46 protein-coding genes and 1 riboswitch are annotated in these 47,106 nt (G+C 65.2%); of the genes, 26 read left to right on the top strand and 20 right to left on the bottom strand.

Features of this window, described 5'->3' with window-relative positions; all coding sequences use genetic code 11:
- The 5 genes from BP26_RS28775 to BP26_RS0118305 form a co-directional block, all read right to left on the bottom strand.
- Nucleotides 1-286, bottom strand: a 286-nt coding sequence (locus BP26_RS28775; RefSeq protein WP_084183219.1) for a GFA family protein, incomplete at its 3' end; no start/stop codon positions are given.
- 713 nt (nt 287-999) lie between these two features.
- Complete coding sequence (locus BP26_RS29645; RefSeq protein WP_157572608.1) at nt 1,000-1,503, bottom strand: hypothetical protein; 504 nt, start codon at nt 1,501-1,503, stop codon at nt 1,000-1,002.
- Nucleotides 1,504-1,721: 218 nt separating this feature from the next.
- A complete protein-coding gene (locus tag BP26_RS0118315; RefSeq protein WP_029922014.1) occupies nt 1,722-2,132 on the bottom strand; it encodes a DUF6351 family protein in 411 nt (136 codons plus the stop codon).
- Between the two features lies 1 nt (nt 2,133).
- Nucleotides 2,134-3,177 carry an SDR family oxidoreductase gene (locus tag BP26_RS0118310; RefSeq protein ID WP_029922013.1) on the bottom strand — a complete coding sequence of 348 codons (1,044 nt, stop codon included), beginning with the start codon at nt 3,175-3,177 and terminating at the stop codon, nt 2,134-2,136.
- A 34-nt stretch (nt 3,178-3,211) separates the two neighbouring features.
- Nucleotides 3,212-4,207, bottom strand: a complete 996-nt coding sequence (locus BP26_RS0118305; RefSeq protein WP_029922012.1) for an aldo/keto reductase — start codon at nt 4,205-4,207, stop codon at nt 3,212-3,214.
- A 115-nt stretch (nt 4,208-4,322) separates the two neighbouring features.
- Between BP26_RS0118305 and BP26_RS0118300 the strand changes: the two genes are divergently transcribed.
- Nucleotides 4,323-5,360 (top strand): AraC family transcriptional regulator, encoded by a 1,038-nt coding sequence (locus tag BP26_RS0118300; protein WP_084183217.1) that lies wholly within the window; start codon nt 4,323-4,325, stop codon nt 5,358-5,360.
- 113 nt (nt 5,361-5,473) lie between these two features.
- Here the strand turns inward: BP26_RS0118300 and BP26_RS0118295 are convergent, their stop codons facing one another.
- Both BP26_RS0118295 and BP26_RS0118290 read right to left on the bottom strand, forming a co-directional pair.
- The gene (locus tag BP26_RS0118295; RefSeq protein WP_029922010.1) at nt 5,474-5,857 is read right to left on the bottom strand and encodes a VOC family protein; all 384 of its coding nucleotides are present in this window, start codon (nt 5,855-5,857) and stop codon (nt 5,474-5,476) included.
- Between the two features lie 38 nt (nt 5,858-5,895).
- Complete coding sequence (locus BP26_RS0118290) at nt 5,896-6,468, bottom strand: PadR family transcriptional regulator (RefSeq protein ID WP_029922009.1); 573 nt, start codon at nt 6,466-6,468, stop codon at nt 5,896-5,898.
- 64 nt (nt 6,469-6,532) lie between these two features.
- Between BP26_RS0118290 and BP26_RS0118285 the strand changes: the two genes are divergently transcribed.
- From BP26_RS0118285 to BP26_RS26880, 3 genes are all read left to right on the top strand, one after another.
- Nucleotides 6,533-6,943, top strand: a complete 411-nt coding sequence (locus BP26_RS0118285) for a hypothetical protein (RefSeq protein WP_029922008.1) — start codon at nt 6,533-6,535, stop codon at nt 6,941-6,943.
- A 291-nt stretch (nt 6,944-7,234) separates the two neighbouring features.
- A complete protein-coding gene (locus BP26_RS0118280) occupies nt 7,235-8,803 on the top strand; it encodes an alkaline phosphatase family protein (RefSeq protein ID WP_029922007.1) in 1,569 nt (522 codons plus the stop codon).
- Nucleotides 8,804-9,176: 373 nt separating this feature from the next.
- A complete protein-coding gene (locus BP26_RS26880) occupies nt 9,177-11,906 on the top strand; it encodes a sensor domain-containing protein (RefSeq protein ID WP_084183215.1) in 2,730 nt (909 codons plus the stop codon).
- A 134-nt stretch (nt 11,907-12,040) separates the two neighbouring features.
- Here the strand turns inward: BP26_RS26880 and BP26_RS0118270 are convergent, their stop codons facing one another.
- Together BP26_RS0118270 and BP26_RS0118265 are read right to left on the bottom strand one after the other, a co-directional pair.
- Entirely contained in the window at nt 12,041-12,646 is a 606-nt protein-coding gene (locus BP26_RS0118270; RefSeq protein WP_029922005.1) for a TMEM175 family protein, read from the bottom strand.
- Between the two features lie 65 nt (nt 12,647-12,711).
- Nucleotides 12,712-13,701 carry a sodium:calcium antiporter gene (locus tag BP26_RS0118265; RefSeq protein ID WP_029922004.1) on the bottom strand — a complete coding sequence of 330 codons (990 nt, stop codon included), beginning with the start codon at nt 13,699-13,701 and terminating at the stop codon, nt 12,712-12,714.
- A 57-nt stretch (nt 13,702-13,758) separates the two neighbouring features.
- Nucleotides 13,759-13,908, bottom strand: a riboswitch (yybP-ykoY riboswitch).
- Nucleotides 13,909-14,020: 112 nt separating this feature from the next.
- On the opposite strand from BP26_RS0118265, the gene BP26_RS0118255 reads away from it, so the two are divergent.
- The 3 genes from BP26_RS0118255 (at nt 14,021) to BP26_RS0118245 (ending at nt 18,476) form a co-directional block, all read left to right on the top strand.
- Nucleotides 14,021-15,397: an FAD-containing oxidoreductase gene (locus tag BP26_RS0118255; RefSeq protein WP_029922003.1), complete on the top strand. Its 1,377-nt coding sequence runs from the start codon at nt 14,021-14,023 to the stop codon at nt 15,395-15,397.
- Between the two features lie 81 nt (nt 15,398-15,478).
- Nucleotides 15,479-16,342: a class I SAM-dependent methyltransferase gene (locus BP26_RS0118250; RefSeq protein WP_029922002.1), complete on the top strand. Its 864-nt coding sequence runs from the start codon at nt 15,479-15,481 to the stop codon at nt 16,340-16,342.
- A 1,030-nt stretch (nt 16,343-17,372) separates the two neighbouring features.
- The gene (locus tag BP26_RS0118245) at nt 17,373-18,476 is read left to right on the top strand and encodes an OprO/OprP family phosphate-selective porin (RefSeq protein ID WP_169740740.1); all 1,104 of its coding nucleotides are present in this window, start codon (nt 17,373-17,375) and stop codon (nt 18,474-18,476) included.
- Here the strand turns inward: BP26_RS0118245 and BP26_RS27820 are convergent.
- Nucleotides 18,466-19,833 (bottom strand): S8 family serine peptidase, encoded by a 1,368-nt coding sequence (locus BP26_RS27820; RefSeq protein WP_084183213.1) that lies wholly within the window; start codon nt 19,831-19,833, stop codon nt 18,466-18,468. The genes BP26_RS0118245 and BP26_RS27820 overlap by 11 nt on opposite strands.
- Nucleotides 19,834-19,958: 125 nt before the next feature.
- Here BP26_RS27820 and BP26_RS0118235 point away from each other — a divergent pair, with 125 nt between their 5' ends.
- The 10 genes from BP26_RS0118235 to BP26_RS0118185 all read left to right on the top strand — a co-directional run bounded on the left by BP26_RS0118235 (nt 19,959) and on the right by BP26_RS0118185 (nt 30,885).
- On the top strand, nt 19,959-20,471 hold the full coding sequence (locus tag BP26_RS0118235) for an RNA polymerase sigma factor (RefSeq protein WP_029921999.1): 513 nt from the start codon (nt 19,959-19,961) through the stop codon (nt 20,469-20,471).
- Nucleotides 20,468-21,223, top strand: coding sequence for an anti-sigma factor family protein (locus tag BP26_RS0118230; RefSeq protein WP_157572606.1), 756 nt, complete (start codon nt 20,468-20,470; stop codon nt 21,221-21,223). Before BP26_RS0118235 ends, BP26_RS0118230 begins: the two co-directional genes overlap by 4 nt.
- Nucleotides 21,224-21,285: 62 nt before the next feature.
- On the top strand, nt 21,286-21,645 hold the full coding sequence (mrtJ, locus tag BP26_RS0118225; protein WP_029921997.1) for a JDVT-CTERM system glutamic-type intramembrane protease MrtJ: 360 nt from the start codon (nt 21,286-21,288) through the stop codon (nt 21,643-21,645).
- Nucleotides 21,646-21,852: 207 nt separating this feature from the next.
- A complete protein-coding gene (locus BP26_RS26870) occupies nt 21,853-24,954 on the top strand; it encodes a choice-of-anchor D domain-containing protein (protein ID WP_036517331.1) in 3,102 nt (1,033 codons plus the stop codon).
- 20 nt (nt 24,955-24,974) lie between these two features.
- Complete coding sequence (locus BP26_RS0118215) at nt 24,975-25,496, top strand: TlpA family protein disulfide reductase (protein ID WP_029921995.1); 522 nt, start codon at nt 24,975-24,977, stop codon at nt 25,494-25,496.
- Nucleotides 25,497-25,510: 14 nt separating this feature from the next.
- Entirely contained in the window at nt 25,511-25,714 is a 204-nt protein-coding gene (locus tag BP26_RS0118210; protein ID WP_051749144.1) for a DUF4266 domain-containing protein, read from the top strand.
- Nucleotides 25,701-26,873 carry a DUF3570 domain-containing protein gene (locus tag BP26_RS0118205; RefSeq protein WP_051749143.1) on the top strand — a complete coding sequence of 391 codons (1,173 nt, stop codon included), beginning with the start codon at nt 25,701-25,703 and terminating at the stop codon, nt 26,871-26,873. Before BP26_RS0118210 ends, BP26_RS0118205 begins: the two co-directional genes overlap by 14 nt.
- 79 nt (nt 26,874-26,952) lie before the next feature.
- Complete coding sequence (locus BP26_RS0118200) at nt 26,953-27,879, top strand: FAD:protein FMN transferase (RefSeq protein WP_245611840.1); 927 nt, start codon at nt 26,953-26,955, stop codon at nt 27,877-27,879.
- A 46-nt stretch (nt 27,880-27,925) separates the two neighbouring features.
- On the top strand, nt 27,926-29,770 hold the full coding sequence (dsbD, locus tag BP26_RS0118195) for a protein-disulfide reductase DsbD (RefSeq protein ID WP_036517329.1): 1,845 nt from the start codon (nt 27,926-27,928) through the stop codon (nt 29,768-29,770).
- A gap of 734 nt (nt 29,771-30,504) precedes the next feature.
- Nucleotides 30,505-30,885: a hypothetical protein gene (locus BP26_RS0118185; protein ID WP_029921990.1), complete on the top strand. Its 381-nt coding sequence runs from the start codon at nt 30,505-30,507 to the stop codon at nt 30,883-30,885.
- A 76-nt stretch (nt 30,886-30,961) separates the two neighbouring features.
- Here the strand turns inward: BP26_RS0118185 and BP26_RS0118180 are convergent, their stop codons facing one another.
- Nucleotides 30,962-31,798: a MipA/OmpV family protein gene (locus BP26_RS0118180; protein ID WP_157572605.1), complete on the bottom strand. Its 837-nt coding sequence runs from the start codon at nt 31,796-31,798 to the stop codon at nt 30,962-30,964.
- A 171-nt stretch (nt 31,799-31,969) separates the two neighbouring features.
- Between BP26_RS0118180 and BP26_RS0118175 the strand changes: the two genes are divergently transcribed.
- The 3 genes from BP26_RS0118175 to BP26_RS0118165 all read left to right on the top strand — a co-directional run bounded on the left by BP26_RS0118175 (nt 31,970) and on the right by BP26_RS0118165 (nt 34,487).
- A complete protein-coding gene (locus BP26_RS0118175) occupies nt 31,970-32,704 on the top strand; it encodes a response regulator (protein ID WP_029921988.1) in 735 nt (244 codons plus the stop codon).
- Nucleotides 32,701-33,990, top strand: a complete 1,290-nt coding sequence (locus tag BP26_RS28770; protein ID WP_157572604.1) for an ATP-binding protein — start codon at nt 32,701-32,703, stop codon at nt 33,988-33,990. Before BP26_RS0118175 ends, BP26_RS28770 begins: the two co-directional genes overlap by 4 nt.
- A 104-nt stretch (nt 33,991-34,094) precedes the next feature.
- Nucleotides 34,095-34,487 (top strand): VOC family protein, encoded by a 393-nt coding sequence (locus BP26_RS0118165; RefSeq protein ID WP_051749141.1) that lies wholly within the window; start codon nt 34,095-34,097, stop codon nt 34,485-34,487.
- A gap of 83 nt (nt 34,488-34,570) precedes the next feature.
- Here BP26_RS0118165 and BP26_RS0118160 read toward each other — a convergent pair whose 3' ends face one another.
- From BP26_RS0118160 to BP26_RS0118145, 4 genes are all read right to left on the bottom strand, one after another.
- Nucleotides 34,571-35,281 carry a CBS domain-containing protein gene (locus tag BP26_RS0118160; RefSeq protein WP_029921985.1) on the bottom strand — a complete coding sequence of 237 codons (711 nt, stop codon included), beginning with the start codon at nt 35,279-35,281 and terminating at the stop codon, nt 34,571-34,573.
- 240 nt (nt 35,282-35,521) lie between these two features.
- Complete coding sequence (locus BP26_RS0118155; RefSeq protein ID WP_029921984.1) at nt 35,522-36,079, bottom strand: nitroreductase family protein; 558 nt, start codon at nt 36,077-36,079, stop codon at nt 35,522-35,524.
- 100 nt (nt 36,080-36,179) lie between these two features.
- Nucleotides 36,180-36,554, bottom strand: a complete 375-nt coding sequence (locus BP26_RS0118150; protein ID WP_029921983.1) for a hypothetical protein — start codon at nt 36,552-36,554, stop codon at nt 36,180-36,182.
- A gap of 155 nt (nt 36,555-36,709) precedes the next feature.
- Nucleotides 36,710-37,294, bottom strand: coding sequence for a hypothetical protein (locus tag BP26_RS0118145; RefSeq protein ID WP_029921982.1), 585 nt, complete (start codon nt 37,292-37,294; stop codon nt 36,710-36,712).
- 231 nt (nt 37,295-37,525) lie between these two features.
- Between BP26_RS0118145 and BP26_RS0118140 the strand changes: the two genes are divergently transcribed.
- The 4 genes from BP26_RS0118140 to BP26_RS0118125 all read left to right on the top strand — a co-directional run bounded on the left by BP26_RS0118140 (nt 37,526) and on the right by BP26_RS0118125 (nt 41,329).
- Nucleotides 37,526-38,821 carry an MFS transporter gene (locus BP26_RS0118140; RefSeq protein WP_051749140.1) on the top strand — a complete coding sequence of 432 codons (1,296 nt, stop codon included), beginning with the start codon at nt 37,526-37,528 and terminating at the stop codon, nt 38,819-38,821.
- A 149-nt stretch (nt 38,822-38,970) separates the two neighbouring features.
- Nucleotides 38,971-39,798 (top strand): hydroxyethylthiazole kinase, encoded by an 828-nt coding sequence (gene thiM / locus BP26_RS0118135; protein ID WP_051749139.1) that lies wholly within the window; start codon nt 38,971-38,973, stop codon nt 39,796-39,798.
- Complete coding sequence (gene thiE / locus BP26_RS0118130) at nt 39,795-40,442, top strand: thiamine phosphate synthase (RefSeq protein ID WP_029921979.1); 648 nt, start codon at nt 39,795-39,797, stop codon at nt 40,440-40,442. Before thiM ends, thiE begins: the two co-directional genes overlap by 4 nt.
- 173 nt (nt 40,443-40,615) lie before the next feature.
- The gene (locus BP26_RS0118125; RefSeq protein ID WP_029921978.1) at nt 40,616-41,329 is read left to right on the top strand and encodes a helix-turn-helix domain-containing protein; all 714 of its coding nucleotides are present in this window, start codon (nt 40,616-40,618) and stop codon (nt 41,327-41,329) included.
- On the opposite strand, the gene BP26_RS0118120 is transcribed toward BP26_RS0118125, so the two are convergent.
- The 3 genes from BP26_RS0118120 to BP26_RS0118115 form a co-directional block, all read right to left on the bottom strand.
- A complete protein-coding gene (locus BP26_RS0118120; RefSeq protein ID WP_029921977.1) occupies nt 41,308-41,961 on the bottom strand; it encodes a class I SAM-dependent methyltransferase in 654 nt (217 codons plus the stop codon). The two genes, BP26_RS0118125 and BP26_RS0118120, sit on opposite strands and share 22 nt — an antisense overlap.
- A 170-nt stretch (nt 41,962-42,131) precedes the next feature.
- Complete coding sequence (locus BP26_RS29635) at nt 42,132-42,620, bottom strand: hypothetical protein (protein ID WP_157572603.1); 489 nt, start codon at nt 42,618-42,620, stop codon at nt 42,132-42,134.
- 92 nt (nt 42,621-42,712) lie between these two features.
- The gene (locus tag BP26_RS0118115) at nt 42,713-43,141 is read right to left on the bottom strand and encodes a nucleoside triphosphate pyrophosphohydrolase family protein (protein ID WP_029921976.1); all 429 of its coding nucleotides are present in this window, start codon (nt 43,139-43,141) and stop codon (nt 42,713-42,715) included.
- Between the two features lie 145 nt (nt 43,142-43,286).
- On the opposite strand from BP26_RS0118115, the gene BP26_RS30920 reads away from it, so the two are divergent.
- Complete coding sequence (locus BP26_RS30920; protein WP_281172775.1) at nt 43,287-43,418, top strand: hypothetical protein; 132 nt, start codon at nt 43,287-43,289, stop codon at nt 43,416-43,418.
- 143 nt (nt 43,419-43,561) lie between these two features.
- On the opposite strand, the gene BP26_RS0118105 is transcribed toward BP26_RS30920, so the two are convergent.
- Nucleotides 43,562-44,431, bottom strand: coding sequence for a dienelactone hydrolase family protein (locus BP26_RS0118105; RefSeq protein ID WP_029921975.1), 870 nt, complete (start codon nt 44,429-44,431; stop codon nt 43,562-43,564).
- 413 nt (nt 44,432-44,844) lie between these two features.
- On the bottom strand, nt 44,845-45,741 hold the full coding sequence (locus tag BP26_RS0118100) for a LysR family transcriptional regulator (RefSeq protein ID WP_029921974.1): 897 nt from the start codon (nt 45,739-45,741) through the stop codon (nt 44,845-44,847).
- Nucleotides 45,742-45,890: 149 nt separating this feature from the next.
- On the opposite strand from BP26_RS0118100, the gene BP26_RS0118095 reads away from it, so the two are divergent.
- Nucleotides 45,891-46,769, top strand: coding sequence for an NmrA/HSCARG family protein (locus tag BP26_RS0118095; protein ID WP_029921973.1), 879 nt, complete (start codon nt 45,891-45,893; stop codon nt 46,767-46,769).
- Nucleotides 46,770-47,106: the final 337 nt, after the last annotated feature.

Here is a 47,106-nt window from a genome sequence, read left to right as displayed (position 1 = left end):
CCGGAACCACGAGGAGTGTGCCGTTCATCTGAAGGCTCGGAAGTGCCGATCCGCAGATTGAACAAAAGGATCTGCTGTGCTGCGTCGACGGTAGGGTGAACTGCGTAGCTTTCTCCTGTCCAGAGAGCCATCTCAACGCGGCTTTGGCAGTGAATAAATTTGCGGCGTGCGCCGAACCCGTATCTTTGCGGCAGTATTCGCAATGACACAGGTAGAAGCGTTCAAAGTCTCCGTCGATTTCAAACCTGACAGCCGCACAAAGGCAAGAACCGGAATGCTTGGTCACGTAGCGTGCTCCTCTGTCGCCCTACGCTGAATGAACCACATCGGCTGGAATCGCTTTTGCGGTTCAACAGGCCTCCACTCTACTTCTGAGCCGATCCCGATTTCCAACTCCAGTGGCTGCCGCATTTGGCTGCTCGGGAGCGGTCGTTCACCAAGGGTGGCTTCGGGCCGACTGCCGACAGCGTAGGCCCCGCGCCTGTTGCTAGGCAACACGGGGGCGAGAGAGCCCAGCAACCAAGCCGCCTAAACCGGCACAAAGGCCGGCGATTACTACCACCGACACACCTGCACCAACCAACTGAACAGCTGTGATTGTCCCCACCGGCGGGCGGCCAGGCCCGAGCGCCCAGGAAATGGCCCACCCAAGCGTGGCATCAGTGACGCCAACCGCAAGACCTACCAACACGCTAAAAGCGCGACTCTTGGCGCGAGCGGCAAAGAATCCAGCCGCAGCGTAAATCACGAACGAGCCTATGCTCGCTCTCCCATAAGGAAAGCCAAGGATCAGCAAACCGATGGAGGCAGCGGTATCGAATCCGATGACGGCTAGGATGCTAAGAAGCAGTATGTTGCGAGGTCTCATGTTGTTTCGATAAACCCACTTATGCGGCGAGGTCTGTTTCTCTGAAGCGGCCGTTGGTCAGCGCCAGCTCGGGGCCGGCTGCCGACCCGACGAGGTTTTGGTGCGAACCACTCTCCCCGACAGGCTCACATTCAGTTGCTAGGTGGGGCGTCGGAGCACCGCGCACTCATTTTGTAGTGCTCCCGGCCCGTTAGCCTGCCTACGCTAATCCAAAGCGCGGCCGGGCCAGTGTAGTCCTTAGAAAATGGCTTGTTAAATCGACCAATCAATCGAACCCTAGAATCTTTAAGCGATTCGACCTCAAAGTATTCAGTGCTGCGGCTACCTTGCTTGACGCCCAATATCCGAATGTCTTCACACCATGCTGTGGATGTCGGCTCGTTGGCGAGCAACCAGCCAGCAGTTGCCCCAGTTGCTGCAAGCAGTATTGCCGTGAGAAGCCGATTTGCCGAACGCTGGCTCTTAGGCTCCCCTGGATGCTGTTCTGATACGGGGTCTGTAGCCCCGCGGGCCTTTAACTCCAGAAGAAGGTTCGCCAAATTACGCGGATAGCGTTGCCGATCAATATTCAAGCAGGACTCGCGTAACTGCTCAAGAGTTCGGCTCTTATAGTCGATGTCGCCGTCTTCGATCATGGAACAAATTTTAGTCCATAACGGGGTCGCAGGCCGCACAGCACGATCTATGGTGGGCCACATCTCTCCGAAGCAGGCGTTCGTGAACGTCGCCTACAGCCCCCCAAACCTGCCGCTCGGGAGGGACCGCTCTGGGCCGCCGCCTGCCGCCGATTGTACCGCCGGCCACGGCGTGCCAGATGCTGCCGGTTGTGGTTCGAACCGACGAACCGATGCAACTACCATGAGGCTCCGGAACCCGCCGGAGGGAGCGGAAGTTGCGCCCCTTCGACAACCGGCCCGCCCGCGAAGTCCACGAACGTCATCCACGGTTGGGCCAGCTGCCGGCCCGTACCAGAAGCGGAATAGTCACACACGCCGTTCGGGAACAGCGACCGAAGCGCTGACCACTGCGCGTCGGTCAACGTCACGGCGTAGGAAGCGCGGTCCAGGGGCTTCAGGACGCACTCGATGGCATCGTCGGTAATGGCCTCTCCGGCAGACATCCTGGGCGATCCGTCCGCGGCGCCCGTGCATTCGGCCATGGTTAGTCCCGTTCCGTCCCCGCCGTTGCAGCGATCATTGGCCGTGGCGGGGCGATCGTCGATGATCTTCTTCGCAAGGTCGGTGTCGCTTGGGTCGCTCTTCACCTCAGTCAGCCACTGATCTGCTGCCGACCAGGCCGAGCCGGACCAGGCTCTCCGCGGTCGCGACAATGGCGTCTTCCCGCGAACGCGGCGTCCAGCCGAGCAGCCGCCGGGCCTTCTCGTTGGTGGCGTCCAGCTTCAGGCCCAGAATCGGCAAGATCGACTTTACGGCGGGGTCTCTGAGCGCAGCCAGGCGCACCACCCAGTTTGGAATGACGCGCGTCGAAACCTTGTCGGCGGCAAGCCCCATGCGACGCTGCAGCACCTCGGCAATTTCGACCATCCACATGCTTTGGCCGGTGACACCCAGGAAGCGTTCGCCCGCCGCGGCGGGATCGGTCATGCATCGCAGATGCAGGTCCGCCAGGTCGCGCACGTCGACCACCCCGGTGTTGATCTTCGGGCAACCCCGTTGGCCGTCCATCAGGTTCTTGATCAACCGGATGGAGTGCGAGTAGTCGGCGCCCAGGGCGGGCCCCAATACCGTCACCGGATTTACGGCGGACAGCTCCAGGCCACGCCCTTCACGGGCGATGAACTCCCATGCCGCGCGCTCGGAGAGTGTTTTCGATTTCTGGTATGGCGCGACGTTGCCGCCCAGGTCGCTCCAGTCGCTCTCGTTGAACGGCCGATTCGTCGGCTTATGGCCGACACCGACCGCGCCGAAGGCCGATGTCAGCACGACCCGTTTGACGCCAGCATCCCGTGCGGCACGCAGCACCCGCAGGTTGCCATCGACTGCGGGCTTGATCCAGTCCTCTTCGTGCACTTGGTCGCCCGAAGGCGTCGGCGATGCGCCGTGCATCACGTAGTCGCACCCCTCGGTCGCCTCCGCCCAGCCGCGGTCGGCGTCCAGGTTCGCGGCGACGAAGCTCAGCTGGTCACCAGGTTCGGCGCCGCCGACCTTCAGATTTGCCCGCACTTCGGCTTCCCGCGACAGGGAGCGGACGGTGGTCCGCACGCGATACCCTGCATGCAACAGCGCCAGCATGCAGTGCTGCGCGATGAATCCGGTGCCGCCGGTCACCAGTACCAATTTGCCGTTCACGACATTCTCCTGAATTGCCTGTAGTTCCGGTGGTTCAGCGATCGATCGTCGCCATGACCCAGTCGGGATAGCGATTGCCCGAAACCGTTCCCGCAGCCAGGGCGTCGTCGAGCTTGCGGACCTCGGCCGCATCGAGGCGGATCTCCGCCGCCGCCACGTTCTCCTCCAGGTAAGCCCGGCGCTTGGTACCCGGGATGGGCACGATCCCGTCGCCCCGGTGCAGCAGCCAAGCGAGGGCGATCTGGCCGGGCTTCACGCCCTTGCCCGTGGCGATGTCCGCAACGACTCGCGCCGCCGCGACGTTGGCATCGTAGTTCCCGCCCTGGTAGCGGGGATCGTTCCGCCGCGTATCGCCTTCGGGATACTCTTCCGCGCGCTTCACGCCGCCGGCGAGAAAGCCGCGGCCCAGCGGGCAGAACGGCACCAGGCCGATGCCCAGTTCGCGCAGGAGCGGGATGATCTCCGGCTCCAGGTTCCGTTCCCACAGCGAGTATTCGCTTTGCAGGGCCGAGACCGGATGCACGGCATGCGCGCGGCGCAAGGTGGCGGCACCCACTTCGGAGAGACCGAAGTAGCGGACCTTGCCTTCGCGCACCAGCTCTCCGACCGTGCCGGCGACGTCCTCGATCGGCACCTTGCGGTCGATGCGGTGCTGGTAGAGCAGGTCGATGTAGTCCGTTTGCAGGCGCCGCAGCGAACCTTCCACCGCGCGGCGGATGCTGGCGGGGCTGCTGTCGGTTTCGGCGCCGACTTGGCGCCCATGCTCGAAGCGGAAGCCGAACTTGGTGGCCAGGACCACCTGGTCCCGGCGGTCATGAAACGCCCGACCCAGCAGTTCCTCGTTTTTGAATGGCCCATAGCCCTCGGCGGTGTCGAAGAAGTTGCAGCCGAGTTCGATTGAGCGATGCAGGGTGGCGAGCGATTCGGCTTCGTCCGCCGGGCCGTAGGACTGGCTCATGCCCATGCAGCCGAGGCCTATGGCCCCGACTTCCAGACCCTGAGTGCCAAGACGTCGTTTTCTCAATGTCATGCGTGCTGCTCTCTAATCGATCAGGAAAGGCGCCATGGGCGTCGGCTTTTCGCGTCTACGGCATCCGGCGATTCGCGAAGTGGCGCTAAGGTAACGCCGCAAGTCCGGATTTTGAATGCTTGAACGTACGCATTACTTGCGCGATAGTACGGCCATGCTTACCGATCCCTTTTCCGAGGTCCTGAAGTTCGTCAACGCCGAGTCCCTGGTCACAGGGGGCTTCACCGCCGGGGGCTCCTGGGCGATCCGCTTTCCGGTGCCCAAGACCATCAAGTTTTTCGCCGTGGTGAAAGGGGGTTGCTGGGTTTCCATCGATGGCCTGGAAGAGCCGTTCCGCTTCGAGGCCGGCGATGTCGGCCTTCTGGCGGCGCCGCGATCGTTCATGGTGTCCAGCGAGCCCGGTGTCGTGCCCGTCGACGCGATGAGCCTGTTCTCCGGCGCGGGCAGGACGACGGCGATGCTCGGCGACGGCAAGGACTTCGCCTACATCGGCGGACATGTGCTGCTGGATCCGGGCAGCGGCCGGCTGCTTTCGGATGTTCTGCCGCCGTGGATCCACATCCAGGCGGCATCACCGCAGGCGGCGACCTTCCGCACCTTGCTGGATCAGCTTGTCGAGGAGCGGGCCACCGGGCAGGCCGGCGCGCAGCTCGCTTCGGCGCACCTGTCCCAGCTGCTCTTCATCCAGATCCTGCGCGCGCAACTCAAGACTTCCGGCCCGATGCCCGCGGGCTGGCTCAGGGCGCTGGGCGATCCTCGCATCGCTCCCGCCCTGCGCCTGATGCACGGCGACCCGGGGCGCGCCTGGCGTCTTGAAGAGCTCGCAAAAGCGTCCGCCATGTCCAGGACAACGTTCGCTTTCCACTTCCGGGAGATCGCGGGCGTTGCGCCGCTGGCTTATCTGACGCAATGGCGCATGCGCCTGGCCGAAAGGGCGCTGCGGGAGGAAACCACCCCGGTTGCGGTCGTCGCCGATTCTCTCGGCTATACGTCCGAGAGCGCCTTCAGCAATGCCTTCAAGCGCGTAACCGGCAAGTCGCCAAGGGCGTTCCGGAGCGGTGCGCGGAACTCCGGACCTCAAATTGCCGGACGCCCGGGCAATGACCCGCCTTCATTGGGAGCGCATGACGGCGCCGAGGCCCGGCAATTCTGATTCAGGAATTGGCGGCAAGTTGATCCAGCGCCAGCGCAGTACCAGCAACCCAACCCGTAGGGCGGCTCCGCGACCCGCCTTCCGCCACAGGCGGAACCTGCACTCCCTCAAACTCAATCGAGCGCGCTGATCATCACGTAATACCCATCAGGATCCCGCAACGCAAACTCCCGGGTCCCCGTGGCCGGATTCACCTGCGGCTCCTCCTCCAGCCCGCCGGGAAACGCACGCGCCCTGGCCAGCGCCGCATCAAAATCATCCACCCGAAAAAACAACAGCAGCCCATTCCCGGGCTCCGCATGGTCGGGACTGTTCAGGGAGGGATGATCGTGCGCACCCCACTGATGCAGGCACAACAACACCGTTCCGTCCGTATCGACAAGCTGCCCGAAGTAATCATGCGCCGGCAGCGCTTCCGCCTGGCCGAATAGCGCCTGATACCACCTGAAGCTGCACGCAACATCGGCAACGCCAATAATCGTCCACGTCCGCTTCATCGCTTTCTCCTGCCGCAACCTCATCCGGCCCGCCGCGATTAATCCGCGGCTGCCAGCCGCCGCGGATCCGCCACATCCCGCACGCGCCCACCCTCCACATCCTTCAGCACCCCTTGCAGCCAGCGGCGATCGAGCCGGCGCTGCTGATCCAGATGCTCCATCAGGTGCAAGCCACCGGTCGCCAGGTGCGGCTGAAGCTGCGGCCGCAGCGTCGCGATCTCCGCAATCGATTCGTTCAGCCGCGCAATCCTCTGCCGCAGCGCCGCCGCCACCTGCTCCAGATCGGCCAGGTGCAGAAACAGCATCGCCGCATACAAGGTTTCGCAAACCGGCCCGTCGGCCTCGAACTGCGCCTGGAGCAACTTCTGGAAGCGCGCCTGTCCCTGCGCCGTGATCCGGTACACCGTGCGCATGCCGCCGCGCTTCACCGCCTCGCGCCCCATCGCCTTGATCAGCTTGCCGCCCGCCAGCTGGCGGATCGCGTAGTACAGCGTGCCCACGTCCACGTCGACGTAGCACTCCACCATCGCATTGCTCAGCCGCCGCTTGATTTCATAAGGGTGGAAGTCGCCCCGATACAGCACCCCCAGGATCAGTAGCTCGGCTTTCATAGTTGGATTATAGTATTACAAACAAACTAATCAATCATGGATTTTCAGCTTCGAGGAGAGATCGATGAAACGGACCCTGTTTGCGGTGATCGCGGGCGCTGTCGTGTGGGTGGTGGTGGTCTCGCTGCTCGACCGGCTGCTGCGTCTGGGCATCCCCGGCTACACCGCGGCCGAGCCCACGTTCGCCTTCACCCTGATCATGATGCTGGCGCGTCTCGGCATCGGCGCCCTGAGTTCCCTGGCCGCGGGCGCCGTCGCCGCGGCGGTCGCGCGCTCCCCGGCACGCGCGCCATGGATCACCGGCGTGATCTTCCTGGTGCTGTTCGTGCCGGAGCACATCAAGATTGGCAACGCCCTGCCGCTCTGGTACCACCTGAGCTTCCTGCTGACCCTGGTACCCTTGTTCTGGGCCGGCGGCCTGTTGGCGCGCCGTCCGGCAGCTGCACCAGCGGCCGGGATTTCAGCAGGCGGGTAAGTGGGAATTCCATCTGGAATTTCCCTGGATATTCCCAGGGAAATTCCAGGCTTCGATCCCTTTCGATTCATCCCGCCGCCGCACATACCCCGTACCGGCGGCCGACGCAACACTACGCAACACTTCTGTCATCACGCCGCAAAATCGCCGAAGATAGAATTTCGGTTTCCAGAAGCGCGCCCTGACCCAGGCCACAGCCCGCGGTCGCCGATGGCCGGCCAGCCCGGTCAATCGGTACTTTCTAGTACGAAGCGCGTCACGGACGTTCGGATTACTTTCTCGGGGGCATCAATGAAGAAGAACGGCTTTTCACGGCGCACTTTCCTGGGCGGCTCCGCCGCGGCGGCAATGGTCGCGGCCACCCAGGGCCTCGCCGGCTGCGGCAGCTCCAGCAGCATCAACGGCGGCAACAGCAACGGCGCCCCGGGCGACCTGCCCGATCCCACCCGCCCCGCCGGCACCGCGGACGACGCCCTGCCCTTCGATCACGTCGTCATCGTCATGATGGAAAACCACTCCTTCGACAACTACCTCGGCATGCTGCCCCTGCGCGGCCAGCCCCTCGCCGACGGCTTCATGTTTGACGACAACGGCCTGCCGCTCAATACCAACCCCCTCAACGGCGGCTACCAGCGCGCCTTCCACATGCCCAGCACCTGCGCGCCCAACAGCGTCACGCAGAACTGGAACTCCAGCCACAAGCAGATCAACGGCGGCCGCATGGACGGCTTCGCCGGCACCAGCATCACCGCCATGGGCTACTGGGACGAGAAGGACATCCCCTTCTACTACTCCATGGCCAAGACCTTCTGCGTCGGCAACCGCTGCTTCGCCTCCGCGCCCTGCCAGACCTACCCCAACCGCCGCTTCCTCTATTCCGGCACCGCGGTGGGCGACATCTCCACCAGCAGCGACTCCCTGTCGCTGCCCTATCCCGCCGGCGGCACCCTGCCCGACATCCTCAACAAATACGGCATCACCTGGCGCGACTACTTCACCGACCTGCCCAATCTCGCCGTCATCCCGCAGATCCTCGAACGCAATCCGCTGAACTTCTCCCCGGTCCTCCAGTTCTATCTGGACTGCGCCGCCGGCACCCTGCCCGCCGTCTCCTTCGTCGATTCCGACTTCGGCCTGGGCCCGACCATCGGCTCCCTGCTGTTCGACAAGCTCAAGTCCACTCCCAACCTGCCTTCGGCAGTCGCCGCCGTCCTCGACAACCTCGATGAAACCGTCGAATCGCTCGGCGGCAGCGAGGAAAACCCGCAGGACATCGCCTACGGCGAAGCCTTCGTCTCGCAGGTCGTGCAGGCCGTGATGGCCTCACCCAAATGGTCGCGCACCCTGCTCGTCTGGACCTACGACGAACACGGCGGCTACTACGACCACGTCCCGCCCGCCTCCGTCTCCGCCCCCGACAACATCCCGCCCATGCTCGCCGCCACCGACATCCCCGGCGCCTACAACATCACCGGCATGCGCGTCCCCACCGTCGTCGTCTCGCCCTACAGCAAGCCCAACGCCGTCACCAACGTCGTCCACGACCACACCTCCATCATCGCCACCATCCGCGCCAAGTGGAACCTGCCCGCCCTCACCTACCGCGACGCCCAGGCCACCACCCTCGCCGACTTCCTCGACCTCACCTCCCCGCCCGCCTTCCTCAAACCGCCCAAACTCGCCGCCCCCTCCACCCCCACCTTCGGCCTCGGCGGCTGTGACGCCATCCCCCAGCCCATCATCCAGCCCATGCCCGACGCCCTCGGCGCCTCCCTCACCCAGGCCACCCGGCAGGGGCCCGGCCAAAGGATCGTCGCGGCCCATCCGAAAAACTGGAAGCCGGACCGCCTGATCGGCTGACCGCTCGCGCGAAGCGGGCGCAGGACACGACAAGCCCTCCCTGAATGTCTTGCTTCGCAACGCATTCAGGGAAGCGAAGCCTGTTGCGCCGAATGATGATCTGATCGTTAACCGGGAGGGCGGCCACCACCGCGCGCATCCTCGCGCCCCGGCTACTTCCAGGTGCGGCTGGCGCATCCGTTGACCCAGATCAATGCCGCACAGCAGGTACACGGGCACGCTTCAAAATCGGATTCCCGGTCGACGCCACAAAGCAACAGATAGCTACCGGGAGATTCACCAACACAGAGGCAGCGCAATCTAGGGGGCGGAGATTCCAGGTCCCAGGCCCACGGTTCACCGGATACCTTCCAGGCAATCCAGCGCCATCGACATGATCCAGCCCACATCTTCCAATCTTCCGCCCGGCACCCCGGGGTATCACCCGCTGGACCAGGTGCTGGAAGCCTCGGGCGCCGGAGTCTGGAAGTACGAGCTGGGGTCGGGGCGCCTGGTGTGGAGTGGACGGATGAAAGCCATCTTTGGCTTCCCGCCGGACGGTCCATCGCCCACCCAGGCGCAATTTCTCCAGTCCCTGCACCCGCAAGATCGCCCCGCCGTGGAGGCTGCGTTCGGCGCCGCCTTGCATGACCATCAAGACTACGCATTGGAATATCGCATCACCTGGCCCGACGGCAGCGAGCACTGGATTGAGTCGCACGGGCGCGGCGAATACGATGCCAGCGGCGAACCGTTGAGCCTCATGGGCGTGGCGCGCGACATCTCCCAACGCAAGCAGGCGGAGCTGGCCCCCAAACAGAGCGAGGAGCGCTTCCGCGCATTGGTGGAGTCCACCTCACAAGTGGTCTGGATCGCCAGTCCGAAGGGGGAATTGCTGGAGCTTTCGCCGGCCTTCGAACGCTATACCGGCCTGGACCCGCTGCACGGGGCCAGCGCCGGCTGGAATGCGGTGACGCATCCCGATGACCGCGACCGCACCATCGCCGCCTGGACGCGTTGTGTCGCCAGCGGCGAACCGTACGAGTGCGAGTTCAGGGCGCGCGTTGCCGACGGCACCTACCGCCGCCTGCGCTCCTACGCCGTGCCGTTGCACTGCGCCGATGGCAGCATCCGCGAATGGATCGGCACCGCCACCGACATCGAGGAAGGCAAGCAGGCCGAGGAAGCGCTGCGCCGTGCGAACGAGGAGCTGCGGCAAAACGTCACGCAATTGCGCGAGGCGGAGCGCGCCACACAGCGGCTCAATCGCGTCTACTCCGTCCTGTCCGGCATCGATGCATTGATCATTCGCGCGCACAACCAGGCCGACCTGTTCGAGGGGGCTTGCCGCATCGCCGTCGGCCAGGGGCAGTTCCTGCTCGCCTGGATCGGCATGGTCCGCGGCGACCGCATCGTTCCGGTCGCCGTGAATGGCAAGAACGAAGGCTACGTCGAGGAAAACATTCACATCAGCCTGCGCGGCGACGATGCCTCCACCCGCGGCCCCACCGCCACCGCCCTGCGCGAGCGGCGCCCGCGCGTGTGCAACGACATCGCCGCGGATCCCGATTTCGCACCCTGGAGAGAAGCGGCCCTGCGGCGTGGTTTCCGTTCCAGCGCAGCCCTGCCCCTGCTTTCCGAAAACAGGCTGGTCGGCTGCATCTGCCTGTACGCAGCCGAAGCGGGCTTCTTCGACACCGGCGAGATGAAGCTGCTGGAGGAACTGGCCGACGACATTTCCCATGCCCTGGACTTCATCGCCCACGCCGAGCAGCTCGACTACCTGGCCTACTACGACGGGCTCACCGGCCTGGCCAACCGGCACCTGTTCAGCGACCGCCTCGATCAATTCGCGCAGGCGGCGCGGCAAACAGGCGACACCTTCGCCATCATCATGCTCGAGCCGACCAACTTCAAAAGCGTCAACGAAAGCTACGGCATGGCGGCCGGCGACGAGCTGTTGCGCAGAATGGCGCGGCGCCTGCGGCATTTTGCCGGCGGCAACAGCCGCCTGGCGCGCGTCGGCGGTGATCGGTTCGCCTGCATCGTGCCTGACTTCCATGCCAGCAACCACGCCGGCGCCCTGCTGCGTGAACGCGTATGGGAGGGCATGAGCCGCCCCTACAAGGTGTCGGGACAGAAGACACGCATTTCGGTGCGGATCGGCATCGCCGTGTTTCCGGGCGACGGCAACGACGCCGAGCGCCTGCTCCAGAACGCGGAGGCGGCGCTGAAGAAGGCCAAGGTCCTGAACGAGAACGTCCTGTTCTACACCCAGCAAATGAGCATAGCGCTGAAGGAGCGCCTGCACCTGGAAGGCCGGATGCGTCATGCCCTGGAACATTCCGAATTCGTACTGCACTACCAGCCCAAGCTCAATGTGCGCAGCGGCGCCATCTGCGGCACCGAGGCGCTGCTTCGCTGGAACAACCCGGAATTGGGCCTGGTGCCGCCGGCGAAATTCATGGAGCTCCTGGAAGAAACCAGCCTGATCGTCAAGGTCGGCCGCTGGATCCTGCATCAGGCCGCCGCGGATCAGCTCGCCTGGCGCGGCGCCGGCCTCGATCCGCCGCGCGTGGCGGTGAACATATCGCTCCTGCAACTGCGCCAGCCCGGCTTCGTCGATGAAGTCCGTACGGCGATCAACGACAAAGGCCTGGCGGCGTCGGACATGGAGCTGGAAGTCACCGAGTCCATTCTGTTGCCCGACATGGAGCGCCACGTAGCCAAGCTGCACCAGCTACACAGTTTGGGCGTATCCATCTCCATCGACGACTTCGGCACCGGCTACTCCTCCCTGTCACGCCTGCTCACCCTGCCGGTGGACGAACTCAAGATCGACCGCTCCTTCATCGTCGACATGATCGAGGATGCCGACATGCGCAACATCGTCTCCACCATCATCTCCCTGGCGCGCTCGATGCACCTGAGGGTAGTGGCGGAAGGAGTCGAGTCCCTCGAACAACTTGATTGCCTCGACCGGCTTTGCTGCGACGAGTTCCAGGGCTACCTGTTCAGCCCACCGGTGCCGGCCGCAGAATTCGCGGAAATGCTGCGGCAGGGACGGCGCATGCCGCGGCAGCGTCCGGCGCCCTCGACGCAGTCCACCGCGACCGACCTGTAACCCGCAAGGCAAGTCCGGCGGGCCGCAGGCGCAATCAGCCTGTCCCGAGTGCGTTGCGAAGCAATGCATATCGAGGGATGAAAACGCATTACGCCGAATGAAGACCAATCGTCAATGACCAAGGCCCCACGCCCTCACTGCGCCCGCCGCTCCCCGGCCTCCTGCTCCACCAGCACCCGCTCCATCCGCCGATCCGGTACCAGCCAAAGCAGCGCCGCGGCCACGAAGAAGGCCAATCCAACATAGGCATGATCCAGCCCCGCCGCGATCACCCCGACCAGATAAAACAGCGGCGAGGACTTGCCCTTCTTGTCCGGCCCGATGGCCCTGGCCAGCAGGCTGTCCGGCCCATGCAGCAGCACCAGGCGGGTTTGCAGGATGTACCAGGCTAGCGCGCACAGCATCAGGTTCAGCCCGTACAACATGGTGGGCCAGCGGCCGAAATGGTTTTCACCCATCCAGCCGGTGGTGAACGGCAACAGCGAAAGCCAGAACAGCAGATGCAGGTTCGACCACAACACCGACCCGCTCACCCGACGGCTGGCCTGCATCATGTGATGATGATTGTTCCAGTAGATGCCGACGTAGGCGAAGCTGAGCACATAGCTCAGCGACACCGGCCACAACGGCAGCAGCGCGGACAGCTCCTCCCCGTGCGGCACCTTGAGCTCCAGCACCATGATGGTGATGATGATGGCCAGCACGCCATCGCTGAAGGCCTCCAACCGGTTCTTCTCCATGGGTCATCTCGCTGATCGTGAGGGAATCCAGGCACCCCCGCCTGGCGGGATCATGATAACCGCCTCTAGCGCATCAGCACGACGATCGCGATGAACACCCCATAAAGTCCGAACAAGGGAATCAGCGCCCTGGCATCCACCCGCCGCCGCAGGAACAGGCTCAGCAACACCCCCACCGCCACCGCCGTCACCACACCCGCTGCCACCAGGTCCCGCGAAAACAGCCAGGGCGTGAAGAACAGGCCCAGCGCGCTCGGCACCGTGGCCTGGATCATCATCGCGCCCGAGATGTTCGCCAGCGCCAGCCGCTCCTTGCCCTGCCGCACCCAGATCAGCGCATTCATCGTTTCCGGCAACTCCGTCGCCACCGGGCTCAGCAGCAGGGCCACCAGCTGCGCCGGCAATCCCGCCCACACGCCGATGGCTTCGAGCTGCCCCACAAACACCTTCGACGCCACCGCAATCACCGCCAGCGCCAGCAGCGTCTGCAACAGCGGCCAGTACAGCGTCGGATCGCCCTTTGGACGCAGCTTCAGCGGCTCCAGCGCCTCCTCGCTGTGATCCTGCACACCCATCAACTCGCTGCGCAGGTAAATGGCATACGCCAGCAGGAACAGCGCACCGAGCCAGGGCTTGTAGCTGAAGGCCACCAGGCCCAGCACGATCTTGACCGCGAAAATCGCCAGGAACCACCCCTGGTCGCGGCTCAGGCGCCGCGTATCCGAAGCCACCGCGTGATCGACGCGCCCCAGCCGGCGGTGATTCCACACCAGCGCCAGCCCCACCACCGCATAGGACACCGTCGCCAGCACCAGCGGCCCGCCGAGCGCCGCGCCCACGCCGATGTCCTTCTGCGCCGCATCCCGCCCGAAAACCACCGCGACGAAAGTCACCGCGCTCTCCGGCAAGGCCGTACCGAAGGCCGCCAGGATCGTGCCGGTGGCGGTCTCGCCGATGCCGAGCTTGCGCCCGACCCATTCGATGCCGTTGACGAAGAACTCGCAGGCGAAATAGATCACCGCGGCGGAGCCGAGGAACAGCAGCACAGTCAGCATTTGATATCGACGGGGCTTGGCGAGCGGATGACCGATGGCGAACGGACGCCGCTCGCCAAGCCCGGTGAGTGCGCCGCTGCCAAAGGTCTCGCCAAGAACAGCGACCGGAACGGTCGCGGAACCAACCGCGCCATGAACGCCGAAGCGCTCAAGGATGTTGACGCGGCTCCCTCCTGAAGAGGGCGGCTACTCCCCGATGACTAACGAGTCGGAGCATACCATCCGCCCGGAAAGCCGGTCCAGTGGGCCACCGCCGCCGACAAGTCGCTGCATACTGCCGGGGTCATCACCACCAAAGCCCACCAAGGAAGGTTCCCCCATGCCCCTCTCCTTCGACGCCATCCTCATCGGCACCGGCCAGGCCAATCCCGCCCTGGCCGCGCGCCTCGACGCCGCCGGCATGAAAGTCGCCGTCATCGAGCGCGACAAATTCGGCGGCACCTGCGTCAATACTGGCTGCATGCCCACCAAGACCATGGTCGCCAGCGCCTACGCCGCCCACATGGCCCGCCGCGCCGCCGACTACGGCGTCGCCATCGGCGGCGACATCCGCGTCGACATGCGCCGCGTCCACGAACGCGCCCAGGCCGTCGCCCACACCTCCAGCGGCAACGTCGAAAAATGGATGCGCGGCCTCAAGCACGGCCAGGTCTTCCACGGCCACGGCCGCTTCCTCTCGGCGAACACCGTCGCCTTCGGCGAACAGCAACTCACCGCCCCGCAAATCTTCATCGATGTCGGCGGCCGCGCCCAGGTGCCGTCGTTGCCCGGCCTTGAGCGCCTGCCCTACCTCACCAACAGCAGCATCATGGAAGTGGATTACCTGCCCGAACACCTGCTCATCGTCGGCGGCAGCTACGTCGGCCTCGAATTCGCGCAAATGTTCCGCCGCTTCGGCTCGCAAGTGACGGTGATCGACCGCGGCCCCGCCCTACTGCCGCGCGAAGACCCGGACGTCTCCACGGCCGTGCGCGACATCCTCAGCGCCGAAGGCATCACCATCGAATCCGCCGCCGACTGCCTCGCCCTTGAAGGCGAGCCCGGCCACATCACTGTCACCGCCTCCTGCGGCAGCGCGCAGCGCCGCTTCAGTGGCAGCCACCTCCTCCTCGCCGCTGGCCGCGAACCCAACACCGCCGATCTCGGACTCGAAGCCGCCGGCGTGCAACTGGACAGGCGCGGCTTCATCCAGGTCGACGAACAATGCCGCAGCAACGTCCCCGGCATCTGGGCCTTGGGCGAATGCAACGGCCGCGGCGCCTTCACCCACACCGCCTACAACGACTACGAAATCGTCGCCGCCGCCGTCTTCAACGAAGCCCCGCGCCGACTCTCCGACCGCATCCCCTGTTACGCCCTGTTCATCGATCCCCCGCTCGCCCGCATCGGCCTCACCGAAACCGAAGCGAAGAAACAGGGCTACCGCCTGCTCGTCGGCACCCGCCCCATGACCCGCGTCGGCCGCGCCGTCGAACGCGGCGAAACCCTGGGCTTCATCAAGATCATCGTCGACGCCGACAGCGAGAAGATCCTCGGCGCCTCCATCCTCGGCATCGGCGGCGACGAAGCCATCCACTGCCTGCTCGACACCATGTACGCCGGCGCCGCCTACAAAACCGTCGCCCGCGCCGTACACATCCACCCCACCGTCTCCGAACTCCTGCCCACCGTTTTGCAGGACCTGCATCCCGCCTGAGCCGGCGAACCCCGCCCGCCTCTACGCGTTCGCTACTGTACGCCGCGTCATTCCAAGCCCCACACCGGAACCCGAAGCAAAGTGAGCAACACCAAAGCCCCCCTGCTGACCCTGCCAGTCCACACCGCACTGCTGGCCGCGCGCGCCGCGGGCCAGCCCAGCGTCGACCTCTCGCTCGACCTCGGCCGCACCATCAGCACCGCGCAGATCGGCGCAGGGGAATGGACCTGGAACGGCCGCAGCTTCCCTTACATGGAAGCCTGCAAGGACCGCACGATCTACCACTGGGACGGCGACAGCTTCCAGCCCATCTCCCGCTTCACCACCTCGTTGATCAAGCTCGTCCCCACCGAATGGGGCCCACCCACCTTCGAGATCGACGGCATCAAGATGCTCCCCACCGCCCACGTCTCGCCCTACGCTGACGCCGAGCGCAAGGTCAATCTCATCCAGCCCCGCGGCAAAACCATCCTCGACACCTGCGGCGGCCTCGGCTACTTCGCCGCCTGGTGCCTGCAAGGCCAGGCCCAGAGAATCCTCTCCTGCGAAAAGAACCCGGACGTCATCTGGCTGCGCACCCTCAACCCCTGGTCCCCCGACCACAGCGGCACCGCCCCATCCGCCGCCGCCCTCACCCTCAGCAACGCCGACATCACCCAATACATCGCCACCCTGCCCAACGAATCCGTCGACGCCATCCTCCACGACCCTCCGCGCTTCGGCATCGCCGGCGAACTCTACTCCCAAATTTTCTACGACCAGCTCGCCCGCGTTCTCAGACACAAAGGCAAACTCTTCCACTACACCGGCACCCCCAACAAACTCACCACCCGCCGCGACGTCCCCAACGAAGTCGCCACCCGCCTCCAACGCGCCGGCTTCACCACCGACCTCAACGGCGACGGCATCCTCGCCACCAAGAGCGCACGCCCGACACAACGCTGATCACGCAGCGAACACCAACACCTCATCGTCATTCCGGCGAAAGCCGGAATCCAGGCATCGGTGAACCTGCCACTGAGGTGAACTCGGTTGGGACACCGAAACAACAAGCTGCATCCCGCAAGGCAGAACAAGCCTGTCCCGAGTAGCCCGCTTCGCGAGCATCTCGATGGGCGAAGCGCATTCCGGTGAAGTCGACCAACTCTTCCGATCAAACATGACGGGGCAGAATGAACCACCCGGCGTTCCATCCCTTGTGTGGCGATCGACCGAAAGGTCCTGCCAAAAGCAGCCGTTCAGGTTAAAAAATTGGCCGATCGTAAGCAGCCGCTCGCGGCTTCAGGTTCAGGGGCGCCCCATCTCTTGTCATGGGCTTTCGTGGCTCCGGTCGTCGGATCGACCTCCATCAGAGTTAGGCCGGGAGGCGAAATAGTGGTGGCGTGCCGATCGGCACCACCCCGAAGTTGCAGTCCGTTGCATGCGCCGCAAACGACGCGGCCAGTCCAGTTGCAAGAAGTAACTTCCTCATAATGTCACCCTCCAGTCACAGGTTTCGTGCTGGGCTCGCCAATACGCTTCGTGGCCCATTCATAGGTCATCCTGGACGGAATCTCCCAATTTGCGATTCGCGGACGGCCGCTGGTCGGGGGGGTTGGAATCGCGGATGTCTCCCAATGCTTGTCTCGAATCTCAACCCAGCAGAGCTGGAGTCGGGTGCCGCGCGCCAGCATCGCCCTTGCGACAACGACGAATGGAATTTCCGGTGCATAGATTCAGATGATGGGCCTTCTGGCTGAATTGGGCCCCAGTTGACCCAGGTCATAGCTTTGAAGCATCGGCAAAACCGACAATTGGAAAATTGGCTTCAGAGGGGCGATGAACTGCATCGACGTCCGGAATGCGAGATGAGATTCGCAAGCAATTGGTAGATTGTCCCAAGCTGCGATCCGCAGCATCTTCGCCGTGGAGGTGTTTTCTTGAGTGTTGCCTGGTGCCGGCGGGCGCTGCTTGGTGCTTGCTGCTCGGGTGGGCAGTGCCGCCGAACGTTCTTGCCTACGAGCTCACGCGGGGCGAAACACAATACGGCCTATACGATGTGCAGGCGTACGTTCGCGTCCAAGACGACGCGCTGCTTGTCAAGAGCCTGGGAGGCGACGCGCCGGCTACCGTCGACATACGCCGCAATGCCTTGCGGCGGGCGCGCCTGGGCTTGCGGCTGCGTTGGCACGACGACTGGTACTTTCGCGTGGCCGGCAATTTCGCGCACCGTCCGTCCTTGCGCGATCTTTGGCTGGAATACCGCGGTTGGCCAGTGCGAGTCGAACTGGGACGCTTCCCTGAACCTTTCAGCCTGGGTGAATCGATCAATTCCACGGACACGCTGCTGGTGGCGCGACCCTCGCCGACATTTCTCGGGCCGGACTATGGATTCGGCGCCGGTTTCAACTACCGCGGCGACAACTGGGGTTTGTCCAGTGGCATCTTCAGCCGCAGCGCTGGCTACGCGTTGTCCGGCAAATATCCGGAAAACGCATTGAGCCTGCGTGGTACGTGGAGACCGTTGCGGGGCGAACTGGGCTTTCTGCACCTGGGTGCCAGTACCAGCTTTCGCGAAACAGCCATCGGTTCAGGCGTGCAGCTGTTCGGCAGCGGCGAGACGGCATTGCTTAGCGGGTTGTCGCCACGCTCGTCGTTGCAGCTGCAAAGTGACCGCTACCGCCTGCTCGGCGGCGAAAGCGCGGTGCGCCTGGGGCCCGTGCTGGTACTTGCCGAGTACATCCAGGCGCATGTGAGCGGCGGGCCGAGCTGGAGCGGCGAGTATGTCGAGGCCGGCTGGTCGTTGACCGGAGAACGACGGAGCTACTCCACCCGCTATGGCACGGTTGGCGGCATCACGCCGAACCAGCCCGTGACGCTCGGCGGTTATGGCGCCTGGGAGTTGGCGGCGCGCTGGAGTGCGACCGATCTCCGCTCCGGCGGAGGTGATCGCGGCAGCGTGATTTCACTGGGCCTGAACTGGTACCCGGCAGATTCCTTGCGCATCAGTCTAGCCGCCCAGAAAATGCGGCGCAGCCTGGCTGACGGCACCGAGCGCGATGCCAGTGTGGCGCAACTGCAGTTCCAGCTCAGTTTCTAGTGTCATGCGCTCCGCCAGTGGCATCAGGCAACACCGCTGCGACACAGCCGTGCGTCTGCAACAAGGCGGCGGCGCCTGTTTGCTTTATCGCGCTGCCGCCGGCAGGAGGCGCGGACTGGTGCAATTGCTGCTTCCATTCCGCAGGCGAACGCAGCGGTGCCGCGGCGCGCAGCAACGCGAGGGCGGCACTTACATAAGGTGCGGCAAACGAGGTTCCGTCGACAAAGCGGCCGCGGCCATCGGCGCCGGCCGACCAGATGTGTACGCCCGGCGCGGCAACGTCGATGTATTCGCCCCGGTTGGCCTTCGCATAAATCTGCCCATCTTGATCCAGCGCGGTCACCGCAATGGTTTCAGCATAAGCCGCCGGATAGCGCGGCGGGCCATCCGGCCCAAGGTTGCCGGCCGCAGCGACCACGACGACGCCGTGCTGCACCGCGCGTCGCACGGTCTCGTGCAACACCAGGTTATCCGGACCGGCGATGGAGACATTGACGACGTCGGGTTGCTGCGTCACCAGCCAGTCCATGCCGCGCGCCATGGCCACCGCGTCGGTCGACTCGCCCCGTCCACGGCTGAAGTCAAAGACGTTGGCCGCCAGCAGTGTCGCCTTCGGCAGCAAACCGGAAAATCCGGCTTCGGCTTTGCCGGCGAGGATGGTTGCCACTTCGGTACCATGCTCGGCACCTTCCGGCGTGGCACCGGAATTGCCGAAATGCTTCTGCCGCAAGTGGCTACCGTCGAGTGCCGGGCTGGATTTCTCTACGGCGGTGTCGATCAGTCCGATACGTACTGCGTTGTTGCAGCCGCCCGGCGGCCAGCCGATCATTTTCTGCGGCTCGCAACGGATGCCGGCGCAAGCCGGCTGGCCAGCGGCCTGCGCATACACCGGATCGACGTCATAGGCGCCGGACGGGTCGGCCTGGCGCAGGCGCAGCAACGCCTGCCGCGGCGGAATGCCGCCTGGCGTGGACAGCTGCGTCAGGCGGAACCCAAGGCTTTCCAGGCGTTCCTCCTCAATCACCCGGAAGCCGAGCTTGCGCACCTCCTTGCGGGCCTGCTCGGTGATGTCAATGGCCAGCACCACGTCCGGCTCGGTGTCGAAGCCCAGGTCGGCTCGGCTCTCTTCGCGCCCGGATTCGCGGTCGCCGCTGTTATCGGTTTCTCGCTCGGACTCGTGCTCGTGTTCGCGCTCACGGTCGTTGCTTTCCTGTTCGCGTTCGGTTTCCTTGTCGTCCTGCGCCTGCGCCGATGGTGTGGCGCCGAGCAGCAGCGCGGCGAACTGGCAAGGTGCGTTGAACATCGCACCGCCGATGGTGGAGAGCAACGACGCAAGCGCCAGCCTTCTCAGATTCATCGGTTAATTCCCCCAGGTTGTACAGGATTAAACGGAACGGCCTGCAATAAAGTTCATGGAATAAATTCCGCTGGCGCACGTTCTGCAATCAGACGCCTGCGAAGCATACGCCACCGCCGATGACCATGGACTTCAAGACCGAGCTGACGGCGCTGCTGCCACGCTTGCGGCGCTTCGCCCTGGTCAGGACCGGCTCTCTGGATGCGGCCGACGACTTGGTGCAGGCAGCTTGCGAGCGCGCATGGGTGGCGCGGGATACGTGGAAACCGGGAACGCGGATGGATAGCTGGATGTTCACAATCATGCAAAACCTGCACATCGACGAAATCCGTACCGCCGCCACGCACGGCATCCGCGAGAGTGCCGAGACGCTGGAGGTGGTGCCGGATCAGCGCTGGTCGCAAGGGATGGAAGCCGGGCTGGCGCTGGAACAGGTTGCGCGGATCATGAAACAGCTGCCCGAATCGATGCGTGTGGTGCTGGCTCTGGTGCCGATTGAAGGGCTCACCTACCAGGAGGCGGCGGATGTGCTCGGCGTGCCGGTGGGCACCGTGATGAGCCGTCTGGCAAGGGCTAGATCCGAATTGATGCGCCGACTGCAAGCGGGTGCCGGCGAAGCCGGATGGGTGGCTACATGAGCACGCATGACTGGAGCGACGAGGTGCTGATGGCCTACGCCGATGGCGCCTTGCACGCGCCTGACGCGGCGCGCGTGCGCGAAGCCACCGCTGCCGACCCGGAAATAGCCGCGCGCATCGACATGTTCCGGGCATCGGGGCGCCTGCTGCGTGAGGCGTTCGGTCCGGTGCTGCGGCAGCCCGTGCCGCAGCGCCTTTGCGATGCCGTGCAGGCCCTGGGCAGCGAGGCTGTCGTGCGCCCTGAACGGGGAGTCCGCGCCGGCAGGCGCCGGCGTGCGGCCATGGTTGTATTGGCCATTGCCGCCACGGTGCTCGGCGTGATGATCACCCTGCCGGGCCTGGAACGGCGTGGCCGCGATACACCCGCCAGCCTGCTGGCAGCGACGGGCCCATTGCCGGCAAGCCTGAACGACACACTCGATCGACTGCCGAGCGGCGAGGTGGGACACCTGACTCTTGCCGCGCGCGAAGTGGAAGTACTGCCACTGGCGAGTTACGACGAGGCCGGCGTGGTCTGCCGGGAATTCGATCTGAAGGTTCCGGCCGCATCCGGCGAGTCCTTGCGCGGCGTGGCCTGCCGTGACGCCAATCGCTGGGTGCTGCGCTCCACGCCTGAGTCCATGCCGAAGCCCGCCCTTGGCGATGGCTATGAAACGGCGGCCGGCGGCGGCGAGCTGGCCCCCCGTCTCGGACTGCATCGACCCTTGTCCGGAGAAGAGGAGCGGCGGCTGATGGCGCGGGGTTGGCGCTAAGGCATCGCTTCAGCGCACCTCCACCGGATATCGCGACGCGGGCAATCGCCATGAATTCACCCATGCAAGCCACCTCATGGAATCAGCCTCTGCTGCTGTCGCTGCTCGCGGCGGCGGTTCTGGAGGAGATCGTGTTCCGCACCGGCATCCAGGAGACCCTGTTGCGCGTCTCGGCCGATCTGCCGCTGCTGCTGCGGCGCAAGGGTTTCTGCTCCGCACCCAATCTGGCGACCGCCCTGGTGTTCGCACTGGCGCACGGCCTGGCCCGCTCCTGGTGGCTGGGCCTTGCGGTGATTCCGCCTGCCCTGAGCCTGGGCTGGCTATACGAGCGCCGGCGCAGCCTGTGGCGCTGCATCGCGCTACACGCGGCGATGAACTGCGCGTGGTTCCTGGCCGCCAGCCGGTACAGCACCCTGTCCTGAGCACCGATCGTCACCCGCCGTTCATCGGTTGGTGCCCGCCGCCGATCCCTGCGCTGGAATAAAGACGCACGCGCCCCGTTGTGCCCATGACGTCCGGCCGCAACCCGTGCCGGGTCCAATCAACGCCAAGGCAAAACAATGAGTACTTTCTCACTGATGCGGGGACCGCATGGTCGCCGCCCCCGGGTACGAGGATTCCGTGCCGTGATGGCCCTGGTGGTAGTAGCAGCCTTGAGCGCGCCGTCGGCCTGGGCCGCCAGCGCGGCGAACGGCAAGCTGCTCTACAACAACACCCCGGGCGGCGGCGGCACCTCCTGCGCCAACGGCTCCTGCCACGGGCCGGACCCGACGCAGAACAACAACAACATCCAGAGGGGCGCCAACAATCCCACCGTTATTCAGAACGCCATCAACAACGGCAAGGGTGGGATGGGGATTTACCAGGGCACGCTCAGCGCCAGCGACATCGCCGACATCGCCGCGTACATCGGCAATCCCGCGGCCGCCAACGGGCCCAACGCCGCGGTTTCGCCGGCCGCGCTGAGTTTTCCCTCCACCGCGGTCGGCGCCAGCAGCGCCAGCCAGACAGTGACCCTGTCCAACACCGGCGGTGCAGTGCTGTCCATCAGCTCGATCGCGGCCAGCGTTGCCGACTTCAAGGTGGCCGGGGGCACCTGCGCCGCCGCCGGCAGCGTCGCCGCCGGCGGGAGCTGCAGCGTGCTGGTGACTTTCAGTCCCGCAAGCAGTGGCAGCCGCACCGGCAGTCTTACCATCGCCCACAACGCACCGAACTCGCCCAGCAGCGTCGGCCTCTCCGGCACCGGCACGGCGGCGCAGGCGACCATCTCGCTTTCCGCAAGCTCCTTGACCTTCGCCGCGCAGGCGGTAGGCTCCAGCAGCGCAGCGCAGAGCGTCACCGTCCGCAACAGCGGCGCCGCGGCGCTGAATTTCAGCGCCATCACCGTTGGCGGCAGCAACGCGGCCGACTTCAGCCGCGGCGGAAGCTGCGCCGTCGGCACCGCGGTGGCTGCGGGCGGGAGCTGCACACTCAGTATCACCTTCACGCCCCAGGCCGCCGGTTCGCGCATCGCATCGGTGAGCCTTGCTTCCAACGCCAGCAACGGCGCGCAGACGCTGAATCTCAGCGGCAGCGGCAGCGCGGTACAGCCGGCGGCCAGCGCGTCGCCGCTGTCGCTCAGTTTCGGCTCGGTGGTGGTGGGCCAGCAAAGCGTGGCACAGACCGTCACGGTCAGCAACGGCGGCAATGCCGCGTTGCAACTTGCCGCCATCGCCACCAACAGTGCCGACTTCGCGGTGTCAGGCGGCAGCTGCGCCGTGGGGACGCCGGTCGCCGCGGGCGGCTCCTGCACCGTGCTGCTCAAGTTCCAGCCGCAGGCGACGGGTAGCCGCAGCGGCACCCTTTCGATCACCCACAATGCGGCCGGCAGTCCGTCCACGGTGGCCCTGTCCGGCAGCGGCACGGCGGCCACGCCGGTGGCGCAGCTGGCGCCCGCCACCTTGAACTTCTCCGAGACGGTGGGCACGCCCTCGGCAGCGCAGACGGTGATCCTGAGCAACACCGGCACGGCACCGCTAGCGCTCAGCGCGGTGGCCCTTGGCGGGGCCGACGCCGCCGACTACACCATTGCCTCGGGCAGTACCTGCGCCGCGAGCGGCAGCGTCGCCATCAACGCCTCGTGCATCGTGAAGATCGTCTTCACGCCGGGCGCGCAGGGCGCGCGTGCGGCGGCGCTGAGCATCACCCACGACGCCGCCGGAAGCCCGTCGCAGGTGACACTCAACGGTACGGGCACGGCGGTGCCGATGCCGCAGCTGTCGGTCAACGCCGTGTCACTCAGCTTCCCGGCGCAGGCCATCAACACCAGCAGCGCAGCCAAGACGCTGACCGTGAGCAACAGCGGCTCCGCCACACTCAGCTTCAGTACCATCGGCATCGGTGGTGCCGACGCCGGCGATTTCGCCATCGTGCCTTCCAGCGGCGACTGCGCCGTCGGCGGCAGCCTGGCGGTCGGTGCCAGCTGCGCCATTAATCTGGGCTTCAGGCCGACCGTCAGCTCCGGCACCCGCAGCGCCGGCTTGAACATCGGCTCCAACGCCGGCAACAGCAATGTCACTGTCAGCCTCAGCGGTATCGCAGCGCCACCAGCGGCACCCGCAGTGGTGTTCGCGCCGGCGAGCCTGGACCTGGGCAGCGAGACCGTCGGCGTCACTTCCGCGGCGGCGAGCGCGACACTGCGCAATACCGGCTCGGCGCCGCTGGCCATTAGCGGACTCAGCGCCGGCCCGGCGCAATTCACGCTGCTCCACAACTGTCCGGCCAGCCTTGCCGCCGCGGCGAGCTGCACGCTGCAGCTGAGCTTCACGCCGTCCACGGTTGGTGTGCTGAACGGCACCGTGACCCTGCTCAGCAATGCCGCCACTTCACCCGACAGCCTGGCTCTGACCGGTACCGGCGTGCAGGCGCTGGCTCCCCGCCTGGGCTGGACCAGCGGCAATAGCATGAGTTTCCCCGACACCAGCGTGGGCACGCCGTCCACGGCGCGATCGATCAGCCTGTCCAACCTGGGCAATGCTCCCGCCGCGATCCAGCAATTGCAGATCGCTGGCGCCGACGCGGCGGACTTCGCGCTCGACCCCTCAGGGACCTGCGCCGCGGGCGGCAGCCTGGCGGCCGGCAGCGCCTGCACCATAGCGGTGGTGTTCTCCCCCGGCGCCGCGGGGCTGCGCAGCGCGAATCTCAATGTGGTGTCCAACGCCACCGGCCTTACGCCGGCGAGCCTTAGCGGCAACGGTGTCGCCGGAGGCGCCCCGGCGCTGAGCCTGTCGCCGACCGCGATCTACCTCACCGGACCGACCAACGCGCCGCTGCAGCCGCAAGCTCTGGTCCTGACCAATTCGGGCGCCGGCGTGCTGCAGGTGACGAAGGTCGCGGCGGCCGCACCGCTGCAGGTGATGGACGCATCCACACCGGGCGGCGGCACCTGCCCGCCGGCGCCGTTCAGCCTGCAGCCAGGATCGTCCTGCACGCTGATGGTCGGCGCGAGCGGTCCGGTCAATACGCAACAGCTGCAAATCAGCAGCAATGCCGGCGCCGCGCCGAGCGTGGTGAGCGTATCCGGTACGCCGCTGACCAACGCCGGTGCCGGCGGCTGCTCGATCGCACCGCCCGATCGCCCGGGCGACCCGCTATGGGCCGTGATGCTGGCTGCCGCCGCGCTGGCGCTATGGCGGCGCCGAGGGGCTGAGTTCCCGTCGCGCATCCAACGCAAATTTCCACTCGATCGGTAGTTGCAACCCAGGAGCCTTTCATGAAGTCACCGCAATCGAAACCCCTGCTGCTGGCGTTCGTCGCCACCATGCTGGCCAGCTTGTCCGCCATGGCGCTCGGTCCCGACCAGCCGGCCCCGCCGTTCAGCCTGCCCAGCCAGGGCGGCGGCAGCACCAGCCTGGCCGAGTTCGCCGGACATCTGGTGTATCTGGATTTCTGGGCCTCATGGTGCAGCCCCTGCCGGCAGAGTTTTCCGTGGATGAACGAGATCCAGGCCAAGTACGCGGGGCGCGGCCTGCGCGTGCTGGCGGTGAACGTCGACGCCAAGCAAAGCGACGCCGAAGGTTTCCTGGCGCAGGTGCCGGCGCAGTTCACCGTGGCGTTCGATCCGAAGGGGCAGACGCCCGGCCTGTATCAGGTCAAGGGCATGCCGACTTCGTTTCTGATCGGATCCGACGGCAAGGTGCTGATGGTGCACCAGAGTTTCCATGACGGCGACCGCAAGGAACTCGAAGCCAGCATCGAAGCCGCATTGGGCGTACACCCGGAGGCCAAGCCGTGAGGATCTCGGCGAGGATGATACTGTGCGCGTCCGTCGCGGTGCTCTGCAGCGCCTGCGTACATCCGCCCAAACCCTGGGAGAAAGGCGAGCTGGCCAAGCCCGCCATGAACATGGGGCGCGATCCCCTGGGGGAGCGCTTCGACCAGCATATCGCCGCGAGCAAGGCCGCCGCGTCCGGCGGCTACGGTGTCGACGGAGGCGGCTGTGGCTGCAACTGATCCGCGCGATTCCGGGGCCGCAACGCCGGAGGCGACGCCGCCGGAGCGGGGCAAGGTCGGCGGCGTGCTTCTGGCGGCGCTGGCCTTGCCCGGTCTCGGCGCGCCGGCGGTGTATGCCGACTCGGCGCCGGAACACGCCACCATCGCCTACAAGCAACTGCACTACCAGGACTCGCAAAGTGGCCTGCAGCGCATCCACGTCGATGCACCCTCGCTGTATCTGATGACGCCGATCGGCGCCAACTGGTCGCTGGCGGGGTCGGCCGTGCTCGACGTCGTGTCCGGCGCGTCGCCGCGCTACTACACCTCGGTATCCGGCGCCTCGCACATGTTCGACCGGCGCATCGCCGAGGACGCGAAGGTCACCTACTACCGCTCGCGCAGCCAGTTCAGCTTTTCGGCAAGCCATTCCAAGGAGGACGACTACGAGTCGAACGCGTTCGCCGCCGACGCGAGCTTCTCCACCGAGGACAACAACACCACGTTCAATTTCGGCGCCGGCGCCTCGATCGACACCATCAATCCGGTCAACCACATCGTGGTCGACGCGCACAAGCACACCCGCGAGTTCCTGGCCGGCGTGACGCAGGCGCTGGATCCGTTCGACCTGGTGCAATTGCAGCTTGGCTACAGCATCGGCAATGGCTATTACGACGATCCCTACAAGCTGTTCGACAACCGGCCGGGCAAGCACGACCAGGGCACCGCCGTACTGCGCTGGAATCACCAGTTCGAGGACTGGGGCTCGACCCTGCGCACCAATTATCGTTACTATCGCGACAGCAACCAGGTGCACGCGCATACCATCCAGCTCGAATGGGTGCAGCCGCTGGGCGAGTCATTCAGCGTCTCGCCCTCGCTGAGCTACTACACGCAGAGCGCGGCCAGCTTTTACATCGATCCGCCCAACGGCGATCAGAACCGCTTTCCGAACATTCCGCCGGGGAGCTACTCCTCACTGGACCAGCGTGTCTCGGCGTTCGGCGGCATCACCGCCGGCGGACGCGTCGACTGGATCATTTCGCCGCACTGGTCCACCAACCTGAAAGGCGACTATCACGAAGAGCGCGCCGCCTGGCGCTTGTTCGGACAGGGATCGCCGGGCCTGGTTCCTTTCCGTTATGTTGCTTTCGAATTTGGATTGTCCTACCGCTTTTGAAGGCGGCCGCACGTCGCCGGTGGGGGCCGCCGCTCGCGGCGGCCCCCGGGAGGGGGTGAGGCTGCGTGGAGACCAGTTTGTGAACGGCGACGGCGGTGATACGCTGGCGGAATTCGCGGTGATGGCCTGCAAGGCCGAGATTCGCGTGGCCGGCGTGGACGAAGACGTGGCGCGCCGCGCGATCGATGCCGCCGTCGCCGAAGTGCGGCGCATCGAAGTCAAGTACTCGCGCTATCGGGTCGACAGCGTGGTATCGCGGATCAATGCCGCCGCCGGCAGCGGCCAGGCCATGGAAGTGGACGAGGAGACGGCCGGGCTGCTCGACTTCGCCTCCAGCCTGTATCGGCAGAGCGGCGGCTTGTTCGACATCACCAGCGGCGTGCTGCGCCGCGCCTGGAACTTCCGCTCCGGGCGGCTACCCGAGCAGGCGCAACTCGACGCCCTGCTGCCGCTTGTGGGCTGGCACCTGGTGCGCTGGGGCGAGGCCAGTGCCACAGCCCCACAGCGCGCCGTCGAGCTGCGCCGGCCGGGCATGGAGCTGGATTTCGGCGGCTTCGGCAAGGAATACGCCGCCGACCGCGCCGCGATGCTGCTGTTCGATGCAGGAATCCGCCACGGCCTGGTCAATCTCGGCGGTGACATCCGCATCATTGGACCGCGGCCCGGCGGCGCGTCCTGGCAGCTCGGCATCCAGCATCCGCGCCAGCCCGAAGGCACCATCGCCGGGGTAGCGCTGGGCGGCGGCGCGCTCGCCACCAGCGGTGACTACGAGCGCTACATGGAGGTCGACGGCCGCCGCTACTGCCACATACTCGACCCGCGCAGCGGCTGGCCGGTGGAGTATTGGAGGTCGGTCAGCGTGGCGGCGCCGCTGTGCCTTGCGGCGGGTGCTCTCAGCACCATTGCCATGTTGCTGCGAACCGACGCGGCCGATTTTCTGCGCAGCCAGAAAGTGGCCTTCCTGGCGGTCGACGCCGCGGGCGAGGTGCTGCATCAAGGTCTGTGATTTTCGTATCGATACCGGGCATTTGCACCCGACGCAGGAGGCAAGAATGGAAGAATCATGGTTGAAGAGCGCTTTGACAGCCCTTTGTGGTGTGCTGGCCCTGGCTGCCACGGTAGCCTGGGCGGAGGATTTCCTCGATGTGGACAAGGCCTTCGTCCTTGCCGCGGCACCCAGCGGCGATGGCGTCCTGGAACTGAAGTTCGATGTAGCGCCCGGGTACCACCTGTACCGCGAGAGGCTCTCGTTGGAACTGCTGCCGCCGGACTTGCATCTGGTGCCCACCAGCATGCCAGACGGCGAGATGGTGCATGACGATAGCTTTGGCCGCGATGTCGAGGTCTATCGCGGGCAACTTGCCCTGAGGGTTGCTCTGGCTTCGAAGACTCCAGCCGACCACACTGCGCTGCTCCGCGTCGGCTACCAAGGGTGTGCCGATGCCGGACTGTGCTATCCGCCGCAGACGCGCGTAATACAACTGCATCTTGGTCCGCTCGGTCAGGTTACGTCCATTGCCATCGCAGACCAGGCCGCTATGGGCGGCGCTTCAGCTCAGGGGACGACAAATCCCGACGAGCCCCGCAGCGGTTCCCGCGTACAGAATGCTTTGCGCTCCGGGCATCTGCTTAGCATCGCCTCGGTGTTCCTGGTTGCCGGCCTGCTGCTCTCGTTCACCCCCTGCGTGCTCCCGATGGTGCCGATCCTGTCGTCGATCATCGTTGGCCATGGCGTCAACGTCGGGCGCCGCAAGGGCTTCACGCTGGCACTGAGCTATGCGCTGGGCATGGCGCTGGTGTACACCATATTCGGCATCATCGCCGGCTTGCTCGGCGAGGGCTTGGCCGCCTCGCTGCAGAATCCATGGGTGCTAGGCAGTTTCGGGCTATTGATGGTGGGGCTGGCCCTTTCCATGTTCGGTCTGTACGAACTGCAATTGCCGAGCGCCTTGCAGACCCGCCTGACACTCGCCTCCGGTCGCTTCAAGGGCGGCAACGGTGTTGGCGTGTTCCTCATGGGGGGCGTGTCGGCCCTGATCGTCGGCCCTTGCGTCGCGGCGCCTCTGGCAGGGGCGCTGGTCTACATCAGCCAGACCCGCGACGTGGTCATCGGCGGGCTTGCACTGTTCTCCCTGGCAGCCGGCATGAGCGTGCCGCTGCTCTTGGTGGGGCTGTCCGCCGGCGCACTGCTGCCGCGAGCCGGCGCCTGGATGTTGTCAGTGAAAACAACATTCGGCGTGGTGCTGCTGGGCGTGGCTTGGTGGCTGGTGTCGCCGGTGCTTCCCCCAGCGGCGGCCATGCTGCTGCTGGCCGCACTGCTGGCGCTTGCCGCCGGGCTGCTGGGTGCCTTTAGCGGCCTGGACCGCCAAGCCGGCATTGGCCGCGTTGCTGGAAAAGCAGGTGGGTGGATACTGGCCTGCATGGCGGTGGCGGAAGTAGCCGGAGCACTGGCCGGTGCTGACAGCGTGTGGCAGCCGTTGCAACCGCTGGTTGCGCATGCCGCCGCTCAACAGACACTGGCTACGCCGGCCTCCGCTATGCGCTTCGCTCCGATAAGCAGCACGTCCGCTTTGGACGAGGCATTGCGCACGGCTGGTGGGCGCCCAGTAGTGCTGGACTTCTACGCCGACTGGTGCGTATCGTGCAAGGAAATGGAACACAGCACTTTTGCCGATCCGCTGGTGAGGCAGCGGCTGGAACACGCAGTGCTGCTTCAGGCGGACGTCACCGCCAACACCGAGGAACAACGCGCATTGCTGAAGCGCTTTGGCCTTTTTGGTCCTCCAAGTGTCCTGTTCTTCGATGCGCAGGGACGGGAGAAAGACGATGCCCGCGTTATTGGATTTGAGGCCGCGCCAATCTTCATCGAACACCTCGATGCCGGAAACGTTCGCTAGTTGGTAAACGCACCGTCTTTCCACTGCGCCCCCCCTCTGATAGCAGACCTTCGCGACCATCCGGATTGGCGCCGTCAGCCGCCATCAGGCGGATACTCCGACAAAAAGAGTTCGAATCTCGATTCGAGCATGATTTTCATCATCTCCCGGGTCACTACGCCCCCGAAGGCGCCCGGACCGAGGACTGAACCCCACATCTGCAACGTAATCTCCGGGAATGAGCGGCAGATCTGGGCCAAAGCCGGCTAGTCAGGCAGATCAACAACGTTGTCAGTGCCGGCAAGAAATGGTGGCAAGCTGATCCAGCGCCCACAAGGGCCGCTTCCCCCAGAGCAACACCACCCCCGTTCGCTCCGAGTACCCGCGAAGCGGGTGTACTTTTCCGAATGTCCCGAATGAATCGCGAAGCGATTTGTATCGAGGGAGGGGGCCGTACACGGAACCATCCTCCAGCGCCATTCCCGAGCACGCGCGAATCCAGTTTTCACGAGTGACGGTCTCAGGTGAGAGCCAATCAATCCCCTCAGGTCAGTTCCACGACCCACCTCCCGCGCGCCGCGGAACGCGCCCATGCCCCAAATCCGCGCCCATCGCCCGCCCCAAACCCGCCCCCACCGCCGCTCCCAAGCCGCCCCAAACCCCACCCGTTTTCCATTCAGTTTCCATACAGCCGCAAGGTGTATAACAAACAAACCTGCCCAGGTCCCTATCCCCTGGCAAGTTTGGAGTCCGTCATGAAAACCATAATCGTCTCTACCATGCTTGCCCTCGGCCTGGCACTGCCGAATGTCTCCTCCGCCCACGGCGGCGGTGGCTATCACGGTGGCGGTGGTGGTGGTTACCACGGCGGCGGATATCATGGCGGCGGCGGCTATTACCACGGTGGTGGCGGCTATTATCACGGCGGTGGCGGCTACCGCGGCGGCAGCTGGTATGGCGGCTGGCCCCTTGCCGTCGGCATCGGTCTGGGTGCAGCGGCCGTCCTCGGCAGCGGTGCCTACTACGGCCCGCCCCCGGTCTACTACGCCCCGCCCCCTACCGTGTATTACGCCCCGCCCCCGCCGGTGTACTACGCGCCGCCGCCCCCCGCCTACTACCCGGCCCCCGGCTACTGAGCGAAATCCAGTAACAAAAAGGGCGGCTTGCGCAAACGCGTAAGCCGCCCTTTCCTTATTCGGCCGCGGCGAATCTTCAGAACCGGTAGCCCACCCCCAACCCCACCAGTCCCTGCGTCTTGTTCAGCACCACCGGGCTGTTCCCGTCGTCACCCAGCAACTGCGTCACCCCGGCAAATCCGCGCAAACCCCAATGCCGCGACAGCCGGTAATCCAGAGACGCATTGAAGCCCACATCCTTGATGCCGCCGCCCGGCGTATACGCCGGCAGCCCGGATTGCAGCGACTGCTCCGGCGATACCCCAAAGTACGTGCGGTCGTAAGAGCCGCTGGCGAACGCCGTCTGCACGCTCGCGGTGAACAACAGCCGCCCCGGAATCAGCGGATGCGCCCAGTTCAGCGACACATTGCCGTACAGGCCATTGGCCTGGTGCGTCAGCGCCTGCCGCACCGTCCCGCGCAGGCTGAACGCCCCCATCGCGTAGCTGGCGAACAGCCCCGCCGTCAGGCTCGGCTGGATATCCCCCAGCCCCTTCAGGTGGATATCGTCATCCTCCTTGCGCCCGTACTGGAAACCCAGCACCGGCCCGGCGCGCAGCCCATGCCAGTCCAGCGCCGTCACCCCGATCCCCGCCGGCCCGGCGAAGAACAGCCCCTTGTCGTAGGACACCGAGATCGCCGGGAACGCCCGCAACGCATACGCATCCGCGCCGTCGTACTTCGGCCGCAACACCCCGCCGCCGCCGAGCATCACGCTCCAGCCATCGGCGCGCCCGCCGCCGGCCTGCTCCAGCTGCACCTGGCTCTGCTCCTGCGCCGCGGCCGGCCATGCGGCGCAAGCCGCCGCCAAGCCCAGCGCCGCCCAGGCCGGACGAAACGGGCGAGTACCACCAACGGAAATGGTTGAAATCACGTGCCACCTGCGAAGATCGGGAATGAAGGCCCCGAGTATCCGCGACGCAGCCGGCGAATGCGTGTCCGAACGTCCCCGGAGTGTTGCGTTATGTATCTCTGGCCCCAATCCGCAACATTCGGTTACAAAAGGCCGTTCCCGATTGCGTCTCTCCCTACCATACTGATGCCTATGGAAACGGCTCCGCCCCACCTGCTGATCGTCGACGACGACACGGAAATCTGCGTCCTGCTGTCCGAATTCCTGGCCCGCCAGGGCTTCCGCGTTTCCATCGCGCACAATGGCAAGGCCATGATGCAGACCCTGGCCGAAACCCGCGTCAACCTCGTCATCCTCGACCTGATGCTCCCCGGCGAAGACGGCCTCAGCCTGTGCAAGCGCCTGCGCGCGCGCAGCGCCCTGCCCATCATCATGCTCACCGCCCTGGCCGAGCCCACCGAGCGCATCATCGGCCTGGAGCTCGGCGCCGACGACTACCTGCCCAAGCCCTTCGTTCCGCACGAGCTGCTGGCCCGCGTGCGCGCCGTCCTGCGCCGCGCCAGCGAGCTCGAAGGCCAGAGCAGCGGCGACCGCCAGCGCAGCCTGGAATTCGCCGGCTGGCGCCTCGACGTCGGCCGGCGCGAACTCTACTCCCCGCGCAACGCCCTGGTTTCCCTGCCCGCCGGTGAATTCGACCTGCTGCTGATCCTGCTCGAACGCCCCCACCGCATCCTCAGCCGCGACACCCTGATCGACCTCGCCCGCGGTCGCATCCCCACCCCCTTCGACCGCAGCATCGACGTCCAGATCAGCCGCCTGCGCCGCAAGATCGAAGCCGATCCGAAAGAGCCGCTCTTCATCAAGACCGTGCGCGGCGGCGGCTACGTCTTCTCCGCCCCCGTCACCGTCATCGCGGACGAAGCATGATCCGCCACGACACCATCGCCTCCCGCATCCGCCGCTCCATGCTGGGCCTGGTGGTGATACTCACCGTCAGCTTCGCCGTGCTGCGCCTCTACGACAACCACGACGACGACCCCGGCACCAGCCTCGGCCACCACATCGGCAGCATCAGCGAAATCGCCGACGCCACCCCACGTCCCGAGCGCGCCGCCTTCATCGGCGCCCTGCGCGACAACACCTTCAGCGCCGCACTCGCCGACAGCTACGCCGCCGGCGGCACGCCCCAGGGCGGCTTCACCGCCTGGATCCTGCGCCGGCGCATCGGCGACCACGACGCCCCCCGTCAGGTCACTGTCACCACCGCGCCCGGCACCACCGCCCCGGTGCTGATCCAGGTGCCCCTGACCGACGGCCAATGGCTGCGCTTCACCGTCCCCGACCCCGACTCCCTCGGCGGCTTCCCCTACCGCACCTTCGCCGAACGCGTCGCCCTCGCCGCCTTCCTCGTCTGGCTGCTCTCCCTGTGGACCGCGCGGCGCCTCGCCGCCCCCATCGCCGCCTTCGCCAGCGCCGCCGAGCGCCTCGGCAAGGGCACCGACACCCCGCCCCTGCCCGAGCGCGGCCCCTACGAACTGCGCGTCGCCACCCGCGCCTTCAACGAGATGCAGGAGCGACTGCAACGCTTCGTCCGCGACCGCACCCAGATGCTCGCCGCCATGTCGCACGACCTGCGCACCCCGCTCACCCGCATGACTCTGCGCGCCGAATTCATCGAAGACCCCTGGGAAAAGCGCAAGATGCTCGGCGACCTGGCCGAGATGATCGCCATGATCGAATCCACCCTCACCTTCGCCCGCGAAGACTTCAACCGCGAAGCCCGCGCCCTGGTGGATCTGCGCGCCCTCATCGAAAGCATCTGCCAGGACGCCGCCGACACCCGCGCCGTCATCAGCTGCAGCGTCGCCGAACGCATCGACCTCGAATGCCGCCCGCAAGCCCTGCGCCGCGCCATCACCAACCTCGTCGACAACGCCCTCAAATACGGCGGCTCCGCCCACGTCGAAGTCCTCAAGGAAACCGGCAAGGTACTGGTCCTCGTCGAAGACCAGGGCCCCGGCATCCCCCCCGACCAGCACGAACGCGTCTTCACCCCCTTCTACCGCCTGGAATCCTCCCGCAACCGCGAAACCGGCGGCGCCGGCCTCGGCCTGGCCTTGGTCCGCACCATCGTCCACGGCCACGGCGGCAACGTCACCCTCGCCAACCGCAACGAAGGGGGCCTGAGAGTGCGCGTCGAATTACCCGCGTAACACTGTGGATTCGTACCATTCCAGCAGACTCGGGTGTCAGTCGATTAACACTGGCAGCCGAATCCAGCGATCCTCATGCTACGGGCTAGCAAAGGGAGCCAACCATGAACTCCGCCACCCATCTCATTCCAGGCATTCGCGCGTTTCGCCCCTTCCTTCCAGCGAAGGAATTCGAAATCAGCCTGCGCTTCTATCAGGCCATTGGTTTCGATACCTACCCGCTCGGCGACACTCTCTCCGAACTCAGCCTCGGCACGCACGCTTTCCTGCTCCAGGGCTACTACGTCAGGGAGTGGGCCGAAAACACGATGATGCATGTCCTCGTCAACGATGCCCAGGCGTGGTGGCAACACCTCGATTCCCTGGACCTGGCCCATCGATTCGGCGTGCCGCCGCCCGCGGCGCCTCGCGTCGAGCCATGGGGCCTCACCGTGGCCTACGTCATCGATCCGTCAGGTGTACTGTGGCACTTTGCAGAGGTCACGAAACAACCGTAAGGCGGAACAGCGGCCTTGCCACCGCATTGGCTATCGACGAATTCGCCCCGAAAGCGCTTGCCGGCGAAGGCAATCGAATCGCGCTATTCGGCCGCTTCCCGGACGACAATGCCGCTATTGGGCTCGATCGTCGTCAGGTGATCCCGTACGCGTACGACGCCCGCCTGATTCTCCACCAGCACATTCAGCGCCTCGCGCGTGCGCTCGTCGGTAACGATGCCTTCGATGTCGACAACCCCATTGCTCACCTTCAGGGTAATCAGGGCATGCGGCACCCAACTCTGGCGATCCAGTTCCGCCTGGACGCGCTGCAGCAGTTCTGCGTCGGAGGTTTCGGCGGCCGTATCCCTCGGGGCCGCACCCAGATAAGCCTTCAGCAAATCGGAGCGGCTCAGAATACCCGTGAGAACGCCATTGGCGATCACCGGCAGGCGCTTGATATGACGCTCTTCCATCAAGGCTACCGCATCGGCCAGCGGCGCATTCTCGTCGATCGTCACCACCCCGCTCGTCATGACCTCCCCGACCTTGCGGGCGTGACTGAGCGCGTATTCGCGTGCCAGGCGTCCCGGGCTGAGCAGGAAGGTAAGCCATCTGGCGTGCTTGCGCTCCGTATCCAGCTCCGAGCGCCTCAAAAAGTCGCCTTCGGTAATCATGCCGACCAAGGTTCCGGTCGAATCGACCACCGGCAAACCGCTGAACTTCGCGTCCAGCATAAGGTGCAGCGCATCCAGCACCGACGCATCCGTCCGTATCGTGTTTACCTTGCGCGTCATCGCATCGGAGACTTTCATCGGCACTCTCGCTATAGACTTTGTTTCACTTTCTCCCGGCCATCCGCCGGTCGCTATGACATGGATCAACTTTCCGCTGCGACAGGCCCGAACGTACAGCGGATTGAACAGACCAAGCGTATCTAGCGTGCGTCGGCCGCAAGGAAATGTTCACGCGCACAGGACCGCACCCGTGCCGCATGCCGCATGCCGCATGCCGCATGCCGCTCGGCGGCAGCTTGCGTCATCCAATGAGGTGGTTCATATGAAACTGATGTCCGGCGCCTTTCTGGGAACGGCAGGCGGCTCACCCCTGGGATGCCCGACGATGATCGGAGCGACCGGCACATGGCTTCCCGGAAGACCGAGCAGCGCCTTGCCCTCCGGCGTACGCAGCCATCCCTCGGCAAACCCGATCCAGCAGGTTCCCAACCCCGCGGAACGTGCCGTCAGCATCAGGTTCTGGGCGGCCAGCGCACAGTTCTCCACGGCCCACGCATTCTCGACAGCACTCGAAATCAGGATCAAGACAGGCGCGTTGTAGAAAATATCGAATCCAGGATCGTTCAGAATCTCCTGAAAGTGATGCGACAGCAACGCCGCCGGGGTGGTGCTGAGCATGTGCGCCTTGGCCTGGCGCGATATGCTGCCAAGCACCTTCTTGTCGCGCACCACGCAAAATGCCCACGGTTGCTGGTTGACCGCGCTGGGCGCCTGCACCGCCGCGTCGATGAGCAGGCGAATCGTCGCCTCGTCAACCGATTCCGCCGTATAGTCGCGGACGGCGCGCCGCGTATAGATTGCCTCTTTAAGATCCACGCTGCATCTCCGGATTGGGCATCAGGGCAACAAGCACTCAGGATGACGGACCATCCCCGCAATGGGTCTTCGCCAATCGGACCAGAGCGGCCGCCGCCACTCAGACGGCGGGAGTAGCCATTCTCTCGTGCGAAGAGAGATATTGGCGCGCAAAGGCCACCAGCTGCGCCTCGCTCGGATGGTCCACGACCTCCCAGCCGGTAAGCTGTTTTTCCAGGTGCGGACGATGCTTTTTCACATAGTGGCGGAATGCCGAAAGGCCGGTATGCGGACCGGTGACCACCACCTGCGGGTAGGCGCCAAGGGCATCGCACACCATGCCGAAGAACTCATGCTCGGCCCGCACATCGCTGTGGTGCTGGCGGGTGTAGTGGCTGTGCGGACCAAAATCGTGGCGCGCGGCACGTTCCGCGTCGAACTCCACGATCTCCGCATGTTGATGATCGATCCGCAGGACGGCATGGGCGAGTGACATGATGAAACTCCTGGAAAATGCTGGATGAACCAAGCCGCTCGACGAACCCGCGGCTGATGACTATAGTCTGGGCCTGCGGCCGGTGCGCCTCATTGATCCAGGTCATTCCGCTGCCCGCCGGCCTTGCCGCGGGGCGCACATCGACCCTATAAACGCTAGACGGAACAGTCCGGCGCGGATCCGGTTCTCAGGGTGAATCTCACTCGGACCTTGCCGTCGACTACCGACGAACGAAGCACAATCCGGCTGACCGCGTTGCTCCAGATTGCAACCATGTTGTTGTCGTCGACATAAGGCTGGCAGGGCTCGCCAAAGCGATCCATCAGGCGTCGGAATATCCGTCCGCGCGCATCCACAGGGCCGACGATATCGATCTCCCGAAGACGCATTTCGCGTTTGCCGCCGGATGCGGAAAAGATGAATGCGTAATTCCTGGTCAAGACATCGCCCAGTACGAGGGGGCTTTTCCGAATCCGTCCATCGGGGCCGCTTTCCGTCCAGGCACAGCGAATCAGATGCCGGGCCGCTTCGTCGGCATTGAGCGGCGTCTCACAGACAAGCTTGGCGCCTGCGCCGGCAATCGGAGCCTTGGCGTGCTTGAATTGCGACAAGGTCATTCCCAGGGCGAGCCCGCGGAAATCGTAGGGGGCCCCGCGCGACGCGTCGTCGACATACCCGGTGTCGGCAGCGCACGCAACGCTGCAAATCAGGAATAGGACGCCGATAACTTTGGTATTCATGGCAATGGGCACCGGAATCGATACGCCTGCGTTCAGCGAACGTCGGCTTTTCGATAATTTTCCGGCCGCCACGAATGCCGCACATTGATATGGGTCAAGAGCGGTTTTGATCCCGCGCCGCGGCAAGCCTTGACTTGGGTCAAGGCAGGCATCCACTGTATTTTGGATGCTGTTTAATCTGCTTTTGCCGCAGCGAGCCGGCCGGAAAGCGCCTCACAACGAAACCCGAAGATGTCGCCCGAAGCAAATCTTGCTCAGACCTTCCTGACATTACGCAAATCGCTGGCGCTTCTCCGCACACGGCGATTCGGCACCTTCTGGTTCGCCAGCCTTCTTTCGAATATCGGCACCTGGGCCCAGCAGGTGGCCCAGCCCTGGCTGCTGCTGAGCCTGGGGGCCTCCCCGTTTCTCATCGGACTCGATGCATTTGCAATGGATGCACCGGTCTGGGCCTTTACGCTGACGGGTGGCGTACTGGCCGACCGCGCCGACCGCCGCCGCGTCATTGCCGTATTCCAGTCCATCCAGATGCTGTGCCCGACGCTGCTGGTCGTCCTGCTCCTGACCGGCGCCGTTCGGCCGTGGATCGTGATCTGCATGTCCCTCATTGTCGGCATCACCGATGCGCTTTCGATGCCCTCGTTCCAATCCATCGTTCCGTCAATCGTCAAAAGCGAACAGATCGCTTCGGGGCTGGCCCTCAACTCAACCCAGTTCAATCTGTCGCGCATCCTGGGGCCGGCCCTGGCCGGCGTTCTGATTACCGCGACGGGCGTCATGGGTTGCTTTGTTGCCAGTGCCGTCTCCTATCTTCCTTTCATCCTGATCGCTCTCTGGATCCTGCCGCGTAGCGACGCCAGCCGCGCATCGGGCACCTCGCTGAACCTGCATGGCGTCGCCGCCGGCGTCAATGAAATCATGCACGACAGACGCCTGCGTCAAGCATTGGCAACCGTTCTGGCGACCAGCTTTTTCTGCGGCCCGCTGGTGACTTTCATCCCGATTCTGGTGAAGGGCACCTTTCATGGAAGCGCGGGCCAGTTCAGCGCGGCCGTCAGTGCTTTCGGCATCGGCGGATTAGTGGGTGCGGCGGGCCTGCTGTCCGTAGGCGAGCGGCAAGACCGGCAACGCCTGAGCTCGGCGTTCGCTCTCGCCTACGGTGCGATCGTGGCGCTCTCCGCCACCACTCCATGGTTCTGGAGTCTTCCAGTCCTGCTCGGCCTGGCGGGTGCGGCGATGAATGTCAGCAACACTTGCGCCAATACGGTCATCATGACCGCTTCAGCGCCGGGCCTGAGAGGACAAACCGTGAGTTTGTACATGCTGGCCATGCGTGGAGGCATGGCATTGGGCGGCCTGTTGACCGGCCTGTCGATCGGCGTGTTCGGCATGAGACACGCCCTGCTGCTCAATAGCGCGCTTGCATTGGCGGCCCATCTCACCCTGTATCGCCAATACCGGAATATTGCGCCGAAGGCACCGGCCGACAGCCGGGTGGAGCGCGCCACGCACACCCCGCCATCCTGAATCATCTCAAACACCTGTGGCAACACCTTGCGCGTCGGCACAGGCGTTCACCCATCCCGCCCCTCCGGGAATTTGCCCACCCGATGAAACCGCCGGGCCAGGCGTCGCCATACAATATCGCGCCCCGCCCACCGCCTGGATCCGACTTCATGGACAAGAGCACCGCCAATCCGACCGCAGGGACCCTCCCGCCCGGCGCCCTGCTCGAACGCGTACGCGCGCAATCACCCCTGGTGCACTGCATCACCAACTACGTCGCCATGAACTTCGCCGCCAACGTCCTGCTCGCCGCCGGGGCCTCCCCCGCCATGGTGCATTCCGAGAAAGAGACGGCCGAATTCGCCGGCATCTCCGGCGCCCTGACCATCAACATCGGCACCCTTTCCGACCACTGGCTGACCGGAATGGAACTGGCCGCGGACGCCGCCCGGGCGGCCAACAAGCCCTGGGTCCTGGACCCCGTGGCCCATCACGCCACCTCCTATCGCCGCAACGCGATCGCAAGACTGCTCGCGCTGAAACCCACCGTCATCCGCGGCAACGCCTCCGAGATCATCGCCCTCGACGGCGGCACCAGTACCGCTTCCGGAGTCGACGCCCGGGACAGCGTCGAGCTCGCGGCGGGCGCGGCCGTGAATGTGGCCAGAAAGCATGCGACGGTCGTCGCCGTCACCGGCGAAGCGGACTTCGTCACCGACGGACACCAGTCCGTGCGGATTTCCGGCGGCTCGCACTACATGCCGATGGTCACCGCCATGGGCTGCGCCCTCACCGGCCTGGTCGGCGCCTTCGCCGCGGTGGCCCCGGCCTCCCCGCTCGACGCGGCGATCGCGGCACTGGCCTGCTTCGCCGTCGCCGGTGAACAGGCCGCCGTGCAAGCCGAAGGCCCCGGCTCGTTCTCCTGGCGCTTCCTGGACGCTCTTGCCGCGCTGACCCCGCAATCCCTGACAGGCCGCCAAAGGCTGGCACGCGCGTGAAAACCTTCGACCTCTCGCTCTACCTCGTCCTGGACCCGGACCTGTGCCGCGACATGACCATGGTCGAAACCGCCCGCGCCGCCGTGGCCGGCGGCGTCACCATGGTGCAGCTGCGCCACAAGCACGCCACCACCGCGCACCGCATCGAACTGGGCCGCGCCCTGAAGGCCGCACTGAGCGGCACCGCCGCCACCCTGATCATCAACGATGACCTGGAAGCCGCGGTCGAAGTGCAAGCCGACGGCCTGCACATCGGCCAACAGGATATCGACGCCGCCACCGCACGGCAGCGCATCGGCAGCCAGATGATCCTCGGCGTCTCCTGCAGCCAGGAAAGCCATGCCACCGGCATCGATCCCCGCATCGTCGACTACGCCGGCATCGGCCCCGTATTCGGCACAGCCACCAAGCCCGACCACGACCGCCCCCTGGGCGTGTCCGGCTTGCGCCACCTCGTCTCCATCCCCCCGGTCCCCACCGTCGCCATCGGCGGCCTGAAACTGGAACACGTGGACGCAGTCCTGGAAGCCGGCGCATCCGGCCTGGCCGTGGTCTCGGCCATCTGCGGACAAGCAGATCCCGAAACCGTCTCCCGTCAATTCGCCGATCGAATTCGAATGGCCCGGCTTCGCAGGGCGCAATAAGCCTGTCCCGAGTGCGTTGCGAAGCAACGTGTATCGAGGGGCGAAGTGCATTGCGCCGAATGAAGAACTGATCGTAAAAACAAAGCCCAAGCCATAGTGCAGTCCCAAGGGCGGAAGGCGTTTGGTTAAAGTCGCCTGGTCACTGACGCCCCGACGAGTCAAACTCCAGCGCTATGACGAGCAACAACACCGTCAACGCATCGCAACCAGCCAGGTTCCTTATCGGCAAAGGTTATGCGCTGTTCGAAGGCCCATCAGGCGACAACACGCCGCATCGCCATGCCGCATTCCAGGTCGCCATCGCACTGGAAGGCAATGCGGCAATCCACGACGGTACCCGGCTGCATAAAGCGCCCGTGCTGGTAGTGCCGCCCTTCCTGCGCCACCAGCTCCAGCCCATCGCGCGCCTGCGCACCTACTACATAGAGCCGCACTGCCGCTTCGCCGACCTGTTGCGCGACGCCTGCGCCAACGGCATTGCAGCCATGCCCCAAGTGCGGGACTTGCACGAAGACCACATCCACACCCTGAGTTCGACTGCCTCCCCGAGCATCGATGCGCGCCTGCAGCAGGTGATGGATGCGCTTGCGGCGCCGGGCGACGCGCAGCCCATTCCCGCACTGGCACACAAGGCCGGCCTGTCGCCACAGCGCCTGCGCGCACTGGCGCAAGAGCAGCTGGGTATGCCACTCGCCCGCTGGCGCATCTGGCAGCGCTTCGGCGTGGCCGTCCAGTTGATGACCACGGGTGAAAGCCTGGCCGATGCGGCGCTCGCCGCCGGCTTCGCCGACCAGGCCCATTTCAGCCGCCAGATGCGCGAGATGTTCGGTGTGCCGCCGTCGCAGCTACTACCCGTGCTGCGCGCTCAGACCTTCTCTGCCACGTAAACCGTAACGGCCCCCACCAGCGTGGGAATGACCTGCGCCTCCCGCACATTGCCGAACCCGGCCTGCCGCATCAGGCCCGGCAGCACCCCATCAGCATTGGGCTGCGTGTCCGCGAAGCCATCGGCCATCTGCACAATCAGGAAAGCCGCACGCATCAACCAGCTACGCTGCCGGCCAAAGTCAGCAATCACCAGCCGGCCGCCGGGTTTCAGAACCTCATGCATCGAAGCCAGAATCGCCCGCTTCATCGGCAGCGGACACTGGTGCAACACCAGGCTGGAAATCACCTTGTCGGCACGCACATCCGGCAACACCGCGGCCAGCGCATCACCCATCCCGCTGCGAAACTCCACCGGCGCCGACACCTTCTCCGCCTTGCGCCGCGCCAGCGCAAGCATGCGCACATCCGGATCCACTCCGACAATGCGCGCCTGCGGTTGCAGCGCGTACACCATCAGCGACTGGCTGCCCGAGCCGCACCCCACGTCCACCACCACATCCCCCGGCTCCGCCGCCAGCTCCCGGCACGCCGCCCGTCGCCACCCACGCTCGCCCGTAAGGGCCACCACCGCATCGTAAAGCCACCCGGCCCCGAAGCACCCCAGGGCGGGAGTGAATGCAGGCTGTGTCATGTGGCGATCCTCGGTGGAGTGGCCACAGTGTCCGCCTCAGGAGAGGTCCATGTCTTGAACGAAACGCTTGTGCCCGCTCGGCTGGAAGCTACCGTGCATTGACGAATCACCACCAGACCGTAAGCGAAACTGGTCATTGCAAGCAATGACCGTGGACACTGTGAAACTCTCTACTTGATGTCGACGATCTTCATATGGTCATCACATCCAATTTCATCCCCATCTTTAAGCTTGTTTTCGGCTCCTACGATGCAACCAACGGATTTTGTGAAGCTCAGTGAACCGCTCTCTGCCCCACTCTTCAGCATGGGGCGATACCAGTTCCCGGCCTTCGTCGTTACAGAAACGACATAGAGGAATCGAACTGGCTTATGCGCAGGCGGCGTATCCGTAAGATAGTAGCCATTGGGACCAAACTCAAAAGTGTGATCCCCTGGCAACAATGTAGCGTCACCTGGATCTGGACGGAGCCAATGTGTTTCATTTCCATCGATGCTGGTAACGACCAAACCAGGGCCCCGACCAGATGACAGGTGTACAGTAGAAATATTCTCAGCGGATTGCTCCGGCCCTTCGTACATCTGTTGCGTGCCGCAGCCAGCCAATAACAAGATGAAGGTCCCTATCGCCACCTGCATTAAGACGTTATTTCTTGACACTCCCTACCCCCTGAAATGTACAGACATGGCTGCTAAAAGCCGGGTGCCGGCATGAGACTGTGCGTGCCGAATGGAACAAACGCCGCCGCCCTCTAAACCTTCCCCATCCCCTCCAGCAACCCCCTGATCTTCGGCTCCGGCTTCCAGTAGTTCGGCCCCTTCAGGAACTTGCCGTTGCCGTCGTAGATCGGCTGCCCGTCGGCGCCCAGCTTGCTCTCGTTGCTGTCCATGATGATGTCCAGTACCGCCTCCAGCGGCAGCCCGTACTTCAGGGCCTCGGAGCGGCAATACACGATCACATCACCCAGCAGGTCGGCCAGCGCCACCGCGATCTCGATCGGCGCCGCCCCCGCCTCCGCCTGCGCCACGATCTCGTCGATCTCATCCACCTCGTCCGCCAGCGTCGCCTTGAACTTCCTGAGCCGGTCGGCCACGTCCGCCGGAATCGCCGGCGCCTCGTTCGAGGCCAGCTTGTACATCGCATTCATCAGGGCAATTCGTTCGGCGAAGGACTTTTTCATGATTTTCTGTGTTGGGAATATTCAGGCGATGGCCGCGGCTGCGGCCGTCCGCAAAGCATAGCCGTTCCAGCCATCCCCGATCCATGCGCCGCAATGCGCTACGCTATCCCCATTCCGTTTACTGAAAACCGGCCCGGGCAACCCCATGGACCCTCTCGACATCACCCCAAAGCGCACAAGCTGGCGCTGGCTCGACATGGTCGTCGGCACCAGCGCCATCGTCATCGCCGCCATTTCCCTGGTCGTGGCCCTGCGCCAGAACCTAAGAGCGCAATAAGCCTGTCCCGAGTGCGTTGCGAAGCAACGTGTATCGAGGGGCGAAGCGCATTGCGCCGGATGATCGCCCACCCCATTAGCCACGCTGCACTACGCCCACCGAACTCCGTTCACTGGAACTCCACCCCAGACGCGTCGTCCCGCCTAAGCCAGCGAACTGCCAAACAACGCCAGCAAGCGCCCCCAGGCCTTCTCCGCCTGGTCATGGTTGTAGACCTGGGAATCGGTCGGGCACCAGCCATGCATGGTCCCCGCATACACCTCGATCTCCGCCGGCAACTTGGCCTGGGCGAAGGCATCGCGCAACGTGTCCTTGGCCGCCGGCTGCTTGCCGTCGTCGTTTTCGGCGATCGCGATGAGGAAGTGCGCCTTCATCTGCGGAATCAGCAGGTGCGGACTGTCCGGCTTGTCGGTGACCAGGCCGCCGCCATGGAAAGTCGCGGCGGCGCCGATGCGCGAGGGCAAGGTCGCGGCGGTGCGCATCACCATCGGTCCGCCCATGCAATACCCGGTGGTACCGATTTTCTTTTTCTTGTCCACCGCGGCCTGCTCGTCCAGGAACGCGACGAAGGCCTTGGCATCGGTCGTCGTCGTCTCCGGATTGAGGGTGCCGGCCAGCGTCATCAGCGACTGCCGCGTGGCGGGATCGTTGAAGTCCGCATGCTCCGGCGCCGTCGGCGCCTTCTTCGTGCGGTAGAACGGGTTGACCACCAGCACCGCATAACCGGATTCAGCCAGCCGCGTCGCCATCTCCGTGAACGCCGGGCGCAGCCCGAAGATATCCGGCCAGATCAGCACCCCCGGATGCTTGCCCTTGGCCGGATGCACGAAATAGGCGTCGGCCACGCCATCCGGCGTCTTGACCTCGACCGCCGCGCCCTTGGTCTCGGCGGCGTTCGCCAGCCGCGGCAGCATCACCGTCAATCCGGCGCCCAGCGCCATGGCGCCGAACTGCCGCCGCGTCAGCTTGCCGGAGCGCCGCGCAAACTCATCGAAATCGTCGTGTTCGCACATCGTTTCTTTCCTTGGATGCGTTGATGGATGGGTAATCGAGCATGCAGCATTGATCGGAAATCCTGCGCCGCCATGCAAAATGCCGGCGCCCTGAATGGGCCATGACGCACCCGCATCGCGCGTCGCACCCCATCGCCACAACATAGCAAAATACCTGGCCCAAACGCGGACGCACCCGGCGCCATACTCCACCGCTTCGGCAACCGAAAACACGCTGCGACGCACCCGACCCGATCACACGGCCGGCGCAGCGAGGCCGGCCTTCGCCGTGAGTGCCGCGAACCCCGCATCCGGTTCATCCCGAGCCGCACGGGACGGCTCCAGCCGTAACAAAAATTTACCCGCCCGCACCCCGCACCGATCCGCGTCAAGCCGCTGCGCGCACCGCCAATGCCGTGCGTCGCGGCACCAGTTCAGGGCCCGGGAATGGCGCCTCCCTCCGCAAACGCCTCGATCAGCGCATCGAGAAACGCCCTGACCTTCGCACTGAGCAGCCGCCGCGAACCGTAAAGCGCCCAGATCTCCACCGCCGCGCCATCCTCGGTCCCCCAGCAAGCCAGGCGCCCCGCCGCCACATCCTCCGCCACCAGCAGCTTCGGCAACAGCGCCGCTCCCACACCCGCCAGTACCGCCTCGCGCACCATCAGCAGCGAAGACAGCTTCAGGATCGCCTCGGGCCTTAGCACCCTGGCGCCACCCTTGCCACGCATCCGCCACAGCGTCCCCGCGGACGCCGCCGCCGGCATCACCGCCCGCACCGGCACCTCGGCGCCGAGCTTGCGCGCAAGCGCGGGCCGCGCCACCCCAGGCGCCGCCACCAGCAGCCGCTCGTCCTGGAGCAGGCGCCGCCCCACCAGCCGGGCGTCCTCCGCCGGATTGATGCGGATCACCAGGTCATACCCCTCTTCCACCGGATCGATCACCCGGTCATCCGCCACGATCTCCAGCTCCACCTGCGGATAGGCCAGCGCGAAGCGCGCCCCGATCCGCGCCAGCGCCACATGCGCGAATACCACCGGCGCACTCACCCGCAGCCGCCCGCGCGGAATCGGCGCGCGCGAAGCCACCGCTTCCCCGGCCTCCGCCAGCTCCGCCATCAGCCCCGCGGTGCGCTCATGCAGCGTCCGCCCTTCCTCGGTCAGCCGCAGCACGCGCCCACCGCGCTCGATCAGCCGCACGCCCAGCCCCTGCTCCAGCTCCGCCACGCGGCGCGACAGCGTCGCCTTCGGCCGCCCCACCGCCCGGTTGGCGCGCCCGAAGCCGCCGTGAACCGCCACCAGGTTGAAATCCGCCAGGGCCGCCAAGTCCATTGAGCCCTCCATCGCGCTTCCCATAGATCGTTCCATTCATGAGACGAAGTGTTCCGATTCTCCTACTTATGCAGCCTTAATGGAACGTCTATCGTTCGTCCCGTAGCGGTTCCACTCATCAACGCTTCACCCCTTCAAGGAGATCCACCATGTCCATCCTCATCACCGGCAGCACCGGCGTCATCGGTTCCCAGGTCCTGGCCCATCTGCAGGGCAAAGGCGTCGAAGTGCGGGCCCTCACCCGCTCGCCCGAGAAAGCCCGTTTCCCCGCCGGCGTCACCGCCGTCAAGGGCGACCTCTCCGACCTCGAATCCACCCGCCAGGCCCTGGCCGGCGTCAGCACCCTGTTCCTGCTGGTGTCCAACGCCTCCGACGAACTGACCCAGGCCCTGCAAACCCTCAACCTCGCCCGTGAAGCCGGCGTCAAAGGCATCGTCTACCTGTCCGTGTTCAAGTCCGCCGAATACACCAACGTGCCCCACTTCACCGGCAAGCACACGGTGGAGCGCATGATCGAGCAGTACGAAATGCCAGCCACGGTGCTGCAAGCCGCCTACTTCATCCAGAACGACAGCCGCCAGAAAGACGCGCTGCTCCAGCACGGCGTCTACGGCATGCCCATCGGCTCCAAAGGCCTCTCCATGGTCGACATCCGCGACATCGGCGAAGCCGCCGCCCGCGAACTGCTGCGCCGCGAGCAAGCCAATGCCCCGCTGCCGCGCGAAACCTACGCCCTCGTCGGCACCGACGTGGTCAGCGCCGAATCCGCCGCCGCCATCTGGAGCGAAGCCCTGGGCCGCCCGATCAACTACGCCGGCAACGACCTGGATGCGCTGGAACAGCGCCTGAAAGCCTTCTCGCCTGGCTGGCTCGCTTACGACCTGCGCCTCATGTTCGGCCGCTACCAGACCGATGGCGCCATCGCCACGCCCGCCGACATCGCACGTCTCACCACCCTGCTCGGCCGTGCACCCCGTGGCTACCGCGACTTCGCCAAGGTCATGGCCACCGAGTGGGCCAAGGGATAAAAGCACGGATGATCCACGGCACTTCACAAAAAGGCGGGGCTTCGGCCCCGCCTTTTTCATGCGCACTCGGTAGACGCAAACACAAACGCGTCCCGGCGCCGGATCAACCTGCCACCCAATCTTGCCGGCACGGACAAGCGTGCCGATCAGGCCGATATGCGCGCGACTGGGCGCGCGCCTCTAGTCGCGCAAACCGGCGACTCCGGAGAAGAGTCGCGTGCGCACAGCGCACCCTGTGTCGGCCTCCCTAAGAGCCTGTAACAGAATGAATCGCGCCTGCGACGGCGGTCATTTTTGCGCAGTGCAAGTCGGACAGAGTGCGGCATGGTGATTCCAT

Source organism: Nevskia soli DSM 19509 (assembly GCF_000711955.1).
GTDB lineage: Bacteria > Pseudomonadota > Gammaproteobacteria > Nevskiales > Nevskiaceae > Nevskia > Nevskia soli.
This window is presented reverse-complemented; position numbering and strand designations above follow the sequence as displayed.

Excerpts from the sequence above, each read along its gene's own strand:
- BP26_RS29645 (WP_157572608.1), bottom strand. The coding sequence starts at position 1,503 with ATGATCGAAGACGGCGACATCGACTATAAGAGCCGAACTCTTGAGCAG.
- BP26_RS0118305 (WP_029922012.1), bottom strand. The coding sequence starts at position 4,207 with ATGACATTGAGAAAACGACGTCTTGGCACTCAGGGTCTGGAAGTCGGG.
- BP26_RS0118300 (WP_084183217.1), top strand. The coding sequence starts at position 4,323 with ATGCTTGAACGTACGCATTACTTGCGCGATAGTACGGCCATGCTTACC.
- BP26_RS0118295 (WP_029922010.1), bottom strand. The coding sequence starts at position 5,857 with ATGAAGCGGACGTGGACGATTATTGGCGTTGCCGATGTTGCGTGCAGC.
- BP26_RS0118290 (WP_029922009.1), bottom strand. The coding sequence starts at position 6,468 with ATGAAAGCCGAGCTACTGATCCTGGGGGTGCTGTATCGGGGCGACTTC.
- BP26_RS0118285 (WP_029922008.1), top strand. The coding sequence starts at position 6,533 with ATGAAACGGACCCTGTTTGCGGTGATCGCGGGCGCTGTCGTGTGGGTG.
- BP26_RS0118280 (WP_029922007.1), top strand. The coding sequence starts at position 7,235 with ATGAAGAAGAACGGCTTTTCACGGCGCACTTTCCTGGGCGGCTCCGCC.
- BP26_RS26880 (WP_084183215.1), top strand. The coding sequence starts at position 9,177 with ATGATCCAGCCCACATCTTCCAATCTTCCGCCCGGCACCCCGGGGTAT.
- BP26_RS0118270 (WP_029922005.1), bottom strand. The coding sequence starts at position 12,646 with ATGGAGAAGAACCGGTTGGAGGCCTTCAGCGATGGCGTGCTGGCCATC.
- BP26_RS0118265 (WP_029922004.1), bottom strand. The coding sequence starts at position 13,701 with ATGCTGACTGTGCTGCTGTTCCTCGGCTCCGCCGCGGTGATCTATTTC.
- BP26_RS0118255 (WP_029922003.1), top strand. The coding sequence starts at position 14,021 with ATGCCCCTCTCCTTCGACGCCATCCTCATCGGCACCGGCCAGGCCAAT.
- BP26_RS27820 (WP_084183213.1), bottom strand. The coding sequence starts at position 19,833 with ATGAATCTGAGAAGGCTGGCGCTTGCGTCGTTGCTCTCCACCATCGGC.
- BP26_RS0118235 (WP_029921999.1), top strand. The coding sequence starts at position 19,959 with ATGGACTTCAAGACCGAGCTGACGGCGCTGCTGCCACGCTTGCGGCGC.
- BP26_RS0118230 (WP_157572606.1), top strand. The coding sequence starts at position 20,468 with ATGAGCACGCATGACTGGAGCGACGAGGTGCTGATGGCCTACGCCGAT.
- mrtJ (WP_029921997.1), top strand. The coding sequence starts at position 21,286 with ATGCAAGCCACCTCATGGAATCAGCCTCTGCTGCTGTCGCTGCTCGCG.
- BP26_RS26870 (WP_036517331.1), top strand. The coding sequence starts at position 21,853 with ATGGCCCTGGTGGTAGTAGCAGCCTTGAGCGCGCCGTCGGCCTGGGCC.
- BP26_RS0118215 (WP_029921995.1), top strand. The coding sequence starts at position 24,975 with ATGAAGTCACCGCAATCGAAACCCCTGCTGCTGGCGTTCGTCGCCACC.
- BP26_RS0118210 (WP_051749144.1), top strand. The coding sequence starts at position 25,511 with ATGATACTGTGCGCGTCCGTCGCGGTGCTCTGCAGCGCCTGCGTACAT.
- dsbD (WP_036517329.1), top strand. The coding sequence starts at position 27,926 with ATGGAAGAATCATGGTTGAAGAGCGCTTTGACAGCCCTTTGTGGTGTG.
- BP26_RS0118185 (WP_029921990.1), top strand. The coding sequence starts at position 30,505 with ATGAAAACCATAATCGTCTCTACCATGCTTGCCCTCGGCCTGGCACTG.
- BP26_RS0118175 (WP_029921988.1), top strand. The coding sequence starts at position 31,970 with ATGGAAACGGCTCCGCCCCACCTGCTGATCGTCGACGACGACACGGAA.
- BP26_RS28770 (WP_157572604.1), top strand. The coding sequence starts at position 32,701 with ATGATCCGCCACGACACCATCGCCTCCCGCATCCGCCGCTCCATGCTG.
- BP26_RS0118165 (WP_051749141.1), top strand. The coding sequence starts at position 34,095 with ATGAACTCCGCCACCCATCTCATTCCAGGCATTCGCGCGTTTCGCCCC.
- BP26_RS0118160 (WP_029921985.1), bottom strand. The coding sequence starts at position 35,281 with ATGAAAGTCTCCGATGCGATGACGCGCAAGGTAAACACGATACGGACG.
- BP26_RS0118150 (WP_029921983.1), bottom strand. The coding sequence starts at position 36,554 with ATGTCACTCGCCCATGCCGTCCTGCGGATCGATCATCAACATGCGGAG.
- BP26_RS0118145 (WP_029921982.1), bottom strand. The coding sequence starts at position 37,294 with ATGAATACCAAAGTTATCGGCGTCCTATTCCTGATTTGCAGCGTTGCG.
- BP26_RS0118140 (WP_051749140.1), top strand. The coding sequence starts at position 37,526 with ATGTCGCCCGAAGCAAATCTTGCTCAGACCTTCCTGACATTACGCAAA.
- thiM (WP_051749139.1), top strand. The coding sequence starts at position 38,971 with ATGGACAAGAGCACCGCCAATCCGACCGCAGGGACCCTCCCGCCCGGC.
- BP26_RS0118125 (WP_029921978.1), top strand. The coding sequence starts at position 40,616 with ATGACGAGCAACAACACCGTCAACGCATCGCAACCAGCCAGGTTCCTT.
- BP26_RS0118120 (WP_029921977.1), bottom strand. The coding sequence starts at position 41,961 with ATGACACAGCCTGCATTCACTCCCGCCCTGGGGTGCTTCGGGGCCGGG.
- BP26_RS0118115 (WP_029921976.1), bottom strand. The coding sequence starts at position 43,141 with ATGAAAAAGTCCTTCGCCGAACGAATTGCCCTGATGAATGCGATGTAC.
- BP26_RS30920 (WP_281172775.1), top strand. The coding sequence starts at position 43,287 with ATGGACCCTCTCGACATCACCCCAAAGCGCACAAGCTGGCGCTGGCTC.
- BP26_RS0118105 (WP_029921975.1), bottom strand. The coding sequence starts at position 44,431 with ATGTGCGAACACGACGATTTCGATGAGTTTGCGCGGCGCTCCGGCAAG.
- BP26_RS0118100 (WP_029921974.1), bottom strand. The coding sequence starts at position 45,741 with ATGGACTTGGCGGCCCTGGCGGATTTCAACCTGGTGGCGGTTCACGGC.
- BP26_RS0118095 (WP_029921973.1), top strand. The coding sequence starts at position 45,891 with ATGTCCATCCTCATCACCGGCAGCACCGGCGTCATCGGTTCCCAGGTC.